At 69.7% G+C, this 57,671-nt stretch carries 49 protein-coding genes and 1 pseudogene (1 of these 50 only partly in view); 18 read left to right on the top strand and 32 right to left on the bottom strand.

Annotated features, from left to right (window positions below; translation table 11 throughout):
* The first annotated feature begins 148 nt into the window (after window positions 1–148).
* Window positions 149–619: a hotdog fold domain-containing protein gene (locus AC1MEY_RS00500; RefSeq protein ID WP_480228817.1), complete on the top strand. Its 471-nt coding sequence runs from the start codon at window positions 149–151 to the stop codon at window positions 617–619.
* Between the two features lie 74 nt (window positions 620–693).
* On the opposite strand, the gene AC1MEY_RS00495 is transcribed toward AC1MEY_RS00500, so the two are convergent.
* The gene (locus AC1MEY_RS00495) at window positions 694–2,283 is read right to left on the bottom strand and encodes a carboxylesterase/lipase family protein (RefSeq protein ID WP_480231725.1); all 1,590 of its coding nucleotides are present in this window, start codon (window positions 2,281–2,283) and stop codon (window positions 694–696) included.
* Window positions 2,284–2,411: 128 nt separating this feature from the next.
* Between AC1MEY_RS00495 and AC1MEY_RS00490 the strand changes: the two genes are divergently transcribed.
* Entirely contained in the window at window positions 2,412–3,662 is a 1,251-nt protein-coding gene (locus tag AC1MEY_RS00490) for a cytochrome P450 (RefSeq protein ID WP_480228816.1), read from the top strand.
* Here the strand turns inward: AC1MEY_RS00490 and AC1MEY_RS00485 are convergent.
* Window positions 3,655–4,287 carry a TetR/AcrR family transcriptional regulator gene (locus tag AC1MEY_RS00485; protein ID WP_480228815.1) on the bottom strand — a complete coding sequence of 211 codons (633 nt, stop codon included), beginning with the start codon at window positions 4,285–4,287 and terminating at the stop codon, window positions 3,655–3,657. The two genes, AC1MEY_RS00490 and AC1MEY_RS00485, sit on opposite strands and share 8 nt — an antisense overlap.
* Window positions 4,288–4,383: 96 nt before the next feature.
* On the opposite strand from AC1MEY_RS00485, the gene AC1MEY_RS00480 reads away from it, so the two are divergent.
* The gene (locus AC1MEY_RS00480) at window positions 4,384–5,994 is read left to right on the top strand and encodes an MFS transporter (RefSeq protein WP_480228814.1); all 1,611 of its coding nucleotides are present in this window, start codon (window positions 4,384–4,386) and stop codon (window positions 5,992–5,994) included.
* A gap of 12 nt (window positions 5,995–6,006) precedes the next feature.
* Here AC1MEY_RS00480 and mftG read toward each other — a convergent pair whose 3' ends face one another.
* The 7 genes from mftG to mftA all read right to left on the bottom strand — a co-directional run bounded on the left by mftG (window position 6,007) and on the right by mftA (window position 12,551).
* Window positions 6,007–7,449, bottom strand: a complete 1,443-nt coding sequence (gene mftG, locus AC1MEY_RS00475; protein WP_480228813.1) for a mycofactocin dehydrogenase MftG — start codon at window positions 7,447–7,449, stop codon at window positions 6,007–6,009.
* Window positions 7,446–8,858 (bottom strand): mycofactocin biosynthesis glycosyltransferase MftF, encoded by a 1,413-nt coding sequence (gene mftF / locus AC1MEY_RS00470; RefSeq protein ID WP_480228812.1) that lies wholly within the window; start codon window positions 8,856–8,858, stop codon window positions 7,446–7,448. Before mftF ends, mftG begins: the two co-directional genes overlap by 4 nt.
* Window positions 8,855–9,586, bottom strand: coding sequence for a mycofactocin biosynthesis peptidyl-dipeptidase MftE (gene mftE, locus AC1MEY_RS00465; RefSeq protein WP_480228811.1), 732 nt, complete (start codon window positions 9,584–9,586; stop codon window positions 8,855–8,857). Before mftE ends, mftF begins: the two co-directional genes overlap by 4 nt.
* Window positions 9,587–9,722: 136 nt before the next feature.
* Entirely contained in the window at window positions 9,723–10,916 is a 1,194-nt protein-coding gene (gene mftD / locus AC1MEY_RS00460; protein ID WP_480228810.1) for a pre-mycofactocin synthase MftD, read from the bottom strand.
* 2 nt (window positions 10,917–10,918) lie between these two features.
* A complete protein-coding gene (gene mftC, locus AC1MEY_RS00455; RefSeq protein ID WP_480228809.1) occupies window positions 10,919–12,100 on the bottom strand; it encodes a mycofactocin radical SAM maturase in 1,182 nt (393 codons plus the stop codon).
* A complete protein-coding gene (gene mftB, locus AC1MEY_RS00450) occupies window positions 12,097–12,408 on the bottom strand; it encodes a mycofactocin biosynthesis chaperone MftB (RefSeq protein WP_480231724.1) in 312 nt (103 codons plus the stop codon). Before mftB ends, mftC begins: the two co-directional genes overlap by 4 nt.
* A gap of 35 nt (window positions 12,409–12,443) precedes the next feature.
* Complete coding sequence (gene mftA, locus AC1MEY_RS00445) at window positions 12,444–12,551, bottom strand: mycofactocin precursor MftA (RefSeq protein WP_480228808.1); 108 nt, start codon at window positions 12,549–12,551, stop codon at window positions 12,444–12,446.
* Window positions 12,552–12,640: 89 nt separating this feature from the next.
* On the opposite strand from mftA, the gene mftR reads away from it, so the two are divergent.
* Genes mftR through AC1MEY_RS00430 form a run of 3 tightly spaced genes read left to right on the top strand, consistent with a single transcriptional unit; the run spans window position 12,641 to window position 15,125 of the window.
* On the top strand, window positions 12,641–13,273 hold the full coding sequence (gene mftR / locus AC1MEY_RS00440) for a mycofactocin system transcriptional regulator (protein WP_480228807.1): 633 nt from the start codon (window positions 12,641–12,643) through the stop codon (window positions 13,271–13,273).
* A 50-nt stretch (window positions 13,274–13,323) separates the two neighbouring features.
* On the top strand, window positions 13,324–13,848 hold the full coding sequence (locus tag AC1MEY_RS00435) for an RNA polymerase sigma factor (protein ID WP_480228806.1): 525 nt from the start codon (window positions 13,324–13,326) through the stop codon (window positions 13,846–13,848).
* Window positions 13,848–15,125 carry a VOC family protein gene (locus AC1MEY_RS00430; RefSeq protein WP_480228805.1) on the top strand — a complete coding sequence of 426 codons (1,278 nt, stop codon included), beginning with the start codon at window positions 13,848–13,850 and terminating at the stop codon, window positions 15,123–15,125. Before AC1MEY_RS00435 ends, AC1MEY_RS00430 begins: the two co-directional genes overlap by 1 nt.
* A gap of 53 nt (window positions 15,126–15,178) precedes the next feature.
* Here the strand turns inward: AC1MEY_RS00430 and AC1MEY_RS00425 are convergent, their stop codons facing one another.
* Both AC1MEY_RS00425 and AC1MEY_RS00420 read right to left on the bottom strand, forming a co-directional pair.
* Window positions 15,179–16,357 (bottom strand): NAD(P)/FAD-dependent oxidoreductase, encoded by a 1,179-nt coding sequence (locus AC1MEY_RS00425; protein ID WP_480228804.1) that lies wholly within the window; start codon window positions 16,355–16,357, stop codon window positions 15,179–15,181.
* Between the two features lie 57 nt (window positions 16,358–16,414).
* Complete coding sequence (locus AC1MEY_RS00420; protein ID WP_480228803.1) at window positions 16,415–16,861, bottom strand: Rv2324 family transcriptional regulator; 447 nt, start codon at window positions 16,859–16,861, stop codon at window positions 16,415–16,417.
* 124 nt (window positions 16,862–16,985) lie between these two features.
* On the opposite strand from AC1MEY_RS00420, the gene ddaH reads away from it, so the two are divergent.
* From ddaH to AC1MEY_RS00400, 4 genes are read left to right on the top strand one after another with little or no spacing between them, the layout of a single operon-like run.
* Window positions 16,986–17,825 (top strand): dimethylargininase, encoded by an 840-nt coding sequence (gene ddaH, locus AC1MEY_RS00415; protein ID WP_480228802.1) that lies wholly within the window; start codon window positions 16,986–16,988, stop codon window positions 17,823–17,825.
* The gene (gene rocD, locus AC1MEY_RS00410) at window positions 17,822–19,078 is read left to right on the top strand and encodes an ornithine--oxo-acid transaminase (protein WP_480228801.1); all 1,257 of its coding nucleotides are present in this window, start codon (window positions 17,822–17,824) and stop codon (window positions 19,076–19,078) included. Before ddaH ends, rocD begins: the two co-directional genes overlap by 4 nt.
* Before the next feature lie 44 nt (window positions 19,079–19,122).
* Window positions 19,123–20,619: an amino acid permease gene (locus AC1MEY_RS00405; RefSeq protein WP_480228800.1), complete on the top strand. Its 1,497-nt coding sequence runs from the start codon at window positions 19,123–19,125 to the stop codon at window positions 20,617–20,619.
* Window positions 20,616–21,497 (top strand): universal stress protein, encoded by an 882-nt coding sequence (locus AC1MEY_RS00400; RefSeq protein ID WP_480228799.1) that lies wholly within the window; start codon window positions 20,616–20,618, stop codon window positions 21,495–21,497. Before AC1MEY_RS00405 ends, AC1MEY_RS00400 begins: the two co-directional genes overlap by 4 nt.
* Here AC1MEY_RS00400 and AC1MEY_RS00395 read toward each other — a convergent pair whose 3' ends face one another.
* The 10 genes from AC1MEY_RS00395 to AC1MEY_RS00350 form a co-directional block, all read right to left on the bottom strand.
* On the bottom strand, window positions 21,498–22,352 hold the full coding sequence (locus tag AC1MEY_RS00395; RefSeq protein ID WP_480228798.1) for a mycofactocin-coupled SDR family oxidoreductase: 855 nt from the start codon (window positions 22,350–22,352) through the stop codon (window positions 21,498–21,500).
* Between the two features lie 71 nt (window positions 22,353–22,423).
* Window positions 22,424–23,269, bottom strand: coding sequence for an SHOCT domain-containing protein (locus AC1MEY_RS00390; protein WP_480228797.1), 846 nt, complete (start codon window positions 23,267–23,269; stop codon window positions 22,424–22,426).
* Window positions 23,270–23,347: 78 nt separating this feature from the next.
* On the bottom strand, window positions 23,348–24,100 hold the full coding sequence (locus AC1MEY_RS00385) for a PP2C family protein-serine/threonine phosphatase (RefSeq protein WP_480228796.1): 753 nt from the start codon (window positions 24,098–24,100) through the stop codon (window positions 23,348–23,350).
* 119 nt (window positions 24,101–24,219) lie between these two features.
* A complete protein-coding gene (gene tuf, locus AC1MEY_RS00380) occupies window positions 24,220–25,410 on the bottom strand; it encodes an elongation factor Tu (RefSeq protein WP_480228795.1) in 1,191 nt (396 codons plus the stop codon).
* Between the two features lie 109 nt (window positions 25,411–25,519).
* Complete coding sequence (gene fusA, locus AC1MEY_RS00375) at window positions 25,520–27,622, bottom strand: elongation factor G (protein ID WP_163797070.1); 2,103 nt, start codon at window positions 27,620–27,622, stop codon at window positions 25,520–25,522.
* Window positions 27,623–27,691: 69 nt separating this feature from the next.
* Window positions 27,692–28,162: a 30S ribosomal protein S7 gene (rpsG, locus tag AC1MEY_RS00370; RefSeq protein WP_048630016.1), complete on the bottom strand. Its 471-nt coding sequence runs from the start codon at window positions 28,160–28,162 to the stop codon at window positions 27,692–27,694.
* On the bottom strand, window positions 28,162–28,536 hold the full coding sequence (gene rpsL / locus AC1MEY_RS00365; protein WP_480228794.1) for a 30S ribosomal protein S12: 375 nt from the start codon (window positions 28,534–28,536) through the stop codon (window positions 28,162–28,164). Before rpsL ends, rpsG begins: the two co-directional genes overlap by 1 nt.
* Before the next feature lie 379 nt (window positions 28,537–28,915).
* Window positions 28,916–29,527, bottom strand: a complete 612-nt coding sequence (locus tag AC1MEY_RS00360) for a TetR/AcrR family transcriptional regulator (protein WP_480228793.1) — start codon at window positions 29,525–29,527, stop codon at window positions 28,916–28,918.
* A gap of 79 nt (window positions 29,528–29,606) precedes the next feature.
* On the bottom strand, window positions 29,607–30,113 hold the full coding sequence (locus AC1MEY_RS00355; RefSeq protein WP_480228792.1) for a DUF3558 family protein: 507 nt from the start codon (window positions 30,111–30,113) through the stop codon (window positions 29,607–29,609).
* Entirely contained in the window at window positions 30,110–30,622 is a 513-nt protein-coding gene (locus AC1MEY_RS00350) for a DUF3558 domain-containing protein (RefSeq protein WP_480231723.1), read from the bottom strand. Before AC1MEY_RS00350 ends, AC1MEY_RS00355 begins: the two co-directional genes overlap by 4 nt.
* 202 nt (window positions 30,623–30,824) lie before the next feature.
* Between AC1MEY_RS00350 and AC1MEY_RS00345 the strand changes: the two genes are divergently transcribed.
* Together AC1MEY_RS00345 and AC1MEY_RS00340 are read left to right on the top strand one after the other, a co-directional pair.
* Window positions 30,825–31,193, top strand: a complete 369-nt coding sequence (locus tag AC1MEY_RS00345; RefSeq protein WP_480228791.1) for a DUF3060 domain-containing protein — start codon at window positions 30,825–30,827, stop codon at window positions 31,191–31,193.
* A gap of 70 nt (window positions 31,194–31,263) precedes the next feature.
* Window positions 31,264–31,668 (top strand): DUF3060 domain-containing protein, encoded by a 405-nt coding sequence (locus tag AC1MEY_RS00340; RefSeq protein WP_480228790.1) that lies wholly within the window; start codon window positions 31,264–31,266, stop codon window positions 31,666–31,668.
* 83 nt (window positions 31,669–31,751) lie between these two features.
* On the opposite strand, the gene AC1MEY_RS00335 is transcribed toward AC1MEY_RS00340, so the two are convergent.
* From AC1MEY_RS00335 to AC1MEY_RS00320, 4 genes are all read right to left on the bottom strand, one after another.
* Window positions 31,752–32,465 carry a crotonase/enoyl-CoA hydratase family protein gene (locus AC1MEY_RS00335; protein WP_480231722.1) on the bottom strand — a complete coding sequence of 238 codons (714 nt, stop codon included), beginning with the start codon at window positions 32,463–32,465 and terminating at the stop codon, window positions 31,752–31,754.
* Between the two features lie 62 nt (window positions 32,466–32,527).
* Window positions 32,528–33,241, bottom strand: a complete 714-nt coding sequence (locus AC1MEY_RS00330; RefSeq protein ID WP_480231721.1) for a PaaX family transcriptional regulator C-terminal domain-containing protein — start codon at window positions 33,239–33,241, stop codon at window positions 32,528–32,530.
* A gap of 23 nt (window positions 33,242–33,264) precedes the next feature.
* Complete coding sequence (locus AC1MEY_RS00325; protein WP_480228789.1) at window positions 33,265–34,203, bottom strand: crotonase/enoyl-CoA hydratase family protein; 939 nt, start codon at window positions 34,201–34,203, stop codon at window positions 33,265–33,267.
* Window positions 34,204–34,291: 88 nt separating this feature from the next.
* Window positions 34,292–35,920, bottom strand: coding sequence for an acyl-CoA dehydrogenase family protein (locus AC1MEY_RS00320; RefSeq protein WP_480228788.1), 1,629 nt, complete (start codon window positions 35,918–35,920; stop codon window positions 34,292–34,294).
* On the opposite strand from AC1MEY_RS00320, the pseudogene AC1MEY_RS00315 reads away from it, so the two are divergent.
* Window positions 35,919–36,260 (top strand): annotated as a pseudogene (locus AC1MEY_RS00315) (cupin domain-containing protein); the annotation flags it as partial. The gene AC1MEY_RS00320 and the pseudogene AC1MEY_RS00315 sit on opposite strands and share 2 nt — an antisense overlap.
* Here AC1MEY_RS00315 and AC1MEY_RS00310 read toward each other — a convergent pair.
* Both AC1MEY_RS00310 and AC1MEY_RS00305 read right to left on the bottom strand, forming a co-directional pair.
* On the bottom strand, window positions 36,198–37,379 hold the full coding sequence (locus tag AC1MEY_RS00310) for a phosphatase PAP2 family protein (RefSeq protein ID WP_480231720.1): 1,182 nt from the start codon (window positions 37,377–37,379) through the stop codon (window positions 36,198–36,200). The pseudogene AC1MEY_RS00315 and the gene AC1MEY_RS00310 overlap by 63 nt on opposite strands.
* A 157-nt stretch (window positions 37,380–37,536) precedes the next feature.
* A complete protein-coding gene (locus tag AC1MEY_RS00305; RefSeq protein WP_480228787.1) occupies window positions 37,537–38,289 on the bottom strand; it encodes a deoxyribonuclease IV in 753 nt (250 codons plus the stop codon).
* 126 nt (window positions 38,290–38,415) lie between these two features.
* Here AC1MEY_RS00305 and AC1MEY_RS00300 point away from each other — a divergent pair, with 126 nt between their 5' ends.
* Genes AC1MEY_RS00300 through AC1MEY_RS00285 form a run of 4 tightly spaced genes read left to right on the top strand, consistent with a single transcriptional unit; the run spans window position 38,416 to window position 43,259 of the window.
* Window positions 38,416–40,656 (top strand): MMPL family transporter, encoded by a 2,241-nt coding sequence (locus AC1MEY_RS00300; protein ID WP_480228786.1) that lies wholly within the window; start codon window positions 38,416–38,418, stop codon window positions 40,654–40,656.
* A 3-nt stretch (window positions 40,657–40,659) separates the two neighbouring features.
* Entirely contained in the window at window positions 40,660–41,718 is a 1,059-nt protein-coding gene (locus AC1MEY_RS00295) for a type III polyketide synthase (protein WP_480228785.1), read from the top strand.
* A 3-nt stretch (window positions 41,719–41,721) separates the two neighbouring features.
* A complete protein-coding gene (locus tag AC1MEY_RS00290; RefSeq protein ID WP_480228784.1) occupies window positions 41,722–42,246 on the top strand; it encodes an isoprenylcysteine carboxyl methyltransferase family protein in 525 nt (174 codons plus the stop codon).
* Window positions 42,243–43,259, top strand: coding sequence for an NAD(P)/FAD-dependent oxidoreductase (locus tag AC1MEY_RS00285; RefSeq protein ID WP_480228783.1), 1,017 nt, complete (start codon window positions 42,243–42,245; stop codon window positions 43,257–43,259). Before AC1MEY_RS00290 ends, AC1MEY_RS00285 begins: the two co-directional genes overlap by 4 nt.
* Before the next feature lie 89 nt (window positions 43,260–43,348).
* Here AC1MEY_RS00285 and AC1MEY_RS00280 read toward each other — a convergent pair whose 3' ends face one another.
* From AC1MEY_RS00280 to AC1MEY_RS00265, 4 genes are all read right to left on the bottom strand, one after another.
* Window positions 43,349–44,245 carry a hypothetical protein gene (locus AC1MEY_RS00280; RefSeq protein WP_480228782.1) on the bottom strand — a complete coding sequence of 299 codons (897 nt, stop codon included), beginning with the start codon at window positions 44,243–44,245 and terminating at the stop codon, window positions 43,349–43,351.
* 245 nt (window positions 44,246–44,490) lie between these two features.
* Window positions 44,491–48,450, bottom strand: coding sequence for a DNA-directed RNA polymerase subunit beta' (locus AC1MEY_RS00275; RefSeq protein ID WP_480228781.1), 3,960 nt, complete (start codon window positions 48,448–48,450; stop codon window positions 44,491–44,493).
* Between the two features lie 63 nt (window positions 48,451–48,513).
* Entirely contained in the window at window positions 48,514–52,026 is a 3,513-nt protein-coding gene (gene rpoB / locus AC1MEY_RS00270) for a DNA-directed RNA polymerase subunit beta (protein ID WP_480228780.1), read from the bottom strand.
* 417 nt (window positions 52,027–52,443) lie between these two features.
* Window positions 52,444–52,950 (bottom strand): Lrp/AsnC family transcriptional regulator, encoded by a 507-nt coding sequence (locus AC1MEY_RS00265; RefSeq protein WP_480228779.1) that lies wholly within the window; start codon window positions 52,948–52,950, stop codon window positions 52,444–52,446.
* A 129-nt stretch (window positions 52,951–53,079) separates the two neighbouring features.
* Between AC1MEY_RS00265 and AC1MEY_RS00260 the strand changes: the two genes are divergently transcribed.
* A complete protein-coding gene (locus AC1MEY_RS00260; protein ID WP_480228778.1) occupies window positions 53,080–56,565 on the top strand; it encodes an indolepyruvate ferredoxin oxidoreductase family protein in 3,486 nt (1,161 codons plus the stop codon).
* A 3-nt stretch (window positions 56,566–56,568) separates the two neighbouring features.
* On the opposite strand, the gene AC1MEY_RS00255 is transcribed toward AC1MEY_RS00260, so the two are convergent.
* On the bottom strand, window positions 56,569–57,671 hold the 3' portion of the coding sequence (locus AC1MEY_RS00255; RefSeq protein WP_480228777.1) for a lipocalin family protein. Its footprint extends 976 nt past the window's final position; only the last 1,103 of its 2,079 coding nucleotides appear in the window; its start codon lies beyond the right edge, outside the window; it ends in the stop codon at window positions 56,569–56,571.

The raw sequence follows: 57,671 nt of genomic DNA, 5'->3' as shown, positions 1-57,671 counted from the left end.
GCAGAAGGCAACCCGAACAGTATGCCTCAGATGCGGGCGTGCTCCAAATCCCCCGCGCACGCCCCCGAACGACGCCCGACGTGCGGTTCCACACCGGCCACCCGGCCGAGCGCCGCGGTCGAACTTACTCCAGAGTAAGGTCTGCGCGGTGACCAGCTCCCCGACCTACCGCGCCTGGCAGGGTCTGTCGACCAAGCCCGGCGGCAGCCGCCTGTTCTCCGTCGCGGCCATGGCCCGCGTGCCGTACTTCGCGTCGGTGCTGCCGCACGTTCGCCGCATGGAGCCGGGACTGGCCGAGGTGGACGTGCCGAAGTGGTTCTTCGTGCACAACCACCTACACACGGTGCACGCCATCGCGTCCTGCAACGCCGCCGAGATGGCGATGGGCATGCTCATGGAGGCCACGGTGCCCACCACCCACCGCTGGATTCCGAAGGCGATGAACGTCCGGTACCTCGCGAAGGCGACGTCGTCGCTGCGGGCGACCGCGCGCATCGACCTGCCGGACTTCGACGGGATCGTCGAGGGCACCGACCTGGTGGTCCCGGTCAGCGTCACCGACCGCCACGGCGTCGAGGTCGTGCACGCCGAGATCACCACGTGGGTGACGCCGGCCTGATCGTCCTCCGCCGAGCCTGCTGTCAGATCGCGTTCTGGCGCCTGGGCTCGATCTCACCGCAGAGTCGGTGACGGCTAACGACGCAGCCCCGCCCAGAACTCGCACTGGTGCACGCGGGCGAAGTCGTCGGTCACCCGGACCGCGTCCGGCGCCAGTTCCATCCGCCGCCCGTCCGTCGCCTTCGGCCACTCGGCCGGCCCGTCGGCCTCGGGGCGACCGGTCCGCACGAATGCGGTCCAGTAGTCGATCATCTGGTCGCTCAACACCTGCTGCGGCGGGGTCAGCGCGGGCGCGCCACCGACGTCGAACAGGTAGCGCAACTCCAGGGAGTGGCTCGCGCCCACGGGGAACGGCAGCGTGCGGAACGGCTCGGGCATCGGCGGATCGCGGTCGGTGAACTCGTAGCCGTACACCGGGGCGTCGCGGCCGAGGTCGGTGGCGATCCGCTGGTCGACGCACGTGAAGTCGCCGTCGGTCACGGCCGCCGAGTAGGCGAGCGGCGCGTTGCCGCCGTAGCGGTCGAGCGGGTAGCGGGCGCCGACCGCGGCGGCGTCGGCGCCGAAGGTCTGCTCCAGCACCCGCGGGTAGTCGCTCGCGGGCAGGGACTGACCGCGGATGTACTGCAGCGCCATGAACAGCGTGAACTCGTCGCGGTTGCTGCCGATCAGCACCGGCACGCGCGCGGCGTCCCCGGCGGCGAACGCGACCATCGGATCGACCGGCAACACGGACGATCCGGTCACCGGACCGCTGAGCGCGTCGTCGCCGATCCGGAAGTACTCCACCGGCCTGCGCAACTCGTCGACCGGCAGGGCGCGCAGGCAGGCCGCCGCCGTCGTCGGGTCGGCGCAGCCCGCGTCACGTGCATAGTCGACGCTGATCCGCTCGGCCTGGTCGAGCGGCAGCTGGGCCTGGCACGGACCGCTTTGGATGATCGCGCCGCGGAAGAGGTCCCGCGATCCCGGCGCGACGAGGTGATCGCACACCGACATGCCGCCCGCCGACTCGCCGGCGATGGTGACCCGGTCGGGGTCGCCGCCGAAGTCGGCGATGTTGTCGCGGACCCAGCGCAGCGCCGCCTGCTGGTCGGCCAGGCCGTAGTTGCCGACGGCACCGGCCGCGCCGAGCGCCGGGTGGGCGAGGAAGCCGAGCGCGCCGAGTCGGTAGTTGACGGTGACCACCACGACGCCGCCGCGGGTGGCGAGCCAGCGGGAGTCGTAGATGCCGCTACTGCCGTTGATGAAGGCGCCGCCGTGGATCCACACCATGACCGGACGCTTCTGCTCCGACAACGGGGGCGTCCACACGTTGAGGTTCAGGCAGTCCTCGTCGGTCTGCCGTCCCATCTCGAGATCGCCGACGTCCTGGATGCAGCGCGGACCGACTCGGGTGGCTTTGCGCACGCCGTCCCACGGCGCCGCGGGTGCGGGCGGCTCGAAGCGCAGCGGCCCGGTGGGCGGCGCGGCGTAGGGCAGGCCGCCGAAGAAGCGGTGATCGGGCGCGACCACGCCGCGCACGAGGCCGTTCCCGGTCGACACCAGCGCGGGGTCCGACGGCGCGGCCGACGAGCCGGCGGCGGGGTCCGCGGCACCGCCGCAGCCGATGGTCAGGATCAGGACGGCGATCGCCGTGACGACCCCCCGGCCGATCCGCCGGGTCGTCACGAGGGCCACGACCGCCGAGCCTACTGGGGACCCGTCGCGATCCCCTCAAACCGGCCCGCGCGACCACCCCGCCCACCTAAAATCCGTTGACACCCGTCAACTAGCGAGCCCGCGAGCGAGGAACTGCCATGAGCACGCCCACCATGGACGACGCGGCCAAGGTTCTGGCCGACCCCACCGCCTACGCCGACGACGCCCGGCTGCACGCCGCGCTCGTGCATCTGCGTGCCAACGAACCCGTTGCCTGGGTGGACAATCCGCCGTACCGCCCGTTCTGGGCGATCACCAAGCACGCCGACATCATGGCGATCGAACGGGACAACGAGCTGTTCATCAGCGAGCCTCGCCCGCTGCTGTCCACCGCGGCCGCCGACGACTACGCGAAGGCCCAGCTGGACGCGGGCATGGGGCTGCGGACACTGATCCACATGGACGATCCGCACCACCGCAAGGTGCGGGCGATCGGCTCCGACTGGTTCCGCCCGAAGGCCATGCGCGACCTCAAGGTGCGCGTCGACGAACTCGCGAAGCGCTACGTCGACCAGATGCGCGACATGGGCCCGGAGTGCGACTTCGTCACCGATGTCGCCGTCCAGTTCCCGCTGTACGTGATCATGTCGCTGCTCGGCCTGCCCGAGGAGGACTACGGCCGTATGCACATGCTGACCCAGGAGATGTTCGGCGGCGACGACGACGAGTACAAGCGCGGCACCACGCCCGAGGAACAGATGGCCGTGTTGCTCGACTTCTTCGGCTACTTCGCCGAGCTGACCGCCGCCCGGCGCGAACACCCCACCGGCGACCTCGCGTCGGCGATCGCGAACGGGCGCATCGACGGCGAGCCGATGTCGGAGGTCGACACCATGTCGTACTACGTCATCGTGGCGGCCGCCGGTCACGACACCACCAAGGACGCCATCTCCGGCGGACTGCACGCGCTCATCGAGAATCCCGGCGAACTCGAGCGCCTGCGGGCGGATCCGAGCCTGATGGGCACCGCGGTCGAGGAGATGATCCGGTGGTCGACGCCGGTGAAGGAGTTCATGCGCACCGCGACGGCCGACACCACGGTCCGCGGGGTCGACATCGCGAAGGGCGACTCCGTGTACCTGGCCTACGTCTCGGGCAACCGCGACGAGGAGATCTTCGACGACCCGTTCCGCTTCGACGTCGGTCGCGACCCGAACAAGCACGTGGCCTTCGGCTACGGCGTGCACTTCTGCCTGGGCGCGGCGCTGGCCCGGATGGAGATGAACAGTCTCTTCACCGAGCTGGTGTCGAGGTGGGAGTCGATCGAGCTGGCCGGCGAGCCGGAGCTGAGTGCGACGACGTTCGTCGGCGGCCTCAAGCACCTTCCGATCCGCTACTCGCTCAGGTAGTTTCGCCCCGCTTGGCGTGGGTGGCCAGGTACCCGTCGACGGCCACCTCGGCGATCTCGCGGTAGTCGAAGTCGGGCAGCGTGCTGAGCTTGCCGAGCACGATCGGGCCGAGCAGCAGTGCCGCGGCGCGAGTGCGGTCGACGTCGCCGAGCTGCGCCTGCGCCTCCGCGCTGTCGAAGATCGCGTCGAACGGCGCCGCGTACAGCTCGGCGACCCGCTCGCGCAGGGTGCGCACCTCGAGGCTCTCGGCCGACCTCTTGGCCGCCCCCCACGGCAGCTGCTCGAGGTCGCCGCCGAGCGCGAGCCACGACATGGCGGCCAGGCTGACGGGCACCTCGGCGATCAACTCGGCCTGCGCGCGCACCGCGGACACCAGCCGGTCGCGCAGCGACCCGTCGTCGGGCGGGATGGGCGCCGGTGGGATCAGCGCGTGAAAGGCCGCTGCCAACAGATCGTTTCCGCTCGGGAAGTGCCGGTACAGGGTCGCGCGGGCGACGTTGGAGGCGCGCGTGACGGCGTCGACCGTCACGGCGCTGGGGCCGCCGGCGCTCAGCAGCGCGGTCGCGGCGTCGAGCAGCCGCGCCCGCGAGCGGGCCGGTCGCGGGTCGGTTCGCCCGGCGTTCACTGGTTTGATTCACCTCCACCGCGGGAAACAAGACTGTTAGTCTCGTATCGAGAACAGCTGTCTTGAAAATAACGCATCAGGCGGACGGAGCCTCGCATGGCCGACACTCTCGCCCGTCAAGATCAGCCTACCGACGCCGCGATGGCGGCCCTCTCGTCGCGCGCCCGGCTGTGGCTGCTGATCGTCGCCTGCCTCGACGTCAGCATCGTCGTCTCGTCGATGATCGCCCTGAACACCGCACTCGGCGACATCGCCGTCGACACCTCCGCCACGCAGACACAGCTGACCTGGGTGGTCGACGGCTACACGCTGGTGCTCGCGTGCCTGCTGCTCCCCGCAGGCGCCATCGGCGACCGCTACGGCCGTCGCGGGGCGCTGCAGGTCGGGCTCGCCATCTTCGCCGTCGCCTCGTTCGCGCCGGTCGTCTTCGACAGCCCGCTGCAGATCATCGTGGCGCGGGCCGTCGCGGGCGCGGGTGCGGCGTTCGTCATGCCGGCCACGCTCTCACTGCTGACGGCCGCCTACCCGAAGTCCGAGCGGAACAAGGCCGTCGGCATCTGGGCGGGCGTCGTCGGCTCCGGCGCCGTCCTCGGCTTCCTCGGATCGGGGCTGCTGCTCAAGTACTTCGAGTGGCAGTCCATCTTCTGGTCGTTCGGCACCGCCGCTGCCGTCCTGTTCGTGCTGACGCTCACGGTGTCGTCATCGCGTGACGAGGACGCCACGCCGCTCGACTGGCGCGGCGCCGTGCTGATCGGCGGCGCGGTCGCGGTCTTCGTGTTCGGAGTCGTCGAGGCGCCGGTCCGGGGATGGGGCGATCCGCTGGTCTACGGCTGCATGCTCGCAGGCGTCGCCATGGCCGGCGCGTTCGCGATGGTCGAACTCCGGCGGCCGCATCCGCTGCTCGACGTCCGGCTGTTCGGCAGGCCCGACTTCGCCACCGGGGCCGTCGGCATCACCCTGCTGTTCTTCGCCAACTTCGGCTTCTTCTTCGTCGCCATCCAGTACATCCAGCTGGTGATGGGCTACAGCGCACTGACCACCGCCCTGGCCATCGCACCGCTGATCGGGCCGGTCCTCGTCCTCAGCGCGACCAACGAGTGGTACCTGCCGCGGCTGGGGCTGCGCCTGGTGCTCACCGTGGGCCTGATCCTGATCGCCGCGGGGCTGATGTCGATGCGCCTGCTCGAGATCGACTCCTCGTACCTGCAGCTCGCCTGGCCGCTGCTGGTCATGAGTACCGGCATCGGATTGTGCACGGCGCCAACGACGTCCGCGGTGATGGGAGCGGTGCCCGACGAGAAGCAGGGCGTGGCATCGGCGGTCAACGACGCGACCCGCGAAATCGGTGCCGCGCTGGGCATCGCGGTGGCCGGATCGATCCTGGCGGCCGGCTACGGCAGCGCGCTCGGTCCCCGCGTGGCCGACCTCCCCGAGGAGGTGCGGGCGCCTGCGATGGACTCACTCGCCCAGGCGCTCGCCGTCGCGGACCGGCTCGGCCCCGCCGGCCGGACGCTCGCCGAGACCGCCCAGTCGGCGTTCCTGGAGTCGATGAACGCCTCGCTGCTGGTGCTCGCCACGGTGGTCACGGTCGCCGCCGTAGTGGTCGGCCTGTGGGCACCCGGTCGCGACGGAAGGCAACTGCGCGTGGTCCGGCACCTGACGCGCCGCGGTACGGACACCCCGGCAGGCAGGCACCGCGCGCCGTAGGACCGGGACCGATCAGTCGTCGAGGAACGCCGCCGCGCGGTGGCCGATCATCACGATCGTGGCGTGCGGGCCGCGGCTGGTGATGCTGGGCATGATCGAGCCGTCGACCACCCACAGGCCGTCGACGCCGCGCACCCGGCACCGCTCGTCGAGCACCGACGCATCGCCGGTGCCCATCGGGACCGTGCCGCAGAGGTGCTGCGACGTCGACCAGAACGACTGGCGCGCTTCATATCCGGTACCGGCGAGGTCGTGCGCCAGTGCCGCACCTGCCTCGAGCGCCGCGACGTCCTCGGGCTCGCCGTCGTAGCGGTGCTCGATCAGCGGCGCCACGTCGGGGTCCGCCGACGCGAGCGCCAGCACGCCCCTCGAGCGGGGCCGTACCAGCGTGACGCCGAGGTGGGGTCGGTCCTCGGGGTCGTCGCCCGACCCGTCGATCATCGCGCCGAAGCCGGCCGTGTACGGCCGGATCTCCAACCCGTCCCCGGTGACCAGCACGGCCTCCAGCGGGGGCCGGCCCGGGGCGGCGGGCCAGTCGACCGGCAGCACCAGTTCCGGGTGATCGGCGAACCGGGTGCCGACGGGCAGGTCCGCGATGACGGGCACGCCCACGCCGGCCAGTGCACCTGCCGGACCGATGCCGGACAGCAGCAGCAGATGTGCGGAACCTATTGCGCCGGAGGACAGCACGATGCGGTCGGCGGTCAGCAGTTCCGGTCCCGACGGGCCGACGCACTCGACACCGGTGGCACGCCCGCCCTCGACGCGGATGCGGGTGGCGCGGGTCCGGTCTCGCACCGCGAGGTTCGGCCGGTCCGTCGCGCGGCCCAGGAACGCGCCACCGGGTCCCAGCCGCGTGCCGCGGTCGACGTTGAGCGGCACCGCGCCGACGCCGGGACCGATGGGCCGGCCTGCGGTCGCGCCGTTCAGGTCGTCGATCCAGCGGTATCCCAGGGCCCGTGCCGCGTCGATGAAAGCGACTGCGCCCTGCTCGAATTCGCGGACCCGGCGGATCGCCATGGGACCGTCGGCACCGTGCAGCGGCCCTGCGACGTCGCGGTCGGTCTCGATGGCGCGGAAGTGCGGTAGGACGTCGGTCCAGCCCCACCCGGGCACGTCCCAGTCGTCGAAGTCCGTGGGCAGTCCACGGCAGAAGTAGCCGCCGTTGACCGCGCCGGATCCGCCGACCACGGCGCCGCGGACGAGCACCGTCGACCGGGGTGGGTGCCGGGTCAGCGTCGTCGGGTAGCGGCGTACCACGGAGCTGGCGTCGCCGATGGGAAGCCGCAGGGCGTCGCTGATCTGCGCCATCACCCGCGGGTCCGAGGGACCAGGCCCCGCCTCGAGCACCGTGACGGTGCGGTCGGGGTTGATGGAAAGCCGCTCGGCCAGAACGCAACCGGCACTCCCCGCGCCGACGACGAGGACGTCGGCGTGCGCGTGGCGCCGGCTCACGTCCGGATCTGCGGCTTGAGTGCGCCGAGGTGACGTTCGCGCAGCACGCCGGTCCACAGGCCGAGGCCGTAGGCGATGTCGTCGAGCCGCTTGAGCAGGAGGTAGGCGAGCAGGCCGACGCGGTGCGCGTCGTCCTCGGCGTTGGCGTGCCGTCCGGCCCAGTCGACGACGCCGTCCACGACGGCCGCCACCAGGACCACGCGACGGCACCGTTTGAACAGCACCGCGGCGACCAGGGCCACCGGCCAGTAGTGCCGGCAGATCGCCGACGCCAGTTGCAGCGCGGCGGCCCAGAGTCCGTGCGCCGCCACCACCGCGACGTCCCGGGGCTCGGTGTCCACGGCGCTGAGCGACTTGGCGATCCGGCGACCGGTGAACACGGCCACCGCCGTCGATCCCAGGTAGCCGAATCCGGAGCCGACGGCCACCAGCACCCACACCAGCAGCGTCCAGCCCGAGATCACCAGCGGCGCGGTCTTGCCCGGATGCCGCACCGACAGCGGCGCGGCCGACGAGCCGTAGAAGGCCTTGCGGAGGAACCAGTCCCGGAGGTCGGTGCGGTGGTCGTGGCCGACGAGCGCGACGGGCTCGTAGCGCAACCGGTCACCGGCCTCGATGAACCTCCAGCACAGGTCGACGTCCTCGCCGGACTCCAGCGTCTCGTCGAACCCGCCCACCTCGAGCAGCGACCGCCTCCGGCAGATGATGGCGGCGCTCGGCACGTAGGACACCTGCCCGAACGGCACCACCGGCGCCTCGCGCTGGCCGAGGTCCAGCGACGAGCGGACCGCCTCGTAGCGGGCCACCAGGTTGTCCGGCTCGTGGAGGGCGACGATCCGTGGGGCCACCAGGGCGACGGCTGGGTCGCAGAAGTGTCCGAGGAGCGCCTCCAGCCATCCGCGGCGGGGTACGACGTCGGAGTCCAGGAAGGCGATCAACTCGGTGGTGCACGCCTGCAGTCCGGTGTTGCGCGCGGCCGCGGGGCCTCGGCTGTCCTGGTGGCGGAGCACCGTGATCTCACACGGCGGGGCGTCGAAGTCCGCTGCCCGCACCGGGACGGCGGAGCCGTCGTCGACGACGATCACGCGCATGCCGCGCAGCGACCGGATCAGCCGCTGCAGTCCGGATGCGTTGTCGCGCACCGGAATCACGACGGTGACGTCGCGGTGCGACGGACCGGTCGCGGGCCGCGGGTGGGCCACCGTGGCGTCGAGCAGCCGGCGGGCCAGCTGGGCGCTCTGGGCGTCGTGCACCTCGAGCCGGCCGCCCTGCAGCATGGTCTGCGCGGCGGGCGCCAGGCGGAGCAGCCGGGTGGGCGATCCACCGAGCAGCGCCGCCCCCTCCGCGAGGACCTTCACCCGGCGGTCCACCTGCACGGCGAACCCGTCGGGCAGCCGCGGGTCCGTCACGCGAGCATCCCGTGGCCGTTCGGCGTCCAGGCCTCGATGCGGCGGGCGGCCTCGTCGACCATCTCGGCCAGCGCCGCCTCACCCTCCGCGGCCGTCGCCATCGTCGGGTCGCCCAGGACGCCGACGGGGCTGACCGCCGCGACCCCGCCCCTGCGCATCCGGGGCAGCAGCTCGGCCAGCGGTGCGTCGTTGCCCGGCACGCACTCGTCGATCCAGACGTCCTCGGGCGAAAGGTGCAGCAGTACCGACGTTTCGGTGCGGCCGGCGTGGGCGTCGCCGCCCCGGACGGTGCACGAGGTCCACGCGACGTCGCGGCCCTCCTCGCGCAGCAACGTCGTGGCGGCCGCGAGCGCCCCCACGTTGCCGCCGTGGCCGTTGACGAATACCAGGCGCGACGCCCACCGGCACGCCGACCGGCCGAACTCCACCAGCAACAGCCGTAGCGCAGACGTGCCGATCGACACGGTGCCCGGGAAACCCTCGTGTTCACCGCTGGCGCCGTAGCTCACGGCCGGTGCGAGCGTCCACTCCCCCGGCAGGCGTCCGGCGACCGCGCGGGACACCGCGACCGCGATGCGGGTGTCGGTGTCCAGGGGCAGGTGTGGCCCATGTTGCTCGATGGAACCGACGGGGACGATGACCGCCGGTGCCAGGTTGCGGAGCTGCCTCGACGTCGAGATCCCAAGCTCACCGGGGAATGCCACCCGCCGATGGTAGGCCGAATTCACCTGCCGTGCGCCGAATGTTGGCGTTTGGCCGGTATCCGACACCGCCCGTCGATCCCTCGACGGCCTTTCCTTCACGCCAGCACCGTCAGCCACGTCCGTACCAGCGGACGAGGCCGGGCGCGCCACCCGAATCGGGTCAGGCGCCGCCCTCGGTGGGCGCGCCGAGCGTCCGGGTGAAGCCTGCGGGGATCAGGACGTCGTCGGGACCGAGGTCGTGCACCGACGCCTTCCCGAGTCCGCGCAGCGCCGAGGCGATGCCACCCTCCATCAGGTCGAGCACGTTCTCGACGCCCGGCTGCCCCTCGGCGGCGAGGCCCCAGAGGTAGGCCCGGCCGATCATGACGGCGCGGGCACCGAGGGCGAGCGCCTTGACGACGTCGCTGCCCCGGCGGATGCCACCGTCCAGCAGGACCTCCACCTGGTCGCCGACGGCGTCGGCGATCGACGGCAGCGCGCGGATCGAGGCGGGCGTGCCGTCGAGGTTGTTGCCGCCGTGGTTGGACACCGAGATGGCCGAGACACCGGCGTCCACAGCGCGTTTCGCATCGTCGACCCGGATGACGCCCTTGAGCATGAAGGGGCCGCCCCACATCTCGCGCAGCCACGCGACGTCCTCCCAGGTGGGAGGCGGCGTGCCCATCCACTCGCCGTACGCCTGGAAGAACGGCGGTCCGGGCTCGCCGGCGGCGCCCTGGTTGGGCACCGCGAGCGTCGGCGGACGCATGGTCTTGGCCCACTGCAGCAACCACCGCGGCTTGGTGATGACCTCGGGGCTCATCTTGACCATCGTCTTGAGGTCCATCTTCTCGGGGATCTTGGGGCTGCCCCAGTCCCTGCCGTGCGAGAAGCTCCAGTCGGTGGTCAGGATCAAGCCGACGGCCCCCGCGGCCCGGGCCCGTTCGACGCGCCTGGCGATCGAGTCCCGGTCGCCGAGCCAGTAGATCTGGAAGAACAGCTTCGGGTTGGCGGCGATGACCTCTTCGATGGGCTTGCTGGCGAACGACGACAGTCCCATCGCGGTGCCCCGGTTGGCCGCGGCGCGTGCGACGGCCACTTCGCCGTCGGGGTGCACGGCCTGCACGCCGGTGGGCGAGATCAGCACGGGCAGCGAGATCTCCTGTCCCATCACGGTCGTCGCGAGGTCCCGCTTGTCCAGGGCGCCGATGACGTGCGGCGCGAAGCCGATCTCGCCGAACGCCTCGACGTTGTCGGCGACGGTCAGGCCCTTCTCGCTGGCGGAGATCAGCGACGAGTAGGCGGACTTGGGCAGCCGCTTCTTCGCGCGTTCCTGGGCGATGGAGACGGTTTCGAACCAGATGTCGCGTGCCATGGTCAGACGGGACTTTCGTTGCAGAATTTCTTCGGAGGGACGGTCAGGAGCTTGAGCGGGATCGGGCCCTTGCGGCCGCCGGTGCGCGAGTGGTCGCCGCTGGGCTTTGGCTTGTCACGCTCGAGCGCCAGCGCGGGCTCACCGAAGCCCTGCACGCACTCGGGGTCGGGCCCGTCGAGCGGCAGGCCGGTGAAGAACTTGGCGGCCATGCAGCCACCGCGGCAGGCGTCGTAGTGCCCGCAGCCGGTGCAGGCCCCGGCGGACTGCGGCTCGCGCAACTCGGTGAACAGCTGGGAGTTCTGCCACACGTCCTGGAAGCCGTTGCTGGTCAGGATGTTTCCCGCGAGGAACTTGTCGTGGATGGCGAACGGGCAGGCGTAGACGTCGCCGATCGGGTCGATCAGGCACACCACGCGCCCGGCGCCGCACAGGTTCAGCCCGGCGAGCGCGCCCGGCTCGCCGAGACCGGACAGGTGGAAGAACGAGTCGCCGGTCAGGACGCCCTCGCCGCGGGCGACCAGCCAGTCGTAGAGCTGCACCTGCTGAGCGGCGGTGGGGTGCAACTCATCCCACACGTCCGCGCCGCGGCCGGAGGGACGCAGCCGGGTGATGCGCAGCGTGGCGCCGTACGAGTCGGCGAGCGCCTTGAAGTCGTCGAGCTGGTCGACGTTGTGACGCGTCACCACCACGGAGATCTTGGCGTCCTTGAAGCCGGCCTCGGCCAGGTTCTCCAGGGCGCGGATCGCCATCGCGAAGGAGCCGGGTCCGCGCACCTCGTCGTTGACCTCGGCGGTGGCGCCGTCGAGCGAGATCTGCACGTCCACGTAGTCGCTGGCCGCCAGCTTCGCCGCCACCTCAGGGGTGATGCGCACGCCGTTGGTCGAGAACTTCACGCCCACGTGATGCTCGGTGGCGTAGTCGACGAGTTCCCAGAAGTCCGACCGCACAGTCGGTTCCCCGCCGCCGATGTTCACGTAGAACACCTGCATGCGCTCGAGTTCGTCGATGACGTCCTTGCACTGCTGGGTGGTGAGTTCGCGGGGGTCACGCTTGCCCGATGCCGACAGGCAGTGCACGCACGACAGGTTGCAGGCGTAGGTCAATTCCCACGTCAGGCAGATCGGCGCGTCGAGACCGCGCTCGAACTGGTCGACCAGTCGTGGGACGGGCTGCATGGTCGTCATCGGATCTCCTTGGGTACCAGCATGTTGGACTTCACCAGGACGCCCAGCGCGTGCACGTACGGCGCCTGCATCTCGTCGTCGACGCCCGCCGCACGCAGTGCGGACCTGGCGTCGGGGTGGTCACCCAGTGCGTTGACCACCTCGACGATCTTCCGGTTCTTCAGGAACGAGAGCTTGCGGGTGCCGAAGTGATACAGCAGGGCCCCGAACGGTTCCGGCCGCACCGCCACCTGGTGGTGCAGTCGCCAACCGGCGTCGGGGTCGAACGCCGCCGGGCCGTCGGCGGCGGGAGGCTCACCGGTCGACACGGTGGGCACCGACTCCCTGGCGGGTGCCGTCACGGTCAGTAGACCCCGCACATGCCGTCGATCGACACCTCTTCGACGAGGCTCTCGGTGACGAGGTCGTCCTGGGTGTCGTTTTCCACGGGTGCCTGCTGCGACTGCTCCATGATGTGTACCTTTCGCGTCGTGGGTCTCGACAGGTGTGACCCAGGTCGCAAGAATATGGCATCGAGTGCCTAAACGGAAGGGCGAATCGATGACGAGTCCTCACGGGGGCCGGAACCCCATCGCGGGTGACGTCGCGCCCCGCGTCGGCAGGCGCCGCTCGACCACCCGGGACCACATCGCCAACGTCGCACTCGAACTGTTCGCCCACCGCGGCTTCGACGAGGTCAGCGTCGACGACGTCGCGCAGGCCGCGGGCATCGCGCGCCGCACCCTGTTCCGGTACTACCCGTCGAAGAACGCGATCCCGTGGGGCGACTTCGACTCCCACCTCGACCACATGCGCGACCTGCTCGACGTCGTGCCCGCCGACGTCCCCGTCGGTGCCGCGCTGCGGTCGGCGCTGTTGGCGTTCAACGAGTTCGACGCCGCCGAGACCGCGCGGCACCGGCAGCGCATGCGCGTCATCCTGGAGACCGACGCGCTGCAGGCGCACTCGATGACGATGTACGGGGGCTGGCGCTCGGTGATCGCGGCGTACGTCGCGCGCCGCGTCGGTGCCGATCCCGCCGACCTGGTGCCGCAGACGGTGGCGTGGACCATGCTCGGCGTCGCCCTGTCCGCCTACGGCGTCTGGCTGGGTGACGAGTCCGCGTCGCTGGCCACGGCGCTGGGCGCCGCGTTCGACACCGTCGACGAGGGGCTGAGCCACCTCGAGGGGTGATTTCGCAATTGGGGCGTCGGAGTTCACCTCCGAACGGCGACGATGAGGGTGTGAGCGGCGAATCGGAGTCCGCGGCGGGGCGTACCGGCGCCCCGCGGGACCTGCTGGCGCTGTACGACGAGGCATTGCCATCGGTGTACGGCTACTTCGTGCGGCGCTGCGCCGATCGCTCCACGGCCGAGGACCTCACCTCGGAGACGTTCCTCGCGGCAATGGACGCCGCACGGAAGGCCAGCCCGCCGACGATCACCGTGCCGTGGCTGATCGGCGTCGCCCGCCACAAGCTGGCCGACCACTACCGGCGGCGCAGCGACCGGTTCACCGTCCCGGTCGCCGAACTGCCCGAACCCGTCCCCGGCGACGAGTGGGATGCCGAACTCGACCGGATCGTCGCCGAGAGCGTGCTCGCGCGCCTGCCCGAGCACCACCGCACCGTGCTGGCGCTGCGGTACATGGACGACCGCTCGGTGCCGGAGTGCGCCGAGCTGATCGGCCGCACGGTGCACGCCACCGAGGCACTGCTGGTGCGGGCACGGCGCGCGTTCAGGAACGAATACCCGGAAGGAGGGGCGTGATGCTCGACGGACACGACCCGCTGACCGTGCTGCACGGCCGCGACCTCCCGGTCCACCCCGACCCCGACTTCGCCGCGCGCCTGCGCACGCGGCTGGAATCGGCTCTGTCCCTACCCGATCGAACAGGAGACGTCGACATGAGCGGAACCGACACCGCGCTGAAGGAACTGATCGCCCCGGACGACCCGACCGTCCCGCGGGCCGCGATGCTGCCCTACCTCGCCGTGGCCGATGCCCGCGCCGCCATCGACTGGTACGTCGACGCGTTGGGCGCCATCCTGATCGGCGAGCCGGTCACGATGGACGACGGCCGGATCGGTCACGCCGAACTGGCACTGTCCGGCGGGGTGTTCTACCTGGCCGACGAATACCCCGAATTCGGACTCAGAGCGCCTGCGCCACGGGGCGTCTCGGTGAGCCTGATGCTCGCGGTGCCCGACGCCGACGCAGCGGTGCGACGCGCCGGCGAGTGGGGCGCCACGGTGGAGCGCGAACCGTACGAGGCGCACGGCTCACGCACCGCGACCGTGGTCGACCCGTTCGGTCACCGCTGGATGCTCAGCGGACCGCTGACCGGTGCGGTCGTCCCGATCCAGCACGGCGACGTGGGCTTCGTGTCCGTGTGGACGCCGGACGCCGATCGCGCCGCCGCCTTCTACGCCCACGTCCTCGGATGGGCCGTCGACCCGGCCACCCACGAGGTCACGAACACCACCGGGCGGATCGGACTGTTCTCCGTGCCTGGCGCCCCGACGATGCTGTGCTGCTACGCCGTCGCCGATCTCGACGGCGCACGCCGGTCGATCGAGGACGCCGGCGGCCGGACCGGCCGGACCCTCGAGTTCGACTTCGGCACCGTGCTGGACGCGACGGACCCCTCCGGCGCGCCCTTCGCGGTGTTCCGTCCGACGCCGGGCACACCGCGTCCCGCACTCAACGGCGCTGGGCCGGGCGAGGTCTCGTACCTCACCTACCAGGTGCCGGATTCGGCGTCGTTCCGCGAGTTCTACGCGCGCACGCTGAACTGGTCGTTCCAGCCGGGCCGCGTCGACGACGGCTGGGAGATCGAGGGCACGCATCCGATGGCCGGCGTGGCGGGCGGCTTCGACCGCGGCGTCACGGTGCCGATGTGGACGGTCGACGACGTCGAGGCGGCGGTGGAACGCGTCCGTGCCGCGGGCGGCACCGTGGTCGAGGAACCGTCACGGCAGTCCTACGGCACGTCGGCGCTGTGCACCGACGACCAGGGGTCGCGCTTCTACCTCGGCGCGTTCTAGCGATTCGTGCACCCGCAACCGCGGTGAGCGCGGCTACCGGTGCACGAATCGCGCTAGGCGGGCAGCACGTCGGCGATCGGCGCGCCCTTGGCGATCTTGGCGCGGGCCTTCATCACCTTGCCGGGCATGCCGCCGCCGACGACGCCCACCACGGCGCCGTCACGCTCGTAGTAGGCCAGGAACTTGCGGCCGTCGTCCTCGACGACGTGGACCACGTCGTCGGCCTCGGGTTCGCCGAGGCACTGGATCTTGACGTCGAACTGGTCGCTCCAGAAGTACGGCACCACCACGACGTCGGGGGCGTCGCCGCCCAGCATCGCGGGCACGATCACGCGGGCCTGTTCGGCGACGTTGCTCCAATGCTCCACGCGCACCTGATGTCCCGAGGCGTCCTGCCAGGACGCGACGTCACCGATGGCCCAGACGTTGGGGGCCGAGGTGCGGCCGTGCACGTCGCAGACCACGCCGTTGTCGATCTCGACGCCGCTGCCCTCGAGCCAGTCGGTGGACGGCCGGGAGCCGATGCCCACGACCACGGCGTCGGCGTCGAGTTCGGTGCCGTCGTTCAGCTGCACCTTCTCGACGCGATCGGTGCCGGTGACGCCGGCGACCCCGATGCCGCACCGCACGTCGACGCCCTCGGCGCGGTGCAGGCGGGCCACCAGGTCGCCGATCTGGGTGCCGAGCACCGATGCCAGCGGCGCCGGCTGGGGCTCGACGATCGTCACCTCAGCGCCCAGCTTGCGCAGGCTCGCGGCCACCTCGCAGCCGATGAACCCCGCGCCGATGATCACCGCACGCGTGATGGATCCGGCGTGCGCGCGCAACGCCAGGCTCTCGTCGAGGGTGCGCAGGACGAAGATGCCCGTGAGGTCCGGCAGCGACGGGATGCGCTTGGGCGTCAGGCCGGTGGCGATGACGAGTTCCTCGTAGTCGACGACGTCGCCGCTCGCGAGCGTCACGGTCTGCGCGGCGGTGTCCAGGGCCGTCGCTCCTGAGCCGAGGCGCAGGGTGATGTCGTTCTCGGCGTAGAACTCGGCGGGCTTGAGCGTCACGTCGTCGGTCTCGGCGCGCAGCACCTCCTTGGACAGCGGCGGCCGGTCGTAGGGCAGGTGCTCCTCGTCGCTGACGAGCGTGATGGGGCCCGCGTACTCCGCGCGACGCAGTTGTTCCGCGGTCCGCGCCGCGGCCAGACCGCCGCCGACGATGACGATGCCTCCACTGTTACCCACGTGGGCTTTCTTACACGATCGGCCCTCACCGTCAAGCGGTACCCCGCGTCGGACCGCTCAGGATCGGGCCCGCTCGATGATGTTGGACAGCACCACGATGCTCTCGCTGCGTTCGATGTCGGCGCTGGCACGGATGCGTTCCAGCGCCTCCTCGAGGTGACGCATGTCGCGGGCCAGAACGTGCAGGATCGCGTCCGAGGTGCCGGTCACGGTGGCGGCGCTGACCACCTCGGGGATGTCGACCCAGGCGCGGCGCAGTTCGGCCGGCGCGATGGTGCCGTGGCAGTACACCTGCACGTAGGCCTCGGTCCCCCAGCCGATCGCGTTGCGGTCGACCACGGTGGTGAAGCCCCGGATGACGCCGCTGTCGAGCATCCGGTCGACGCGCCGTTTCACCGCGGGTGCGGACAGGTTCACCCGCTCGCCGATTTCGGCGAAGGTGGCGCGGGCGTGCTGCGTCAGGGCGGCCAGGATGGCCTCGTCGGTCTCGTCCAACCGGTCCATTCGGCACTTCTCCCGTCTCGGCGCAATGAATCACCGCAAGCATAGCTCTCGCGCAACGGAGTGCCCGTCGACGCGCAATGAGTGGTGATTGATTGCGTCGGCGCCGCACCATACCGTTCCTGACATGACGATCTCCGATGTCGCCGCATCTCCGGTGCGGACCCGCACCGCGCGCCTGCGCCACTACGCGATGACGGCGCCGGTCCACTTCGCCGTCGACTACGCGATCAACCCGTGGATGGACACCTCGACGCCGGTGGACGCCGCTCTGGCCGTACGCCAGTGGGACGTCCTGCGCCGGACCTACGAGTCGCTGGGACACACCGTCGACCTCGTCGAGCCGGTCGAGGGGCTGCCCGACATGGTCTACGCCGCGAACGGCGGCCTCATCGTCGGCGGTACGGCGGTCGTGGCCCGCTTCGCCTACCCGCAGCGCGCCGGCGAGGCCGACGCCTACGACGCGTGGATGGTCGACCGCGGCTACGCCCCCGTGCGGACGCGGCACGTCAACGAGGGGCAGGGCGACCTGCTGGTGGTCGGCTCGATGGTGTTGGCGGGTCACGGCTTTCGCACCGACCCGGCCGCGCACGACGAGGTCGCCGCCGCGGTCGGCATGCCCGTGATCGGCCTCGAACTGGTCGACCCGCGCTTCTACCACCTCGACACCGCGCTCGCGGTGCTCGACGACTCGACGATTGCCTACTACCCGCCCGCGTTCAGCGCGGAGGCGAGGCGCCACATCCGCACGGCGTTCCCCGACGCCATCGAGGTCGCGAGCGCCGACGCCTACGTGCTGGGCCTCAACGTGGTGTCCGACGGCCTGCACGTGGTGCTCCCCCGGGCCGCCACCGGGTTCGCCGAGCAACTGGCCGACGCCGGCTTCGAGCCGATCGGCGTCGACCTCTCCGAACTCTTCAAGGGCGGCGGATCCGTCAAGTGCTGCACGCTGGAGGTGTACCCGTGACCACTTTCGACACCGTCGCACCGTCGGGGCCCGGCCTCGAGCCCGGGCCCGCCACCGCGGCGCTCATCGCCCTCGACGACCGCCACGCCGCCCACAACTACTCGCCGCTGCCGGTGGTGGCCGAGTCCGCCGAGGGCGCGTGGATCACCGACGTGGAGGGCCGCCGCTACCTTGACTGCCTCGCCGCGTACTCCGCGGTCAACTTCGGCCACCGCAACCCGGAGGTGACCGCTGCCGCGCACGCGCAGCTCGACGCCGTCACGCTCGTCAGCCGGGCCTTCCACTCCGATCGGCTCGGACCGTTCTGCTCGGCGCTGGCCCGGCTGTGCGGCAAGGAGGTGGTGCTGCCGATGAACAGCGGCGCCGAAGCCGTCGAGAGCGCACTCAAGGTGGCCCGCAAGTGGGGCACCGACGTCAAGGGCGTACCCGCGGGGATGGGCAACATCGTCGTGGCCCGGAACAACTTTCACGGCCGCACGACCACCATCATCAGCTTCTCCGACGACGAGACCGCCCGCCGCGGCTTCGGCCCGTACACGCCGGGCTTCCGATCGGTGCCGTTCGGGGACGCCGACGCGCTCGCCGCCGCGATCGACGACCACACGGTCGCCGTACTCCTCGAACCCATCCAGGGCGAGGCGGGCATCGTCGTGCCGCCGGACGACTTCCTGCCGCGGGTGCGCGCACTGTGCACCGAGTTCCGCGTCCTGATGATCGCCGACGAGATCCAGTCCGGCCTGGCCCGCACCGGGCGTACCTTCGCGTGCGACCACTGGGGCGTGGTGCCCGACGTGTACCTGCTCGGCAAGGCCCTGGGCGGCGGCGTGGTGCCACTGTCGGCGGTGGTCGCCGATCGCGACGTACTGGGCGTCCTGCACCCCGGTGAGCACGGCTCGACGTTCGGCGGCAACCCGTTGGCGGCGGCGATCGGCAGCACGGTGGTCGCGATGCTCGAGCGTGGCGAATATCAGCTGCGCGCAACCGAACTCGGCGACCGCCTGCACCGCGGGCTGCGGGCACTGGTGGGTCACGGCGTCCTCGAGGTGCGCGGCCTGGGCCTGTGGGCGGGCGTCGACGTCGACCCGGCCATCGGCACCGGCAAGGAGGTCAGCCTGCGGCTCGCCGCCCACGGTGTCCTCGTCAAGGACACCCACGGTTCCACGCTGCGCTTCGCGCCCCCGATCGTGATCACCGAGCAGGAGGTCGACTGGGCGGTGAATCGATTCGCTGCCGTCTTGGCGGAATCGCGTTAGGTTTCACCTCTACCGCACCGACGGAACGCTTCACGGGAGGCACCATGCCAACACCGACGATCCCCATCAGGGAGCAGTTCCTGCGGCGGAGGCCGATCGTCGGCGCCGCGGTGGCCCACGGCGCGTCCGCGGGCCTGAAGCGCACGATCGGCACCTTCCAGCTGACGATGTTCGGCGTCGGCGCCACGGTCGGCACGGGCATCTTCTTCGTCCTGGCCGACGCGGTGCCCGAGGCGGGCCCGGCGACCGTGCTCTCGTTCCTGATCGCGGGCCTCGCAGCGGGCCTGGCCGCCATCTGCTACGCGGAGATGGCCTCGGCGGTACCGGTTTCGGGCTCCACCTACTCCTACGCGTACACGACGCTCGGCGAGTTCGTCGCGATGGGCGTCGCGGCCTGCCTCCTACTGGAGTACGGCGTGTCCACCGCGGCGGTCGCCGTCGGCTGGAGTTCGTACCTCAACGTGTTGCTGGACAACCTGTTTCACGTGCAGCTCCCGCAGGCCGTCATCGCCGCGCCGTGGGACGAGACACCCGGGATCGTCAACCTGCCCGCCATGGTGCTGGTGGGTCTGTGCGCGCTGCTGCTGATCCGCGGCGCCAGCGAATCGGCGGCGGTCAACACGGTGATGGTCATCATCAAGCTCGGCGTGCTGGCGATGTTCATCGCCGTGGCGGTCACGGCCTTCAACGCCGACAACTTCGCCAACTTCGCACCGTTCGGCGCCGCCGGGGTCAGCGCCGCGGCGGGCGTGATCTTCTTCTCCTACATCGGCCTCGATGCGGTCTCGACGGCGGGCGACGAGGTGAAGGACCCGCAGAAGACCATGCCGCGCGCCCTGATCGCCGCCCTGCTGACCGTTACCGCGTTCTACGTCCTGGTCTCGATCGCCGCACTGGGCGCGCAGAAGTGGGAGCTGTTCGAAGGGCAGGACGCCGGACTCGCCCTCATCCTCGACGCGGTGACCGGGGCGAACTACTTCGGCACGGTCCTCGCCGCGGGCGCCGTGATCTCCATCTTCTCGGTCACCCTGGTCACCCTCTACGGGCAGACCCGCATCCTGTTCGCGATGGGTCGCGACGGTCTCCTGCCGTCGATCTTCGCGAAGGTCAACCCGCGCACCATGACTCCGGTCAACAACACGATCATCGTGTCGGTGATCGTGGCCCTGCTCGCCGGTTTCGTCCCGCTGGACTACCTCATCGACATGGTCTCGATCGGCACGCTCACCGCGTTCATCGTGGTGTCGATCGGCGTGATCATCCTGCGGGTCCGCGAGCCCGATCTGCCACGCGGCTTCAAGGTTCCGGGTTACCCCGTCACCCCCGTCCTCTCCGTGCTGGCGTGCCTCTACATCCTGTACTTCCTGCACTGGTACACCTGGCTGGCGTTCGGCGCGTGGGTCGCGGTGGCCCTGGTCTTCTACGTGCTCTGGGGCAGACACCACAGCGCGCTCAACGACGGCGGTGACGGCACCATCGACAGCGCCGCCCCCGGCCTCGACGACGTCCAGATCATCACGCCGAAGGGCGACGAGCCGTGACCGTCGTCGTCGGCTACCTGGCCGGCAAGGGCGGCGTCTCGGCGCTGAACCTGGGCGTGGAGGCCGCGCGAACGTTGAACGCTTCGCTCGCGGTGGTGACGGTCGTGCCGAAGCCGTGGACCACGCCGTCACCGGCCCGCGTCGACGCCGAGTACGCGCAGTACGCCGACCGGCTGGCCGCGGACTCGGCGGCCCAGGCCCGAGAGTGCATCGAAGCACTAGACCCCATGCTCGACGTCGGCTTCCACAAGTACGCGCACCGCTCGGCGTCGGGCGGTCTGGTGGACGCCGTCCGCGAACTCGACGCCCAGGCACTGGTACTCGGCTCGGCCTCCGACGGCAGCCTGGGGCAGGTGGTGATCGGCTCGACGGCCGATCGGCTGCTGCACTCGTCGCCGGTCCCGTTGGCGATCAGCCCACGCGGCTACCGCGGGTCGAAGTCGCACGGGCTCACCCGGGTCACGTGCGCCTATCCGGGGACCCCGGAGTCCCGGCACGTCGTGGAACGCGTGGCCGCCTTCGCCGCGGAACTCGGCGTGCCGCTGCGGGTGGTCACGTTCGCGGTCCGCGGCCGCACGATGTATCCGCCCGCCGCGGGCTTCCACGCCGAGGATCTGCTGCTGGAGTCCTGGGCCGCGCAGGCCCGGGATGCGTTGGCGGAGTTGCGGACCAGCGGCGTCGTGGGTGCCGACGTCGACCTCCGGGTGGTCACCGGCAACGGCTGGGATCAGGCGCTCGACGCCGCCGAGTGGCTCGACGGCGAGGTGCTGGCGCTCGGCACGTCCCCGCAGGGGCCGATCGCCCGGGTGTTCCTCGGCTCGAAGGGCACCAAGATCGTCCGGCACAGTCCGGTGCCGGTGCTGGTGCTGCCCAGCTGACTAGTACTTCGCGGTCCCGCGGTCGATCGCGATCTGGGATCCGGAGATGGTCATCGAGCCGTCGCCGGCCAGCCACGACACGACGTCCGACACTTCTTCGGGCGTCATGAACTCCTGCAGGCCCTTCTTGCCGTCGTGGTTCTTCGGCTGGTAGGGCATCGGCGAGAAGCTGTGCAGGAACTGCGGGTACTTGGTGAAGACCTCCATCATGGCCTCCGGCTCCACCATCGGGGTGCCGATCGAGTACGGATGGATGGAGTTCACCCGGATCCCGTACTCCCCCACCTCGATTGCCAGCGCGTTGGTGATCGCGACGAGGCCGTGCTTGGACGCCGAGTAGTGGCCGTTGCCGGGGGTCGCCTTGGTGCCCGCCGACGAGCTGACGATGATGATCGAGCCGCCGTTGTCGGCCTCGATCATCGCGGGGACGGCCGCGCGGATGGTGCGCCACGTCCCGTTGAGGTTGACGTCGATGACGGCGTCCCACTGCTCCTCGGACATCTCGAACATCCGGCCCCAGCTGAGGATTCCGGCGTTGGCGACGACGATGTCCAGCCGGCCGAACTGCTCGATGCCGTCGGCGACCACCTTCTGCTGCGCAGCGAGGTCGCGGATGTCGACCTCCCGGGCGAGCACCTTGCGCCCTTCGGCCTCGACGAGGCTGACGGTCTCCGCGAGGTCCGCCGACGTGGCGTGCGGGTAGGTGACGGTGTCCGAGACGGGGGCGCAGACGTCGATCGCGATGATGTCGGCGCCCTCCCGCGCGAGGCGGACCGCGTGCGACCGTCCCTGCCCGCGTGCGGCGCCGGTGATGAATGCCACGCGTCCCTCGAGGGGTGCGCTTCCTGCCGCCATGGCCGGTCCTTTCGTCGTGCTCGCGATCAGGCTAGCAGCCGAACTGGAACGTGTTCTAGTATCGGCCGGCGCTACAGGTCGGCGATGATCTGTTCACGCTTCGCGCCGTACTCCGCCTCGGAGATCGCGCCGGTCGCGCGCAGCGTCTCGAGTTCCTGCAACCGCTGCGACGTCGACATCGACGGCGCGGCGTACGGGGTCGGCGACGGGGTGGGTTGCGGGGCCGGGGCCGCCATGTGCGCGGCGGGCGGCACCTGCTGGGCGGCGGCGCGGCGGACGACGTTCATGACCTGCTGGCGCACCGCGGGATTGGAGCGGATGTCGATCGTGCCGTCCATCGGCACGCCGTTCGACTTCAGGATGTTCATGATCTCCATCAGCGGACCCGCCTGGCCGGACAGGTCGTAGGTGCGGCCGTCCTCGGCGAGCGTGAACTGCGCCGGCAGCGTGCCGTTGACCAGAGCGCTTCTGTTCCAGTCGATCTGGTAGGAGTTGGTGGTGGGGTCGACGAGCAGGACGAGCTTGCGTCCGGTGATCAGCGGCAGCCGCGTCACCGAGGCGAGCACCGAGTCCTGCGTGTCGAACGGCGTCAGGCCGGGCCCCTCGACGTGCAGGTCGAGCTTCACCAGCGGCTGATCATTGATCCGGGTGTGGGTCTCGGCGATGCCCCTGATCTGTGCCAGCGCGAGCACGCCGCTGGACTCCAGCATCGTGGTCCTGGCCTCGGCCTTGGCGCCGTAGCTGGCCAGCGCGATCGCGACCAGCACGTCGAGCGCGGTGACGAGCAGACCCACCCAGAACATCCACTTCAGCAGGTCGGGTGATCCGAGCGCGAAGAACACCGCGAGGAAGATCGGGCCCACCAGTCCGCCGCACAGCAGGACCATCAGCTGCGCCTTCACGTATCGCCACACCATCGCCCCACGCTCCTCCATCGGTCCGGTCAGGGGAGATTATCGCCCGCGACCGGCTACCGATCTCAAGATCGGCCGGGTCTACACCGCGGCGACGTCAACGATCACGAACGTGAAGTTGTCGTCGGCGCCGTTGGCGCGCACGGTGTCGATGATGCGGGGACACCAGTCGTCGACGTCGTCGGACGCCACGGCGTCGCGGAGTTCGTCGTCGGTCATGAACCCGCTGACGCCGTCGGAGCACAGCAGGTACCGGGTGTCGCGCAGCGGCAGGTGCACCACGTGCGGTCGCACCGGGAGCAGCTGACCGAGTGACTGGGTGACGATGTTGGTGGGCCTGCCGTTGGTGTCGAACACCGAGTCGTCGACCGACAGCTGGATCGGCTGGCCGTCGACGATCGTGTAGATGCGGCTGTCCCCCACGTTGAACGCGACGACCGCATCGGAGAGGAAGCACAGGCCCGCGACCGTCGTGCCGAGGCCCTGTAGCTCGGTCTCCTCGCCGACGCCGCGCACCTGGTCGTTGACGTCCTGCAGCGCGTCCGAGACGTCCTCATCGGTGCGCCACTCGCGATGGTTCGCCGAGATGACGTTCAGCGCAACGCGGCTCGCGATGTCGCCGCCCGCGTGACCGCCCATGCCATCGGCGACGGCGCATACGAACGGCGGCGCGGGGGTGAAGTGCATGGTCACCAGCGACCCGTCGTGGGTCTGGGCCGACCAGCCGCCCACCAGGACCGCGTCCTCGTTGCGGCGGCGCCGCAACCCGACGTCGGAGAACGCCCGGACGGTGAATCGCGCTCGCACGCCGTCGACCTCAGCCGGTTCGCTCACGCCGTCCTCTCCACTGCGTTGGTGTGCGCGCAGCGTATCCCGTACCGGGTCCGGTCGACGCAAAAGCGGCGCCCACCCGAAGGTGAGCGCCGCTCGTGCGGTACTGGTCAGATCCGAATTTACTTGTGGATCTTGGTCACGCGGCCGGCGCCGACGGTACGGCCACCCTCGCGGATCGCGAAGCGCAGGCCCTCGTCCATGGCGACGGGCTGGATCAGCTTGACGGAGATGTCGGTGTTGTCACCGGGCATCACCATCTCGGTGCCCTCGGGGAGGGTCACCACGCCGGTCACGTCCGTCGTACGGAAGTAGAACTGCGGGCGGTAGTTGTTGAAGAACGGCGTGTGACGGCCACCCTCGTCCTTCGACAGGATGTAGACGCTGCCGTCGAACTCGGTGTGCGGCGTCGTGGTGCCGGGCTTCACGACGACCTGGCCGCGCTCGACGTCCTCGCGCTTGATGCCACGGACCAGCAGACCGACGTTGTCGCCGGCCTGACCCTGGTCGAGCAGCTTCCGGAACATCTCGACACCGGTGACGGTCGTCTTGGTGGTCGTCTGCTTGATGCCGACGATCTCGACTTCCTCGTTCACGTTGATCACGCCACGCTCGACGCGACCGGTGACGACGGTGCCACGGCCGGTGATCGTGAAGACGTCCTCGACGGGCATCAGGAACGGCTTGTCGGTCTCGCGCACCGGGTCCGGGATGGACTCGTCGACGGCCTCCATGAGCTTCTCGACGGACTCGACCCACTTCGGATCGCCCTCGAGGGCCTTGAGCGCCGACACCTGGATGACCGGGGCGTCCTCGTCGAACTCCTGGGCGGCCAGCAGTTCGCGGACCTCCATCTCGACGAGCTCGAGGAGCTCCTCGTCGTCGACCATGTCGGACTTGTTCAGCGCGACCAGGATGTAGGGCACGCCGACCTGGCGGGCCAGCAGCACGTGCTCGCGGGTCTGCGGCATCGGGCCGTCGGTGGCGGCGACCACCAGGATTGCGCCGTCCATCTGGGCGGCACCGGTGATCATGTTCTTGATGTAGTCCGCGTGGCCGGGTGCGTCGACGTGCGCGTAGTGGCGCTTGTCGGTCTGGTACTCCACGTGGGAGATGTTGATCGTGATACCACGCGCACGCTCTTCGGGCGCATTGTCGATCTGGTCGAATGCGCGCGACTCGTTCAAATCGGGGTACTTGTCGTGCAGCACCTTCGTGATTGCTGCCGTAAGCGTCGTCTTGCCGTGGTCAACGTGACCGATGGTCCCGATGTTGACGTGCGGCTTCGTCCGCTCGAACTTCGCCTTCGCCACTGTGGTGTCCTCCTGGACTTGTTGGTGCTTTTACTTAAGCAGGTGTGTTGATGTGTTCAGTTGTGTGGTCTGCGACGCTACCGGCTCGGTGCCGGCAGCTCCGCCGGGGCTACTGACCCGTCGCCTTCGCGATGATCTCCTTCGACACGTTCGCCGGAACTTCAGCGTACGAGGCGAACACCATGGAGTAGTTCGCCCGGCCCTGGGTCTTCGACCGGAGGTCGCCGACGTAGCCGAACATCTCGGACAGCGGCACCGTCGCCTTGACGACGCGCGCACCGCTGCGCTCCTCCATGGCCTGGATCTGACCACGGCGGGAGTTCAGGTCGCCGATCACTTCACCCATGTAATCCTCCGGGGTGGTGACCTCGACGGCCATGACCGGCTCCAGGATGACGGGCTGCGCCTGGGCGGCCGCCTTCTTGAGGACCTGCGAACCGGCGATCTTGAAGGCCATCTCCGAGGAGTCGACGTCGTGGTACGCGCCGTCGATCAGGGTCAGCTTCAGGTTGACCAGGGGGTACCCGGCCAGCACGCCGTACTGCATGGCGTCCTGCGCACCGGCATCCACCGACGGGATGTACTCGCGCGGGATGCGGCCACCGGTGACCTTGTTCTCGAACTCGTAGGTCGCGCCATCCTCGCCGGAGAACGGCTCGATGCTGACGAGGACCTTCGCGAACTGGCCGGAGCCACCCGTCTGCTTCTTGTGGGTGAACTCGACCTTCTCGACGGCGCGCTTGATGGTCTCCTTGTAGGCGACCTGCGGCTTGCCGACGTTGGCCTCGACCTTGAACTCGCGACGCATGCGGTCCACGAGGATGTCGAGGTGAAGCTCGCCCATGCCGCCGATGACGGTCTGGCCGGTCTCGTCGTCCTGGTGCACCTTGAACGTCGGGTCTTCTTCGGCGAGCTTCTGGATGGCCAGGGACAGCTTCTCCTGGTCGCTCTTCGTCTTGGGCTCGATGGCCACCTCGATCACCGGATCGGGGAAGGTCATCGACTCGAGCACGACCTGCTGCTGCGGATCGCTGAGGGTGTCACCGGTGGTGGTGTCCTTCAGACCGATCACGGCGTAGATGTGCCCGGCGGACGCGCGCTCGACCGGGTTCTCCTTGTTGGAGTGCATCTGGAACAGCTTGCCCAGACGCTCCTTCTTGCCCTTGGTCGCGTTGATGACCTGGCTGCCGGACTCCACCTGACCCGAGTACACGCGGACGTAGGTGAGCTTGCCGAAGAACGGGTGCGTCGCAACCTTGAACGCGAGGCCGGAGAACGGCTCGTCGGTATTCGGCTTGCGGACGACCTCGACGTCCTCCTTGCCGGGCGCATGCCCGACGGCGGCCGCGACGTCCAGCGGCGTGGGGAGGTAGTCGATGACGGCGTCGAGCATGGGCTGCACGCCCTTGTTCTTGAACGCGCTGCCACACAGCACCGGATACGCCTCGGAGCTGACCGTCAGCTTGCGGATGGCACCCTTGATCTCGTCGATCGTGAGTTCCTCGCCACCGAAGTACTTCTCCATGAGGGCGTCGTCGGTCTCGGCGACGGCCTCGAGCAGGCTGTTGCGGTACTCGTCGGCCTTCTCCTGGAGGTCGGCCGGGATCTCGATGGTCTCGTAGGTCTCACCGAGCTTGGTCTCGCCGCGCCACACCTTCGCGTTCATCTCGACCAGGTCGATGATGCCCTCGAAGTCGCCCTCGGAGCCGATCGGCAGCTGGATCGGGATGACGTTCGCGCCGAGGCGGTCCTTCATCGTCTGGATCGAGAAGTAGAAGTCGGCGCCGAGCTTGTCCATCTTGTTGACGAAGCAGATGCGCGGGACGTCGTACTTGTCGGCCTGACGCCAGACCTGCTCGGACTGGGGCTCGACGCCCTCCTTGCCGTCGAAGACGGCTACGGCGCCGTCGAGGACGCGCAGGGACCGCTCCACCTCGACGGTGAAGTCGACGTGTCCCGGGGTGTCGATGATGTTGATCTGGTTGCCATTCCAGAAGCAGGTGGTGGCAGCGGAGGTGATGGTGATGCCACGCTCCTGCTCCTGCTCCATCCAGTCCATCGTCGCTGCGCCGTCGTGAACCTCACCGATCTTGTAGCTGATACCGGTGTAGTAGAGGATTCGCTCGGTCGTCGTCGTCTTGCCGGCATCGATGTGCGCCATGATGCCGATGTTGCGGACCTTGGTGAGGTCGGTGAGCACGTCCTGTGCCACGGCTAAGTCCCACTCTTTCGCTTGCTCGTCGGGTGTTGCGGTGCGCTCGGCGTCGGCCGGGCGACTAGGTCACCAGCGGTAGTGCGCGAAGGCCCGGTTCGCTTCGGCCATCTTGTGGACGTCCTCGCGACGCTTGACGGCGGCACCCAGGCCATTGCTGGCATCCAGGAGTTCGTTCGCCAGGCGCTCGACCATCGTCTTCTCGCGGCGCTGCTTGGAGAAACCGACCAACCAGCGCAGGGCCAGGGTGGTCGAACGCTCGGGACGGACCTCGACGGGCACCTGGTAGGTGGCACCACCGACGCGACGGCTGCGGACCTCGAGGGCCGGCTTGACGTTGTCCATGGCGCGCTTGAGCGTCACCACGGGGTCGGTGCCGGTCTTCTCGCGAGCCTGTTCGAGCGCACCATAGACAATGCGTTCGGCCAGCGATTTCTTCCCGTCCAGCAGAACCTTGTTCACCAGCTGGGTGACGAGCTGCGATCCGTAGACCGGGTCGTTGACCAGCGGGCGCTTCGGTGCGGGGCCCTTGCGTGGCATTAGCTCTTCTCCTTCTTGGCGCCGTACTTGCTACGCGCCTGCTTGCGGGCCTTGACACCCTGCGTGTCGAGCGAGCCGCGGATGATCTTGTACCGCACGCCGGGGAGGTCCTTCACACGACCGCCACGCACCAGCACCATCGAGTGCTCCTGCAGGTTGTGACCCTCACCCGGGATGTAGGCGGTGACCTCGACCGCGCTGGTCAGCTTGACGCGCGCCACCTTGCGAAGTGCCGAGTTCGGCTTCTTCGGAGTGGTGGTGTACACGCGAGTGCACACACCGCGGCGCTGCGGGCTGCCCTTGAGGGCCGCGGTCTTGACCTTGGCGATCTTGTCGCGGCGGCCCTTGCGGACCAGCTGGTTGATGGTTGGCATGTACCGGCTTTCTGTGTTGCTCTGTCTGTCGCTGTGGTGTCGCTAAGTCGTCTGTACTGCGGTTTTCGCCCGCTCGCTTACCCCGCGACCGGGTGTGTCGCACGCGCCCGGACATCGGCCCTGCCGATGCATCGTGGACATGCGGATTGGCCCGGCTCGTTGGTGCACTTGCAGGTGTTCTCGATCAGCAAGCGCGCACGCCAGGCACGAAGGACCACGATACCTGCCCGCGGCTACACAGGTCAAAGCGCCATCGTCGCAGGTGGTGACGGGCGGGCTGCGGAGTCGGCGACATCACCGGGCCGATGGCCCGGGTTCGATGCCAGTATGACGCCGGATCGGCACCGTGCCGGGTGCAACGCGCCGGTGCCGGCGAGGGTCAGCGGCGTTCCATGCCCGCGGCCAGGCGCAGGACCATGTCGGTGAACACGGCGTCGGTGTCGATGTCGTCCATCACGCCCGTCATCTCCAGCAGCACGAAACCGTGCAGCGCAGACCAGAACTCGAGTGCAGAGTAGAACGCGTTCTCGCCGTCCAGACCGTAGGACCCGAGCACCGCGATGACGGGTCCGGCGGCGGCCCTGGTGGCCGCGGTGTACTCGGGGTCGTCGCCGCCGAGTGGCATCCGGGTGAAGGCCGAATACCGGCCGGGATGGTGGTGGGCGTAGCTGCGGTAGGCGCTGGCCATGCTGACCACGGCGTCGTCGCGGGTGCGCCCGTCGCCGACCGTGTTGAGCATGCCGATGATGTCGCCGATCACGCGCATCCGGACGGTTCTGCGCAGGTCGTCGAGGCTCTGGACGTGGTTGTAGAGCGACGGCCCCTTGGTGCCGAGCTGCGTCGCGAGCGCGTTGATCGTCAGCGAGTCCCAGCCCTCGCGATCCAGGAACGTCAGTGCCGCGTTGACGATGGCGTCGCGGCTCAGCTTGGTCGTGCGGGCCGGCGCCTTGGGTCGGCCACTCGCGGAGACCGCCTCCGGGCGAGCTGCCATGTGTGTCCCGTTTCCTTCGCTCGGCCGTGCTTTCCGCAGGTGCGTCGACGAATGACTCTAACCTCTCCCCTGCCGGGGGTCAGTTCATCCGGTCCTGGCTGAGCTGGGCCAGTCGTCCGGTGATCGAGCACAGGTCGGGCAGGATCGCCGGGTTCGCGGTCTGGATCGACCAGGTGACCACGTCGGCGCCCTTGGCCACGTAGACGCTGCAGGCGTTCTCGTCGGACGCGGTGAAGCCTTGATTGGCGCCGACGGTCACCTCGGTCAGGTCGCGTCCGACGCTGCGTTCGAGGTCGCGCTCGGTGTCCAGGTCGCTGCCGCGGTACCACCAGGTGGAGATGCCCATGCCGAGGCCGAACGTGCCGATCGCGGTGTTCTCCTGCCAGAAGCACCCGGCGTCGCTGTCGACGACGCGGGTGAACAGCGTCGCGCCGGCCGCCGCGGTGACGTCGCCGTCGGTGACGCCGTTGCAGTCCGCGGCGCTGTAGCCGGGCCCGGCGGGCATGGCCTCGGTCCGCTGAGCCGTCTCGGTCCCGCAGGCGCCCAGGGCCGCGCAGACGCTCAGCGCGGCGAGGAGTCGGATCACAGTTCGGCCGACAACGTCGCCGCCAGCAGGGTGGTCGCGGTGCCGCACGCGTCCTCGCCGGCGCCGGGCCGGAACTGCACCCACCAGCTCACGACGCCGGTCCCCGCGGCGGCGGTCGCCGAGCAGGCCGACGACCCGTCGACGGTGAACGCGGTGAATGCGGGGTGGCGCTCGACGTCGGCGTCGGTGATCCGGGCGCCGCGGTCGGTGGCCAGTGCCCGTTCGCGGTCGAGGGTGCCGCTCTCGAACCACGAGAAGACGACGTCGACGAGACCGTCCGGGCGGGCCAGCACGTACTGGCACACCGCGCCGCTGTAGGGCCGCACCAGACTCTCCGCGCCCAGCATCTCCTCGACGGTGTCGTCCGCCAGCAACCCGCAGCGGTCGTCGACGTAGCCGTAGTCGCGGTCGGGATCGGGTGCGCCCGAGGTGGCCCGCCGGGCCTCGCCGTCGACGGTCGGCGAGCACGCCGCGACGGCCAGCACGGTGGCGGACGCAAGGACGGCGATCCGTGCCGCGACGTCGGTCGTCCGGGTCGCCGCCTCCCCGCAGCCGGCGTTCGCCCGGACCCGCCAGTGCACGGCGCTCACGCTACCCAGGGCGAACGCGTCGGGCGGGGCGAACCGCGTTCCCCAATCGGCGAAGTGGTGCCACGACCCGCGCCTGGCAACGTAGGCTGCGGTGATTCCGGCGGACGGCGAGGGGTGCGACATGACGATCAGGACGCTGTGCGGGTCACTGGCGGTACTGCTCCCGGTGGCGCTGCTCGTCGGGGCGCCGACGGCCGCGGCGAAGAACGGCGACACCCACCTCACCGGTCAGGGCATCAACCAGACGCTCGACTGCAACGACTCCACGCTGTTCGTCATGGGCACCGGCAACTACATCACCGTCAAGGGATCCTGCTGGGGCATAGCGGTTCAGGGCTCGTCGAACGTGATCGTCGCCGAGAACGTCGTCAACGACATAACCGTCTACGGGTTCGATCAGACCGTCTACTACCGGACGGGTGCGCCCGCCGTGATCGACCGCGGACGCGAACTCGGCATGACCAACCGCATCGACCGCGTTCCCGCGTAGTCTGGCCTCGCGTCGCACCGACGCTGGCCATCCCGGTGGGCGTGCCGCCGATGACGAAGCGAGGGAACACATGCGAGCCCCATCCCGGATCTCGATTGCGGCGATCGGCATCGCCGCCCTGGCTCTCGCCGGGTGCGGTTCGAACAGCAGCGACACGAACTCCCCCTCCGCCACCGCGGGTTCGTCGGGCGCGCAGGTCGAGATCGGCAACACCATCAACTACGGGTCGTTCGGCACCGCGGCCGACATCGACTGCGCGGACGGCAAGTCGCTCAACGTCGGCGGGTCCAACAACACCCTGACCGTCAAGGGCACGTGCGCGAGCGTGAACATCGGCGGCGCCGACAACAAGGTGACCCTCGAGAGCGTCGGCGACAGCCTCAGCGTCGTCGGGCTGAACAACACCGTCACCTACCGCGACGGCGCCCCCAAGGTCAACGACACCGGGTCGGGCAACAAGATCTCGAAGGGCTAGCTTCGCCGCTGGTTTCCGCCGAGCCTGCTGTCAGATCGCGCCGGCGGCCGGAATGGCGATCCCACAGCAGTTTCGGCGCGCGGTCAGGCCGTCCCGCCGTGCCGGCCGGCACCGTCGGAGAATCGGCGCGCACCCGCCAGCGACTCCGACGACACCCGCGACAGGCTCGCGAACTCGGCGTCGATGGCGTCGGCCTCCGGCATCCCCCACTGCCCCATCATCGACAGCCGGTCGGCGCGCATGCAGAGTTGCGGCGACGTGGCCAGTTCCGCGGCGAGCGCCTCTGCGGCCCGACGCGCATCGCCGGTGGGCACCACCCTGTTCGCCAGGCCGATCGCCAGGGCCTCCTGCGCGTCGACGGCGCGGCCGGTGAGGATCAGGTCCATCGCGCGGCTGTGCCCGATCAGGCGGGGCAGTCGGACGGTGCCGCCGTCGATCAGCGGCACGCCCCAGCGGCGGCAGAACACGCCGAACACGGCGTCCTCCTCGACCACCCGCAGGTCGGCCCACACCGCGAGTTCCAGCCCGCCGGCGACGGCGTAGCCGCTGACGGCCGCGATGACCGGCTTCGACAGCACCATCCGCGTCGGCCCCATCGGCCCGGGTCCGGTGCGGTGCGCCGGGTTCATGTCGGGCGTGCCGAAGGCCTTGAGATCTGCTCCCGCGCAGAAGGTTCCGTTGTCGCCCCACAGCACGGCCACCGCCGCCGAGTCGTCGCGGTCGAACTCCTCGAAGGCGGCGAACAGCTCGGCGGCGGCCGGACCGTTCACGGCGTTGCGGGCGTCGGGCCGGTTCATGATCACCGTCGTCACCGCGCCGGTGCGCTCGACCCGCACGCCACCCCTGCCAGTCTGTTCGCTCACGTCGTCTCCATCAGTTGGGTGTCGTCTCGTCGGGCCACCAGTTCGGCGGCGAAGTCGTGATAGGCCGACCGCAGCGCGGCGCCCGGCCAGTCCTCGGGCAGCAGCTCGTCGGGCAGGACCGGGTCGGTGAGGATGTGGCGGACCATCGCCGCCGCGGTGGTGAAGCGGCCGGGAACCGCAGTGGCGCGGGCCATCTCGTCGAGCAGCCGGCTGCCGGTGCGCGCCCAGCCGGGGAGGTCCCAGAGCCGTCCGGCGAGGTCGGCCGGGTCGGCGTCGCGGGCGGCGAGCGCGCGCACCCGCGTGCGCAGCGGACCGTCCAGGTCGACGTCGAGGTTCGCGGGCCGCATCCACACGCCCTCGCGCAGCTCGCCGAACCTTTTCTGCTGCAGCGTGTTACGTAGTGCCGCACGGGCGCGGGCGTCGGTGCCGACGGCGGTGACCACGAGCGTCGTCCACTCGCCGTCCCATGGCCGCGTGCGCGGTTCCAGGGCGTCGTCCTGCCTGCGCTGCCGGGCGAGCAGCCGCTCGGACAGCCGGTAGCCGTCGGCGGACCGGACCAGGTCGCCCGCCCCGACCATCCGGGTCAGCGCCACCCGCAGCGTCGACTCGCGGATGTCGAAGTCGCTCGTCAGGGTGATCAGGTCGCTCGCCGAGGCCCACGCGGGGTGGGCGCCCAGCAGCACGCTCAGCACCACCGAGCGCGCCGTCATCCGCTGCGGGCGGGCGGGCACGGCTACACGTCCGAGGTCTGACGGCCCGCGTCGCCGTAGGGTTCGTCGCGGTTGCGCACCGCTTGCCGGAAGCCGTGTTCGCGTGCCTGCGCGACGAATTCGTGCCCCTCGGGCGTGTGCCGGGCGACGCCGTCGAACACCGTGCTCACCATCCGGCTGGTCGCGACGCCCTGCTGCGTCAGCGCGGTGTTGAGCGCGAGTTTGGCCATGATGAGCTGGTTGACGGGCATGGCGGCGATCCGGCCGACCAGTCGCTCGGTGCGCTCGTCGAGGTCGGCGGCGTCCGGCGCCTCCACCGCGAGTCCCCACTCGGCGGCCTGGGCCCCGGAGATGCAGTCACCGGTGAACAGCAGCCGTTTGGCACGCTGGTCGCCGAGGCGATGCGCCCACAGCCCGGCGGCGGGTACGCCCCACACCCGCATCGGCGGGTAGCCGATCTTCGCGTCGGCCGAGGTGATGACCTGGTCGGCGTGCAGCGCGATGTCGGTGCCGCCGGCCACGCAGTAGCCGTGGATCTTGACGACGGTCGGCTTGTCGCAGTGCATCAGGCTGGCGAAGCCGCGGACGAAGCGGCTCATCATCTGGTAGTCGATCATCGGGTCCCACGGCTGGTCGGGCAGGTGGTTGACGCCCTGCGTGCGGCCGGAGAGGACGGTGTCGCGGTAGGGGTTGCCGTTGCCCGCCGACGACGATCCCTCGGCGTAGGCCGACAGGTCGAACCCGGCGCAGAACCCCTCGCCGCGGCCGGAGATCAGGATGACGTGCACCCGCGGGTCGAGGTCGGCGCGTTCGACGAGCGCCGACAGCTCAAGCGGGGTGTCGGCGACGATCGCGTTGCCCTTCTCGGGCCGGTTGAACGTGATCCGCGCGACCCGGTCGGTGACCTCGTAGGTCATCGTCTTCAGGTCGTCGAAGTCCACGGGTCTGATCGCGTGCGTCATGGGGTGCCCACCATCCCCCGCGAGCGTGCGTGTCTGCGGGCGACACGCCGGTCAGAAACGGGAGTCCACGCACGCTCGCCGGCGGGCCTCACCCCTTGACCAACGCACGCTCGATGATCGGCGACAGGTCGAGCCCGGTCGGCAGCGTGCCGAACGCGCCGCCCCACTGCCCGCCGAGCCGGCTGGCCAGGAACGCCTCCGCGACCGCCGGGTGGCCGTGGCGCACCAGCAGCGATCCCTGCAGCGCCAGCGAGATGTCCTCGGCGATCTTGCGGCCGCGGTACTGGATGGTCTCCAGATCGTCGAGCTGCGGCCGCAGTGCCCCGACGTGCGCGTCGAGCCGCGGGTCGTGGCCGGCGGTCCGGCCCAGCTCGTCGAACAGCACCTCGATGCACTCCGGACGAGTTGCCATGGCGCGCAACGCATCCAGCGCGCTGACGTTGCCCGATCCCTCCCAGATGCCCATCAGCGGTGCCTCGCGGTACAGCCGCGGCATGCCGGACTCCTCGACGTAGCCGTTGCCGCCCAGGCACTCCATCGCCTCGGCTGCGTGCGGCGTCGCACGCTTGCACACCCAGTACTTCGCGGCGGCCAGCCCGATGCGCCGCAGCAGCGTCTCGCGCTCGTCGCCGCGCACCGCGTGGTCGGTGGCGCCGGCCATCCGCATCGCGAGCATGGTCGCCGCCTCCGCCTCGATGGCGAGATCGGCGAGCACGTTGCGCATCAGCGGCTGGTCGATCAGGTACGCGCCGAACGCCTTTCGGTGCTGCGCGTGATGGATGGCACGCGCGAGGCCGGTGCGCATGCTGGTGGCACTGCCGAGCGTGCAGTCCAGCCGGGTCAGGTTGACCATCTCGATGATGGTGGCGACGCCGCGGCCCTCCTCGCCGACGAGCCACGCCGTCGCGCCGTCGTACTCGACCTCGCTGGAGGCGTTGGCGTGGTTGCCGAGCTTGTCCTTGAGGCGCTGCAGGAACATCCGGTTCCGCGTGCCGTCCGGCAGCACCCGCGGCAGGAAGAAGCACGACAGCCCCCCAGAAGCCTGCGCCAGCACCAGGAACACGTCGCACATCGGCGCCGAGGTGAACCACTTGTGGCCGCGCAGCGAGTACGTCCCGTCGCCGTTGGGCATCGCCTCGGTGGTGCCGGCACGGACGTCGGAGCCGCCCTGCTTCTCGGTCATCGACATGCCCGCGGTGAGCCCCGCCTTGGTGGTGGGCACCTTCAGCTCCGGGTCGTACACGCGGCTGGTGAGCAGCGGCTCGTACTGGGCGGCCAACTCGGGGTTGGCGCGCAGCGCGGGCACGACGGCGTAGGTCATCGAGATCGGGCAGACGTGGCCCGGCTCGGGCGTCCACACCGAGGTCTTCGCGGCGCGAACCACGTGGGCGCCCGGACGGTCGTCGGCCCAGGGCGCCGCGTGCAGGCCGTGGCCCACCGCGACGGTCATCAGTTCGTGGTACGCCGGGTCGTACTCGACCTCGTCGACGCGATGGCCGTAGCGGTCGTGGGTGCGCAGCACGGGGCGGTTGCGATCGGCCAACTCGCCCCAGCGCTGCGCCCGGCGGCTGCCGGCCAGCGCGCCGAGTTCGGTGACCTCGTCGAGCCCCCACTCGCCGCCCTCGCGGATCAGCGCTTCGGTGAGGACGACGGACGTGGCGGGGTTGTAGTCCTCCAGCAGGGGGACCTGATTGGTGACGACGTGGGTATCGGCCATGGGCCCACTGTTACATTTTCTCGACAACCGCACAAGATGCGTAATACCGGTCGTCCGGCGTCATACTGGCGCCGTGCACGCCAACACCGCCGTCAGCGCCGCGTCGATGGACCTCGAGCACGAGGCGGTCCCGCCGGACCAGTCGCTCGCGGGCGCACCGACGACCGCGGCGACCACGCTGACCGAGATCGGTGGCGTCGAGGTCGGCGTGTGGGAGATGACGCCCGGCACGATGAGCGACGTCGAGGCCGAGGAGGTCTTCGTCGTGCTGTCCGGGTCAGCGACCGTGGCGTTCGACGACGACACTCCCGGCCTTCGGCTGCGCGCCGGCGACGTCGTCCGGCTCGCGGCGGGCGCCCGCACCGTCTGGACCGTCACCGAGACGCTCCGCAAGGTCTATCTCACCGGCGCGTGACCGGCGGCTGCGCCAGGCGTCGAACCGATTGATCGCGACCATCACCACCGCGGCGAACGCCCACCCCAGCAGGATGTCGATCACGTAGTGCTCGGCGGTGTACACCAGCGTGAACGCCATGATCAGCACGTAGGCGACGAGCAGCGGGCGCCACGCCGAGTTGATCCGGTGCCACAGGAACGCGGCGATCGCGGCGGACATCCCGGCGTGCAGCGAGGGAATGGCGGCGACCAGGTTGACGCTGGCCTGCCCCTGGTCGATCAGCGCGCCGGCAGAGTGCAGGTTGAGGTTGCCCCAGCCGCGCGTGACGATCCGCTCGATCCAGCCGTTCGCGCCGTCCTGCGTGGTCTGCATGCCGCCGAGGATGCCGCCGTCCGGCACGCCCCGCGCCGACCGGAACATGCAGCGCGGTCCGGACGGGCCGCCTTCGACGTCGCCGGCGGTGCACCGCGCGGCGGCCCACGGCGGCGCGGCGGGCACCAGCGCGTAGACGACGAGCGCCGCGAACGACAGCCCGACGAACAGCTTGACGAACGCCTTCCACTCCTCGCGATTGCGCAGCCACAGCACCGCGGCGACCACGTACGGGAGGATGAAGAACGACATGTAGACGGTGCTGATCACCACTTCCCACCACGGCGCCTGCGGCATCTTGAGCTGCTCCTGCAGCCACACCGTCGGCATGGTCCCGGCGAACAGCCAACGGTCGAGGTCGGCCTGCCAGTGCCACAGCGTCGGCCTGCCGATCAGCGTCGCCGCGCCGCGGCTCAGGTCGTACGCGATCAGCACCAGCGCGAAGGGCAGCCAGTCCCGGATCACGTAGAGCATCCGCCGGCCCCGGCCGATGCTGGCGACGACCAGTCCGGTGGCGATGTAGACCAGCAGCAGTTCGCGGTTGAACGCGAAGCCCTCGGTCGCGGTGCGGTAGACGATCACGAACGCCCAGACCCCGACGGCGATCCAGCGGACGATCCGCAGGCGACGGTCGCGGACGGTCACGCGGTCCTCGGCGGTGGTCCGCGTGATCGTCGGGTCTTCGGCAATCGCGGACACTTGAACCTCTCGGGACGGGAACGTCGACGGCGAGTCGCCTCCGCACGGGACCGCGGGCTCGACGCCGACTATCGCCGTTCCCGCGATGAGCCTAGTTAACCGTCCGTCCGACTGCGCGTCGCACGCCGTTCACTCCCTGAGAGTGTCTTCAGCGGACGTGTTCGCGCAGGAAGGCGATGTCGTCCTTGCGTCCCTCGTCAGAGGTCTCGCAGATCACCGGCGCGTCGGCGGCCGTGACCACGGCCACCAAGAGATCGGGATCGATTTGACCGGTGCCGAAATTGGCGTGCCGGTCGGCGCCCGAACCCGCCGCGTCGCGCGAGTCGTTGCAGTGCACCAGATCGATGCGGCCGGTGATCGTCTTGATCCGCTCGACCGCGTCGACCAGTGCCTCGCCCGCGGCCCAGGCGTGGCAGGTGTCCAGGCAGAAGCCGATGCCCATGTCGCCGATGCGGTCCCACAGCCGCGCGATCGTGTCGAAGTGCCGCGCCATCGCGTGGTCGCCGCCCGCGGTGTTCTCGAGGTACACCGGGACGTCGGTGTTGAGGTAGTCGAGAGCCTTGACCCAGCGCTCGAAGCCCGCCTCCATGTCCTTGTCGTCGGCGTGCCCGCCGTGCACGATCACCGCCGTCGCCCCGATCTCGGCGGCCGCGTCGCAGGTGTCCTGCAGGATCTTGCGCGACGGGATCCGGACGCGATTGTTCGCCGACGCGACGTTGATCAGGTACGGCGCGTGCACGTACAGCGGGACGGCCGACGCCTTGAGCGCGTCGGCGTCCTCGCGGGGCTTCGGTTTCTTCCAGCTCTGCGGATCTCCGAGGAAGAACTGGACGACGTCGGCGTTCTCGGCCGACGCCGCCGACAGCGGGTCGTCACCGTGCACGTGGGAGCCAATCAACACGCGCCCAGTGTAGGTCGCCCCTCCGACGCGCCGCGCTAAGTCATCAGCTGTTGACACGACCACGACGCTGCCCTAGCGTCCTAAGTCATCACTTGTTGACATGGTCCACCGCAGGAGGAACCGACCGTGATCCGATCCACCGGCCTTCTGCACCGCATCGGAACGTCGGCGATCGGGGCACCGCGGCGCATCCTGGTGGTCGCCGCGCTGATCGCCGTCGCTGCCGGGATCTTCGGGATCCCCGTCGCGGGGACACTGTGCGCCTGCGGCTTCGAGGACCCCGGCTCCGAGTCGGCACGCGCCTCACGCGTGCTGGTCGACCGCTTCGGCCAGGGCAGCGCCCAGTTGCTCTTCGTCGTCACCGCCCCCGACGGGATTCGCGGCGCCGCGGGAGTCGCCACCCGCATCGTCGACGAACTCGAGTCCTCGTCACACGTCGCCACGGTCACGTCGGCCTGGACCGCACCGCCGCTCGCCTCCGCCGGACTCGTCAGCACCGACGGCCGCTCCGGGCTGATCGTCGCCGGCATCACCGGTGGCGAGAGCGAATCACCCAAGTACGCCGAGGAACTGGCCGACCGGCTGGCCGTGGACCGCGACGGCGTGACGGTTCGCGCGGGCGGGTCGGCGATGGTGAGCGCTCAAATCACCTCGCAGTCGCAGCCCGACCTGCTCGTCATGGAGTCGCTGGCGATCCCGCTGTCGTTCCTCGTGCTGGTGCTGGTGTTCGGCGGGCTGCTGACGGCGGCGGTGCCGGTCGCCGTCGGTGCCATCGCGGTGATCGGCGCACTCGCCGTCCTGCGCGCGGTCACCTTCGTCACCGACGTGTCGATCTTCGCGCTGAACCTCAGCGCCGCATTGGGTTTGGCGTTGGCCATCGACTACACGCTGCTGATGATCAGCCGCTACCGCGACGAGCTGGCCGACGGCGCCACCCGCGACGAGGCGCTGCTGCGCATGATGACGACCGCGGGTCGCACCGTCGTCTTCTCGGCCACCATCGTCGCGCTGTCGATGGCGATGATGGTGATCTTCCCGATGCACTTCCTCAAGTCGTTCGCGTACGCCGGGGTCGCCACCGTGGCGTTCGCCGCCGTCGCCGCCCTGATCGTCACCCCCGCGGCGCTCGTCCTCATCGGCGATCGCCTGGGCGCCTGCGACCTTCGCCGACTGTTCGGTGATGGCCGCTCGCCACGGCGGCCGATCGAGCAGACCTTCCTCTACCGCTGGACGACGATCGTCACGCGGCGTTCGATCCCGATCGGCCTCGCGGTGGTCGCCCTGATGCTGCTCCTCGGCGCACCGTTCCTCGGCGTGCGGTGGGGGTTCCCCGACGATCGCGTGCTGCCCGACACCTCGTCGGCCCATCAGGTCGGCGATCGGTTGCGCGACGATTTCGTCAACGACTCGGCCACCGCCGTCACGATCATCGTCCCCCACGCCGCGGGCGTCGCACCCGCCGAGTTCGACCGGTACACGGGGGATCTCGCCCGGGTACCCGACGTCGCCGACGTCTCCCCGCCCACCATCGTCGACGGCAGCGCGCTGCTCACCGTCGCCGGCACCGCGCCACTGTTGTCCGACCGCTCCCAGGCCCAGCTGGACGCCATCCACGGGATCGACGGCCCCGCGGGCCGACAGGTGCTCCTCACCGGCACCGCCCAGGTCAACGCCGACAGCGTCGACGCCATCACGTCCCGGCTGCCGATCGTGCTCGGACTCATCGGGGTCGTCATGTTCGTCCTGCTGTTCCTGCTGACCGGCAGCCTCGTCATACCGCTGAAGGCGTTGCTGCTCAACACCTTGTCTTTGACGGCGGCGTTCGGTGCGATGGTGTGGATCTTCCAGGACGGCCACCTCGGCGGCCTCGGCACGACCGCCACCGGCACGCTCGTCGCCAACATCCCGGTGCTGCTGTTCTGCATCGCCTTCGGGTTGTCGATGGACTACGAGGTGTTCCTGGTGTCCCGGATCCGCGAGTACTGGCTCGCGTCGCCGTCGATCGGACCGCCGCACGCCCGCAGCGACGAGGCGGTCGCGCTCGGCATCGCCCGCACCGGCCGCGTGGTCACCGCCGCCGCGGTCATCATGTCGATCTCGTTCGCGGCGCTGATCGCCGCCGAGGTGTCGTTCATGCGGATGTTCGGCCTCGGCCTGACGCTCGCGGTGCTGGCCGACGCGACGCTGATCCGGATGGCCCTGATGCCGGCCTTCATGCATCTGATGGGCGAGTGGAACTGGTGGGCACCGCGGCCGATGGCCCTGCTGCACCGCCGGTTCGGGCTCGACCACGGCGACGGGCCATCCCGGCCCCGCCCCCACGAGGTTCACGACGACGTGACGTCCGCATCCCCGATGAAGGAGTGAACGATGACCGTAATCGCTGGTGTCAGAGGAGAACTGCCACCCAACCGCTACACGCAGGACGAGGTGACCGACGCCCTGCTGGCCATGCCCGGCTACGGCGACCACGCCGACGCCATCCGCAAGCTGCACCGCAGCGCGAAGGTCGACAGCCGCCACATGGTGCTGCCGCTGGCGGACTACGCCACACTGACCGACTTCGGTAGCGCCAACGACGTGTTCATCGAGCACGCCGTACGGCTGGGCTGTGCGGCGGTGCTGGGCGCGCTGGAAGACGCGGGGCTCGAGCCCGCCGACGTCGACGTCATCTACACGACCACGGTGACCGGCCTGGCCGTGCCGACGCTCGACGCCCGGATCGCCGGTCTGATCGGGCTGCGGCCCGACGTGAAGCGGGTGCCGATGTTCGGTCTCGGCTGCGTGGCCGGCGCGGCGGGCATCGCGCGGCTGCACGACCACCTGCGGGGCGCACCGGACGACGTCGCGGTGCTGCTGGCCGTCGAATTGTGTTCGCTCGTCCCGAAGACCGACCCGTCCATGGCGACCGTGGTGGGCTCCAGCCTGTTCGGCGACGGGGCCGCGGCGGTAGTGGCCGTCGGCGACCGCCGCGCCGAGGCAATCGGTGCGTCCGGGCCCGAGGTGCTCGACTCGCGCAGCCGCCTCTACCCCGATTCGCAGCGCACGATGGGCTGGGACGTCGACGCGAGCGGCTTCCGCCTGGTGCTCTCCCCCGACGTGCCGAAGGTCGTCGAGCGCTACCTCGGCGACGACGTCACCGGCTTCCTCGCCGCACACGACCTCACCGTGCCCGACGTCGGCGCGTGGGTGAGCCATCCCGGCGGCCCCAAGGTGATCGAGGCCATCACCGCGACTCTCGGCCTCCCCGACGACGCGCTCGAACTGACGTGGCGCTCGCTGGCCGAGGTCGGCAACCTGTCGTCGGCGTCGGTGCTGCACGTGCTGCGCGACACGATGGCCAAGCGCCCACCCGCGGGCAGCCCCGGCCTGATGATGGCGATGGGCCCGGGGTTCTGCTCCGAACTCGTCCTGCTGCGGTGGCGCTGACCGATGGCCTGGTATCTCGCACTGATCGCCGTCACCGCCGTCGAGCGCGTCGCCGAACTCGTCGTCTCGCAACGCAACCTGGCGTGGACGACGGCCCGCGGCGGCACCGAGGTGGGCCTGCGCCACTATCCCGCGATGGTCGTCCTACACGTCGGACTGCTCGTCGGGTGCGTGCTCGAACCGCTGCTGCTCGACCGTCCGTTCCTGCCCGCGCTCGGCTGGCCGATGCTGGCCGTCGTCGTCGCCGCGCAGGTCCTGAGGTGGTGGTGCATCACGACGCTGGGCCCGCAGTGGAACACCCGCGTGGTCGTGGTGCCGGGCGCGCCGCGCGTCACCGGCGGGCCGTACCGGTGGATCCCGCACCCCAACTACGTCGCAGTCGTCGTCGAGGGCGTCGCACTGCCGCTGGTGCATTCGGCGTGGCTGACGGCGGTCGCGTTCACGGTGCTCAACGCGCTGCTGCTCCGCACGCGGATCCGGGTGGAGAACGAGGCGCTGGCGAGCCTGGTCGGCGGGCCGGCGCGGTGATCGACCTGCTGGTCGTCGGTGGTGGGCCGGCCGGGCTCGCCACGGCCCTGTACGCGGCGCGGGCCGGCCTCGAGGTGGTCGTCGTCGAGAAGCGGCCGGGCGCGCTCGACAAGGCCTGCGGCGAGGGCATGATGCCGCACACCATCGCCCACCTCGACCGGCTCGGCGTCGCCGTCGAGGGCCGGCCGCTGCGAGGGATCAGCTACGTGTCCGGCTCCCATCGGGTGAACGCCCGGTTCCGCGCCGGCGTCGGCCGCGGCGTCCGACGGACGGTGCTGCACGCCGCGATGTCGGACGCCGCACGCGAGGCGGGCGTGAAGTTCGTGCTCGGCGACGTCGGTGACGTGGAGCAGGACGCCGATTCCGTTCGCGCGGGCCAGTTCCGGGCGCGTTACCTCGCGGCCGCCGACGGCCTGCACTCACCGATCCGTCGCCGGTTGGGGCTGGACCTGCCGCCGACGGGCCCGCGGCGGTGGGGCATCCGCAGACACGTCCAAATCGCGCCGTGGACCGACTCGGTGGAGGTGCACTGGTCGGCCGGCGCCGAGGCCTACGTGACACCGGTCGCGCCGGACTGCGTCGGGGTGGCCATCCTGTCCGCGAGCCGCGGCGGCTTCGATCAGCACTTCGCGGCGTTCGACGAGCTGCGGCAGCGGGTCGACGGGCGGGAGCACGGCCCAGACCGCGCGGCGGGCCCGCTGCGGCAGGGTGCGCGGTCGCGGGCGGCGGGCCGGGTGCTGCTGGTCGGCGACGCCGCGGGCTACATCGACGCGCTGACCGGCGAGGGCATGGGGCTGGCGTTCAGCGCGGCGGAGGCGTTGGTGGAGTGCGTCGTTCGCAATCGGCCCGAGGACTACGACCGGCAGTGGCGGCGGCTCACCCGCCGCTACCGGATGCTCACCGCGGGCCTGGTGGCGGCGACCGCGCACCCGCCGGTGCGCTCGCGCCTGGTCCCCGCCGCGGCCGCGCTCCCCCGCGTCTTCTCCGCCGCGGTCAACCAGCTCGCCTACTGACCGACCGCGAGTCACCCTCCCTTCCCATGGGTCACCCTCTCCCCGCGAGCAGACGTGAACTCCCCTCATTTGTGGCTAACCAGGGGACTTCACGTCTGCTCGCCAGAGGTTGTGGCGAACCGACGTTCCCTCAACAGGTTGCCGATCCGGCTCGCCAAGTCCCAAGGATGGACGCGAACGTCGTCGAGGACGATTGGCACGACCACGTATCCGCGGTCCTTCAACCGCTCGACCTTGATCCGATCGCGCTTCCATCGCTCCGGGTTCGCGTGCCACTCCATCGAGTCGTACTCGGCGACGAGCTTCGCGTCCTCCCATGCAAAGTCGGATCGCCAGAGATCCCCGCAGTGGTCCACGATCTCGAATTGCAGCTCGGGTAGCGGCAACCCGTGGTCGATGAACACCAGTCGCGCTTCGCTCTCCATCGGGGATTCGCTGCGACCGTCCGCGTATGGCAACAGGTCTCGCACCGCGACGATGCCACGGCGCCCCTTCTGCTCGGCGACGGCCGCCTCGAGTTCGATCTTCGGCACTCCCACCCGCAGTGCGGCGTCGAGTGTCGCCAACGCCCTCGGACGGCGCAGCACCCTCGCCACTTCCACTGCCGTCCATGCGGGAGCGGTCACCAGCCGCCGGCCCACCCGTCGCAGCGGCGCGCCCGCCCGTTGATGCACCATCACACCGAGGCTCGGGCGCATTCGGATGCCTGGGTCGAGGACGTGAAGTCGTCGGTCTCGTTCGGTGTCGAAGCCGTAGAGGTTGGCGGCGGTGCCGAGACACGGCACCAAGTCGTGGCCTGTCGCAAGGGTTAGGGCGGTCAACATGCCCTCGACGTCCGGCTCGGCCAGCGCATATACGCCGCGGCACACGCGCTGGATCAGTCCCGTCCGAACGTGCGTGTCGATTGACTTGCGCGACATCACCGTCAGCAGTTGATCGGTCGTCACGGAGCCGCCGGCACGCTCGACCAGGTCGTGGATGAACATGCCACCGAGACTGCCGTGCCGGCCGCCGCGCCGACAGACCCCGCGGCGGCACCTGTGGATAACCCGCCTCACCCCCTCCGCGAGCAGACGTGAACTCCCCTGATCAGGTCGGAATGAGGGGAGTTCACGTCTGCTCGCGGGAAGGAGGTGACACCACACAAGACGTGAGCCCGCGCGAAAACCCAAACCCACACAAACGAGAAGGGCCCCCGCCAGGAGGCGGGGGCCCAACTCGTTCTGAGTGACTACCGGTAGTCGCTGAATCCGTAATCGTCCAGCGGCACGGCCTGGCCGGAGCTCTGGCCGAAGTCCGGGCTGTAGTACTGATCCTCGTAGGACGGGATCGTGTACGCCGCAGCGCGGGCTTCCTCGGTGGGCTGCACCTGGATGTCGCGGTAGCGGTTGATACCGGTACCGGCCGGGATCAGCTTGCCGATGATCACGTTCTCCTTCAGACCCAGCAGCTTGTCGCTGCGGCAGTTGATCGCCGCATCGGTCAAGACACGCGTGGTCTCCTGGAACGACGCCGCCGACAGCCACGAGTCGGTCGCGAGCGACGCCTTCGTGATGCCCATCAGCACCGGACGGCCGGCGGCGGGTTCGCCACCCTCCGCGACGACGCGACGGTTGGCGGACTCGAACTCGGCGCGCTCGGTCAGCGAGCCGGGCAGGAACTCCGTCGAACCCGAATCGATGATCGTGACGCGACGCAGCATCTGCCGAACGATGACCTCGATGTGCTTGTCGTGGATCGACACACCCTGGGCACGGTAGACGTCCTGCACCTCGTTGACGAGGTGCTGCTGAACGCTCCGCTGACCCTGCACGCGCAGAACCTCGTGCGGGTTGGCCGAACCCTCCATGAGCTGCTGGCCGACCTCGACGTGATCGTTGTCGGAGAGCAGACGCTCCTCGCCGTCGTCGTGCTTGAACGACTTCAGGCGCTGGCGACGAGAGATCTTGTCGTAGACCACTTCTTCGCTGCCGTCGTCCGGCACGATCGTGATCTTGTAGAACTTCTCGCTCTCCTCCAGGCGGACCCGTCCGGAGAGATCCGCGATCGGCGCAGTGTTGCGCGGCACGCGGGCCTCGAACAGTTCCTGGACGCGGGGCAGACCACCGACGATGTCGGCACCACCCGTGACGCCACCCTGGTGGAAGGTACGCATCGTCAGCTGCGTGCCGGGCTCACCGATGGACTGTGCGGCGACGATGCCGACGGCCTCGCCGATGTCGACCAGCTTGCCGGTCGCCATCGAACGTCCGTAGCACATCGCGCACACGCCACTGGGGCTTGCACACGTCAGCACCGAGCGCACCCGCACCTGCGAGATGCCGGCTTCGAGCAGTGCGTCGATCGCCGGATCGCCCAGGTCGTGTCCACGTGCGACGACGACGGTGCCGTTCGCGTCGACCGCGTCGCTGGCCAGCGTGCGGGCGAACGCGGCGGTCTCCACGTGCGGATCCCGAATGAGGGCGCCGGTGGTGGCGTCCACCTCGGCGAGCGTGACGGCGATGCCGCGCTCGGTGTCGCAGTCGTCCTCGCGGACGATGACGTCCTGGCTGACGTCCACCAGACGACGGGTCAGGTAACCCGAGTCCGCCGTACGAAGCGCCGTGTCCGCCAGACCCTTACGGGCACCGTGCGTGTTGATGAAGTACTCCAGAACCGTCAGGCCCTCGCGGAACGAGGACTTGATGGGGCGCGGGATGAACTCACCCTTGGGGTTGGTGACCAGACCCTTCATGCCCGCGAGCGTGCGGGTCTGGGTCAGGTTGCCCGTGGCGCCGGACTTCACGATCGTGATGATCGGGTTGTCCTCGGGGTAGTACTCCTCCAGGGCCTTGCCGACCTCTTCGGTGGCCCGCTGCCAGATCTTGACCAGTTCGCCGTTGCGCTCGTCCTTGTTCAGACCGCCGCGCTGGTACTGCTTCTCGATCCGTTCGGCTTCCTGCTCGTGCCGCTCGAGGATGTTCTCCTTCTCCGGCGGCACCAACACGTCGGCCATCGACACGGTCACACCCGAACGCGTGGCCCAGTGGAACCCGGCGTCCTTCAGCTTGTCGACGGTCTGCGCGACCACGATCATCGGGTAGCGCTCGGCCAGATCGTTGATGATCCGGGCCTGGACCTTCTTGTGCATCTGCTCGTCGACGAACGCGTACCCGCGGGGCAGCAGCTCGTTGAACAGCACGCGGCCGAGGGTCGTGTGAGCGGTCCACGCGTCGCCGTACTTCCAGCCCGCGTCGCCGAACAGCTCGGCTTCGCGATCGGCCGGCGGGCGCAGGTGGGTCAGACGCACCTTGATCTTGGCGCGCACGGACAGCGTGCGCAGATCGACGGCCATCTGGGCCTCGGCGGCCGAGCTGTACACACCCGTCTCCGGCTGATCCTTGGCGGCGGGGACGTATTCGCCCAGCTCGCCGGGGATCTCGGCGGTCAGGAAGTACAGACCGGTCACCATGTCCAGACGCGGCATGGCGAGCGGCTTGCCCGATGCCGGCGACAGGATGTTGTTCGAGGACAGCATCAGGATGCGGGCCTCGGCCTGCGCCTCCGCGGACAGCGGAAGGTGCACGGCCATCTGGTCACCGTCGAAGTCGGCGTTGAACGCCTCACAGACGAGCGGGTGCAGCTGGATGGCCTTGCCCTCCACCAGCTGCGGCTCGAAGGCCTGGATGCCCAGACGGTGCAGCGTGGGTGCGCGGTTCAGCAGCACGGGGTGCTCGGCGATGACCTCTTCGAGGACGTCCCACACCTGCGGACGCTGACGCTCGACCATGCGCTTGGCGCTCTTGATGTTCTGCGCGTGGTTCAGGTCGACCAGGCGCTTCATCACGAACGGCTTGAACAGCTCGAGTGCCATCAGCTTCGGCAGACCGCACTGGTGCAGCTTGAGCTGCGGGCCGACGACGATGACCGAACGGCCCGAGTAGTCGACGCGCTTGCCGAGCAGGTTCTGACGGAAGCGACCCTGCTTGCCCTTGAGCAGATCGGACAGCGACTTGAGCGGACGGTTGCCCGGTCCGGTGACCGGACGGCCGCGGCGGCCGTTGTCGAACAGTGCGTCGACCGACTCCTGAAGCATGCGCTTCTCGTTGTTGACGATGATCTCGGGCGCGCCGAGGTCGATCAGTCGCTTGAGCCGGTTGTTGCGGTTGATGACGCGGCGGTACAGGTCGTTGAGGTCGGAGGTCGCGAAGCGGCCACCGTCCAGCTGGACCATCGGGCGCAGCTCCGGCGGGATCACCGGGACGGCGTCGAGCACCATGCCCATCGGGGAGTTGCGGTTCATCTGGAACGCCGCGACCACCTTCAGACGCTTGAGGGCGCGAAGCTTCTTCTGGCCCTTGCCGTTCTTGATGGTGTCGCGCAGGCTCTCGGCCTCGGCGTCGATGTCGAAGTTCTCGATGAGCTTCTTGATCGACTCCGCGCCCATGGCACCGGTGAAGTACTCGCCGTAGCGGTCCTGCAGCTCGCGGTAGAGCACCTCGTCGACGATGAGCTGCTTGACGGCCAGCTTGGTGAACGTCGTCCAGATCTCGTCGAGCCGGTCCAGCTCGCGCTGGGTGCGGTCACGCAGCTGGCGCATCTCGCGTTCGCCGCTGTCACGGACCTTGCGGCGGACGTCGGACTTGGCGCCCTCCTTCTCCAGCTCCGCGAGGTCGTTCTCGAGCTTCTGCGAACGCTCGGCGAGGTCCAGATCGCGCTGGTCCTCGACGGCCTTCTTCTCGACGACCATCTCGGCCTCGAGGGTCGACAGCTCGTTGTGCCGCATCTCGGTGTCGACGCCGACGATGACGTAGGCCGCGAAGTAGATGATCTTCTCGAGATCCTTCGGGGCCAGGTCGAGCAGGTAGCCCAGACGCGACGGGACGCCCTTGAAGTACCAGATGTGCGTGACGGGTGCGGCCAGCTCGATGTGGCCCATCCGCTCACGACGCACCTTGGCGCGAGTCACCTCGACGCCGCAGCGCTCACAGACGATGCCCTTGAAGCGGACGCGCTTGTACTTGCCGCAGTAGCACTCCCAGTCGCGAGTGGGGCCGAAGATCTTCTCGCAGAAGAGTCCGTCCTTCTCGGGCTTGAGCGTGCGGTAGTTGATGGTCTCCGGCTTCTTGACCTCGCCGAAGGACCAGTTGCGGATGTCGTCCGCGGTCGCGAGACCGATGCGGAGTTCATCGAAGAAGTTGACGTCTAGCACGTAACTCCCTTTCCCCTTGCGGGATTTTGGATCAAATTACTAATGACGGCTGGCCGGAGGCTCTTAAGCAAGGTCCTCGACCGACGGTGACTCGTTGCGAGACAGGTTGATTCCCAGGTTCGCGGCAGCGCGTTCCAGGTCCTCGTCGTCGGTGTCGCGCATCTCGATCGCAGTGCCCTCACTGGAGAGCACCTCGACGTTGAGGCACAGCGACTGCAGCTCCTTGAGCAGCACCTTGAACGACTCGGGGATGCCCGGCTCGGGGATGTTCTCGCCCTTGACGATCGCCTCGTAGACCTTGACGCGACCGACGGTGTCGTCGGACTTGATCGTCAAGAGCTCCTGCAGCGTGTACGCCGCGCCGTAGGCCTGCATGGCCCAGCACTCCATCTCACCGAATCGCTGACCACCGAACTGCGCCTTACCACCCAGCGGCTGCTGCGTGATCATCGAGTACGGACCGGTGGAGCGCGCGTGGATCTTGTCGTCGACCAGGTGGTGCAGCTTCAGGATGTACATGTAGCCGACCGTCACCGGGTACGGGAACGGTTCACCACTGCGTCCGTCGAACAGCTCCGACTTGCCCTCGGCGTTGACCATGACGTCACCGTCGCGGTTGGGCAGCGTCGAGGCCAGCAGGCCCTCCAGCTCACCCTCGCGGGCACCGTCGAACACGGGCGTGGAGACGATGCTGTCCGGCTCCGACGTCAGGAGGTTCTCGGGCAGGTTCTTGGCCCACTCCGGAGTTCCCTGTGCGACGTCGATGTTCCAGCCGGCCTTGGCGACCCAGCCCAGGTGCGTCTCGAGGATCTGGCCGATGTTCATCCGTCGCGGCACGCCGTGCGTGTTCAGGATGATGTCGACCGGGGTGCCGTCCGGCATGAACGGCATGTCCTCGATCGGCAGGATCTTGCCGATGACGCCCTTGTTGCCGTGGCGTCCGGCGAGCTTGTCGCCGTCGGAGATCTTGCGCTTCTGGGCCACGTAGACGCGGACCAGCTCGTTGACGCCGGCGGGCAGCTCGTCGTCGTCCTCGCGGGAGAACACGCGGACGCCGATGACCTTGCCGGACTCGCCGTGCGGAACCTTCAGCGAGGTGTCGCGCACTTCGCGCGCCTTCTCACCGAAGATGGCGCGCAGCAGGCGCTCCTCGGGGGTCAGCTCCGTCTCGCCCTTGGGCGTGACCTTGCCGACCAGGATGTCGCCGTCACGGACCTCGGCGCCGATGCGGATGATGCCGCGCTCGTCGAGATCGGCCAGCACCTCGTCGGAGACGTTCGGGATGTCCCGGGTGATCTCCTCGGCGCCCAACTTCGTGTCGCGGGCATCGATCTCGTGCTCCTCGATGTGGATGGACGTGAGCACGTCCTCCTCCACCAGGCGCTGCGAGAGGATGATCGCGTCCTCGTAGTTGTGGCCCTCCCACGGCATGATCGCGACGAGCAGGTTCTTGCCCAGCGCCATCTCGCCGTTCTCGGTGCACGGGCCGTCGGCCAGCACCTGGCCGGACTCGACGCGCTGCCCGGCGTCCACGATCGGGCGCTGGTTGGCGCACGTGCCGTGGTTGGAGCGGGCGAACTTGCGCATCCGGTAGGTGTGCCGGCTGCCGTCGTCGGCCATCACGGTGATGTAGTCGGCCGAAACCTCTTCGACCACACCGGTCTTGCTGGAGACGACCACGTCACCGGCGTCGATCGCGGCACGCAGTTCCATGCCGGTACCGACGAGCGGTGCCTCGCTGCGCACCAGCGGAACCGCCTGGCGCTGCATGTTGGCACCCATCAGGGCGCGGTTGGCGTCGTCGTGCTCGAGGAACGGGATCATCGCGGTCGCGACCGACACCATCTGGCGCGGTGAGACGTCCATGAAGTCGACCTCGGCCGGCGTGACGTTCTCGACCTCGCCGCCCTTACGACGGACCAGGATGCGCTCCTCGGTGAAGCGACCCGTGTCGTCGATCGGCGAGTTGGCCTGCGCTACGACGTAGCGGTCCTCCTCGTCGGCGGTGAGGTGCAGGATCTCGTCGGTGACCACACCGTCGACGACCTTGCGGTACGGCGTCTCGATGAAGCCGAACGGGTTGACCCGGGCGTAGACCGACAACGAGCCGATCAGACCGATGTTCGGGCCTTCCGGCGTCTCGATCGGGCACATGCGGCCGTAGTGGCTGGAGTGCACGTCGCGGACCTCGAGGCCGGCGCGCTCACGGGACAGACCACCGGGGCCCAGCGCCGACAGGCGGCGCTTGTGGGTCAGGCCCGACAGCGGGTTGTTCTGGTCCATGAACTGCGACAGCTGCGACGTTCCGAAGAACTCCTTGATCGCCGCCACGACGGGACGGATGTTGATCAGGGTCTGCGGGGTGATCGCCTCGACGTCCTGGGTGGTCATGCGCTCACGAACCACGCGCTCCATGCGGGACAGGCCCACGCGGATCTGGTTCTGGATGAGCTCGCCCACGGTACGCAGACGACGGTTGCCGAAGTGGTCGATGTCGTCGACCTCGACCGGGACCTCCACGCCGCCGGGGGCGGTCATGAAGGCGGCCTGCTCGGTGTTGACCTCGTGCAGGCGCACCAGGTACTCGATCGTCGCGGCGATGTCCTCGGGGGTCAGCGTGGAGCTTGTGATCGGGACGCCGGGGTTGAGACCGAGCTTCTTGTTGACCTTGTAGCGGCCGACGCGGGCCAGGTCGTAGCGCTTCTCCTTGAAGAACAGGTTCTCCAGGAGGGTCTGCGCGGACTCCTTGGTGGGCGGCTCGCCCGGGCGCAGCTTCCGGTAGATGTCGAGCAGTGCCTCGTCGGGACCGGCGGTGCTGTCCTTCTCGAGGGTGGACATCATGATCTCGGAGAAGCCGAAGCGCTCGGTGATCTGCTCGCTGGTCCAGCCGAGTGCCTTCAGCAGCACGGTGACCGGCTGACGGCGCTTGCGGTCGATGCGGACGCCGACGGTGGCGCGCTTGTCGACGTCGAACTCGAGCCATGCACCGCGGCCGGGGATGACCTTGACACTGGTGAGGTCGTTCTCGGTGGCCTTGTCCTTCGTCTTGTCGAAGTACACGCCCGGCGAACGGACCAGCTGGCTCACCACGACACGCTCGGTGCCGTTGATGATGAAGGTGCCCTTCTCGGTCATCATCGGGAAGTCACCCATGAAGACCGTCTGGCTCTTGATCTCGCCGCTCTCGCTGTTCATGAACTCAGCGGTGACGAACAGGGGCGCCGCGTAGGTCTGGTCCTTCTCCTTGCAGTCGTCGACGGAGGCCTTGACCTCGTCGAAGCGCGGGTCGGAGAAGGTGAGCGACAGGTTCCCGGCGAAGTCCTCGATCGGAGAGAGCTCCTCGAGCACCTCTTCGAGGCCGCCCTTGGGGTTCGGCTCGCCACGGTCGACGGCCTTGGCACGCCAACCCTCGGAGCCGATGAGCCACTCGAACGAGTCCGTCTGAACGTCGAGAAGCCCCGGAACCTCGAGAGGCTCGCGGAGCTTCGCGAAGGAGACTCGGTTGGGTGCTCCGGGAACGGAGTTGGTACCTACTGAATTGATCTGGCGAGAAGCCAAGATGCGTCCTTCCAGCACCTCATGCGACTGTTGGTGCCCGAGGACCGGGACCGCGGCCGCTATATCTGCGTCGGTTCGGCTGGCTTCACCAGACCTCCTCGAGGCAGACACGCGCCTAGATCACTGAGCAGAACTCAGACTAGGAGCACGGTGTGTGCGAGTGAGGTGGGCAGGATGCAGCCAGCGCAACGTCCAACAGTAGCGCAGAGCGGCGCATTCCTCAACTAGCGCATGCGGCGGCGAACTAGGCGCTGGCTGGCGTCTCTAACCCGTGCATTCATGCTGCCCAACAGATTGGCCCGTTACACGTCGTCCGTCAAGGGATAGAGCGGTGTTTGCTTCGGAGTGTCGCCCGGAGTTCAAGCCGACGTAATCGTCGAACACCCCGTCCGGATCGGCCGCGCACGTCGCGCACGGGCGACTTCGACGAACCCCTCAGGCCTCCGGCGCCGGCGTCGCGCGGCCCCAGCCCGACCGCTCGGTCAGCGCCTGCAGCAGCGGGTCGATGCGGTACGGCAGCGGCGTGGTCAGCGCCAGCGTCGTGCTCGAGTGGGTGACGCCCCGCAGCGACACGATGTGCTCGACGAGGCGTTGCAGATCGGCGTGGGTCGAGGTGGCGACCCGGACCAGCAGGTCCTCGCGCCCGGTGGTCGCATGCACCTCGAGCACCTCCGGGATGTCGCCGAGCGTGTGCGCGATCGCCTGCAGCTCGCTCTGGTGGATCTCGAGGGCGACGAACGCCTGCACGGCGATGCCGACGGCCGCCAGGTCGATCTCCGGCCGGTAGCCGCGCAGCACCTTGGTGTCGGTGAGCCGGCGCAGGCGGGCCTGCACGGTGTTGCGGGCGATGCCCAGCGAGGACGCCAGGTCACCGATGCCGATCCGCGCGTCGCGCGACAGCGCGGACAGGAGTCGGGCGTCGAGCCGGTCGATGTTGAGCATTGCGGTCACCTCGTAACGTGATGGACATCACTACCTGACCATTGTGCATAGTTGGCGCCGCAACAGTTGAACACATTCGCCACCGGGTCGACCCTTGAAGCATCGAGATAGGCAGTTCCATGCTGCGGGATGCGAGGTTCGGAACACGTGAGCACCGTCGACGACACCCGGCTGGCACCTGCCGCACCGATCCACCCCGACGACCGCTACCGGGTCGATTCCGGCCCCGTGCTGCTGACCGGGGTGCAGGCCATCGCGCGGCTGCTCGTCGAGCAGCACGACCGCGACTGCAGGCAGGGGTTGCGGTCGGCGTCCTTCGTCTCCGGCTACCAGGGCAGCCCGCTCGCGGGCCTCGACACGCTCCTCGCCGGCATCCCGTGGCTGCGTTCCGAGCACGACGTCCGGCTGGTCCCGGGCCTGAACGAGGAACTCGCCGCGACGTCGGTCTGGGGTAGCCAGGTCGAGCTGCCCGCGGGTGCCCGGACGCACGACGGCGTCGTCGGGGTCTGGTACGGCAAGGGACCCGGGCTCGACCGCGCGGGCGACGTCCTCCGTCACCTGTCCACCTACGGCGCCCATCCGACGGGCGGCGTGCTGGCGATCGTCGGCGACGACCCCGCCGCCAAGTCCTCGACCGTGCCCGCGGCGAGCGAGCGCTCCCTGGCCGCACTCAACATGCCGATCGTGTTCCCGCGCAACGCCGAGGAGATCGTGGCGTTCGGTCTGCACGCCATCGCACTGTCGCGGGCGTCGGGATGCACCGTGGCGATGAAGTTGGTGGCCGATGTGGCCGACGGCCTGTGGACGTTCGACGCCGACACCCGCGCGCTGCCGATCACCGTTCCCCGGATCGACTGGCAGGGCACGCCGTGGACGTACCGGCAGCGCGTGATGGGCGCCCCGCCGGACAGCCTGCTCGCCGAGGCCGACCTGTACGGCCCGCGCTGGGAGATGGTCCGGGCGTTCAACGCCGCCAACGACCTCGACCGCATCGAGGTGAACCCGACCGATGCCTGGCTCGGCATCGTCGCCGTCGGTCCCGCCTACGACGCGGTCCGCGGCGCCCTGACCGACCTCGGGCTCGACGAGGCGGCGCTGGAGCACGCCGGCATCCGCATCCTGCGCGTCGGCATGCCCTACCCGTTGGGGGAGAACGCGGTTCGCGACCTGGCCCGCGGCGTGGAGACGGTTCTGGTGGTCGAGGACAAGACCGCATTCGTCGAGTCGCAGGTCCGCGACGCCCTCTACGGCTCGGCGTCAACCCCCGCGGTGCTGGGCAAGCGCGACCACGACGGCAGGCCGCTCGTCCCGGCCGACGGCGAGCTGACGGCGGGCCGACTGATGGCCCCACTGCGCCGCGCCCTTCGCGACCGGGTCGAGCTGCGCTCCCCCTCCCGCGGACCGATCCAGCTTGAGGTGCTGCCGACCACGCGCACGCCGTACTTCTGCTCCGGCTGCCCGCACAACCGGTCGACGGCGGTGCCCGCCGGATCGCTGGCCGGCGGCGGCATCGGCTGCCACACGCTCGTCACGATGTCGGGACGCACCGACTCCCAGGTCACCGGGCTCACCCAGATGGGCGGCGAGGGCGCGCAGTGGATCGGCCAGGCCCCGTTCACCGACGTCCCGCACGTCTTCCAGAACGTCGGCGACGGCACCTTCTTCCACTCCGGGCAGCTCGCGGTGCAGGCGTGCATCGCCGCCGGGGTCAACATCACCTACAAGGTGCTCTTCAACGGCGCGGTGGCGATGACGGGCGCCCAGGACGCCCAGGGCGGGCTGTCGGTCCCGGCCCTCACCCACAAGCTCGCCGCCGAGGGCGTCGCCCGGATCATCGTCTGCGCCGACGAACCGGAGCGCCACGCGGGAGCGCGCTTCGCCGCCGGCACGACGGTCTGGCACCGCGACCGGCTCGACGAGGCGCAGCGTCTGCTCCGAGACGTCCCCGGTGTCACCGTCCTCGTCTACGACCAGCAGTGCGCCGCGGACGCCCGCCGCAAGCGCAAGCGCGGCGAGCTGCCGGCACGCCGCACGCGGGTCGTCATCAACGAAGCGGTCTGCGAGGGCTGCGGCGACTGCGGCGTCAAGTCGAACTGCCTGTCGGTGCAGCCCGTCGACACGGAGTTCGGCCGCAAGACCCGCATCGACCAGACCAGCTGCAACACCGACTACAGCTGCCTCGACGGCGAGTGCCCGTCGTTCGTCACCGTCGAGATGCCGGAGGAGCCCGTTCGGACGACGACGACGCCGCCCGCGCCACCGTCCGTCACCGAGCCCGAGATGCCGACGGTCGGGGCGTCGTTCAACGTCTTCCTCGCCGGCATCGGCGGCACCGGCATCGTGACGGTGAACCAGGTCCTCGGCACCGCTGCGCTGCGCGCCGGCCTGCACGTGCAGGGCCTCGACCAGACGGGCCTGAGCCAGAAGGCCGGCCCGGTCACGTCGCACCTGCGGATGAGTCGCACCTCCACGCCGACGTCCAACCGCATCGGCGCCGACGCCGCCGATTGCGTCCTGGCCTTCGACCTGCTGACAGCGGCGGACGCCAAGAACGCCGCCGTCGCGGCCGACGACCGCACCACGACCATCGCGTCGACGAGCCGCACCCCGACCGGAGAGATGGTCTACGACCCGTCGGTCGTCCATCCCGACGCCGACCAGCTGCTGACCAGGCTCGCGGACAGGTCAAGGAACGTCGTCACCATGGACGCGCTCGCCGCGGCCCGGACGCTGTTCGGCAACACGCTGGTGGCCAATTTCCTGCTCGTCGGCGCCGCGTACCAGGCCGGCGCGCTGCCGATCCCCCGCAGGCACATCCTCGACGCCATCGCATTCAACGGCGCGGCGGTCGAGGCGAATCGGGCCGCGTTCGAGTGGGGTCGCGTGGCCGTCGCCCACCCGACGGCGTTCGCCGCGGCCGTCGCCCCGCCCGTCCCGACGCCCGTCACGCTGGACGCCGACCATCCGCTGCTGCGCGCGTCGACGCTCACCGGCGAGTCGGCCGTACTGGTCCGGCGCCGTGCCGCCGAACTGATCGCCTATCAGGGCCCGCGGGTCGCCGCCGGCTACGTCGGGCTCGTCGAGACGGCGTGGTCCGCCGAGCGGCTCGTCGGCGACGACACCCGATTCAGCGAGGCGGTGGCTCGCGGACTGTTCCGGCTCACGGCCTACAAGGACGAGTACGAGGTGGCGCGACTGCTCACCGACCCCGCCTTCCTGGACACCGTGCGCACAGAGGTGCCGGGCGGGGTCGATCTCACCTACAAGTTGCACCCGCCGACCCTCAAGGCGCTCGGCCGCACCCGCAAGGTCGGCTTCGGCCCGAAGTCACACGTCGCCCTGCGCCTGCTGAAGCACGGCAAGCGGTTGCGCGGCACGGCTCTGGACCCGTTCGGTCACACGCGGATGCGACGGCTCGAACGCACGCTGGTGGCGCACTACCGCTCGATGATCGCGGAGCTGTCCGCCGACCTGACTGCAGAGACCTACGACCGCGCCGTTGCGATCGCCGAGGCCGCCGACGTGGTCCGCGGGTACGAGGAGGTCAAGCTGCGCAGCGTCGAGCGGTACCGCGCACGCCTGCTCGAACTCGGGGTGGACGCCGCCGGGTTCTAGCCGTCAGACCGACACCGGGGTCTGGGCCGTGGCGTACTGGCGGGTGCGGAACAGCAGCGCCGTGTTGACGCCCTTGACGGAGGCCCGGTCCAGCAGCTCCTGGTACAGGGCGTCGCTGACCGTCGGGGTGCGACTGAGCAGGAAGCCGGTGGCACGGCGGGGATCGGTGACCACCGCCCAGCTGTAGTCGGGCGCGAGGTCGACGATCGAGTAGTTGCCCGGCGGGGTCGCCGACGCCGGCCCGAAGAACGCGACGTTCAGCGCGTTGTTGGTCGCGTCGACGGGAAGCGCGGTGCCGACGATGCGCGACTGCGGTCCGTTGTCGAAGAAGTAGTTGCCGGAGTTCTCGACCCGGATCGACTTGTCGTCGTTCAGGCTGTAGACGGCTGTCGTGTTCACCAGACCCAGCGAGAAGAACTGCCGGATGCTGCCCACCTCGTACCAGGTGCCGAGGTACCGGTTCAGGTTCACGGTCGGCAGCGGTCCGAGCACGACGCCGGCGGTCTGACCCAGCACGACGTACTGGCCGGGGGCGCCGTAGGTGCCTTCGGCGGCGTCGTCGGCGGGTCCGAGACCGGCGTACATGTCGTTGATCCAGCCATTGGCCAGCGTGTACACCGCCTGGGTGTTGCCGGGCGGCGACGGCTTGATCAGGAGCTGACTGACGAAGTCGATGAGCGGTGATCCGCCGATCAGGGAGTCGACGTGCGAGCCGTTGGCGAGCACGGTCCCGACGAACCGGCCGGGCCGCAGGGCCACCAGGTCGGCGGTGGTCTGGCCGTTGGCGTTCCACGACTGCGGGGGTGCCGCCACCTGGTACACCGGGGCGCCGAGGCGGTCCAGGCTGGCGAGTGCGTTCGCGAAGGTGCCGTTCGAGGAGACGCCGTCGTACATGACGACCCCGCGCAGCCCGTTGGCGCCGGACCCGAGGAGGTCGGCGTAGTAGCCGCCTGCCGCGGTCGCGAGACCGCCGCCCGCGGAGTGACCGGTGAGGACGAACTGGTCCGGCAGCACGCCGTGGTAGCCGGCGGCCAGGGCGCTCGCCGTCAACGACGTCCGGTTCGGATCGAGGAACAGCCCGGCGACGCCCTGCGCCATCGGGACTG

It is taken from the genome of Mycobacterium sp. PTI7 (assembly GCF_056679845.1).
This window is presented reverse-complemented; position numbering and strand designations above follow the sequence as displayed.

Coding starts and splice junctions, on each gene's coding strand:
- AC1MEY_RS00490 (WP_480228816.1), top strand. CDS start 2,412: ATGAGCACGCCCACCATGGACGACGCGGCCAAGGTTCTGGCCGACCCC.
- AC1MEY_RS00480 (WP_480228814.1), top strand. CDS start 4,384: ATGGCCGACACTCTCGCCCGTCAAGATCAGCCTACCGACGCCGCGATG.
- mftD (WP_480228810.1), bottom strand. CDS start 10,916: ATGGCACGCGACATCTGGTTCGAAACCGTCTCCATCGCCCAGGAACGC.
- mftC (WP_480228809.1), bottom strand. CDS start 12,100: ATGACGACCATGCAGCCCGTCCCACGACTGGTCGACCAGTTCGAGCGC.
- mftA (WP_480228808.1), bottom strand. CDS start 12,551: ATGGAGCAGTCGCAGCAGGCACCCGTGGAAAACGACACCCAGGACGAC.
- mftR (WP_480228807.1), top strand. CDS start 12,641: ATGACGAGTCCTCACGGGGGCCGGAACCCCATCGCGGGTGACGTCGCG.
- AC1MEY_RS00430 (WP_480228805.1), top strand. CDS start 13,848: ATGCTCGACGGACACGACCCGCTGACCGTGCTGCACGGCCGCGACCTC.
- AC1MEY_RS00420 (WP_480228803.1), bottom strand. CDS start 16,861: ATGGACCGGTTGGACGAGACCGACGAGGCCATCCTGGCCGCCCTGACG.
- ddaH (WP_480228802.1), top strand. CDS start 16,986: ATGACGATCTCCGATGTCGCCGCATCTCCGGTGCGGACCCGCACCGCG.
- AC1MEY_RS00405 (WP_480228800.1), top strand. CDS start 19,123: ATGCCAACACCGACGATCCCCATCAGGGAGCAGTTCCTGCGGCGGAGG.
- AC1MEY_RS00395 (WP_480228798.1), bottom strand. CDS start 22,352: ATGGCGGCAGGAAGCGCACCCCTCGAGGGACGCGTGGCATTCATCACC.
- AC1MEY_RS00390 (WP_480228797.1), bottom strand. CDS start 23,269: ATGGTGTGGCGATACGTGAAGGCGCAGCTGATGGTCCTGCTGTGCGGC.
- rpsG (WP_048630016.1), bottom strand. CDS start 28,162: ATGCCACGCAAGGGCCCCGCACCGAAGCGCCCGCTGGTCAACGACCCG.
- rpsL (WP_480228794.1), bottom strand. CDS start 28,536: ATGCCAACCATCAACCAGCTGGTCCGCAAGGGCCGCCGCGACAAGATC.
- AC1MEY_RS00360 (WP_480228793.1), bottom strand. CDS start 29,527: ATGGCAGCTCGCCCGGAGGCGGTCTCCGCGAGTGGCCGACCCAAGGCG.
- AC1MEY_RS00345 (WP_480228791.1), top strand. CDS start 30,825: ATGACGATCAGGACGCTGTGCGGGTCACTGGCGGTACTGCTCCCGGTG.
- AC1MEY_RS00340 (WP_480228790.1), top strand. CDS start 31,264: ATGCGAGCCCCATCCCGGATCTCGATTGCGGCGATCGGCATCGCCGCC.
- AC1MEY_RS00335 (WP_480231722.1), bottom strand. CDS start 32,465: ATGAACCGGCCCGACGCCCGCAACGCCGTGAACGGTCCGGCCGCCGCC.
- AC1MEY_RS00330 (WP_480231721.1), bottom strand. CDS start 33,241: ATGACGGCGCGCTCGGTGGTGCTGAGCGTGCTGCTGGGCGCCCACCCC.
- AC1MEY_RS00325 (WP_480228789.1), bottom strand. CDS start 34,203: ATGACGCACGCGATCAGACCCGTGGACTTCGACGACCTGAAGACGATG.
- AC1MEY_RS00320 (WP_480228788.1), bottom strand. CDS start 35,920: ATGGCCGATACCCACGTCGTCACCAATCAGGTCCCCCTGCTGGAGGAC.
- AC1MEY_RS00295 (WP_480228785.1), top strand. CDS start 40,660: ATGACCGTAATCGCTGGTGTCAGAGGAGAACTGCCACCCAACCGCTAC.
- AC1MEY_RS00290 (WP_480228784.1), top strand. CDS start 41,722: ATGGCCTGGTATCTCGCACTGATCGCCGTCACCGCCGTCGAGCGCGTC.
- AC1MEY_RS00280 (WP_480228782.1), bottom strand. CDS start 44,245: ATGTTCATCCACGACCTGGTCGAGCGTGCCGGCGGCTCCGTGACGACC.
- AC1MEY_RS00265 (WP_480228779.1), bottom strand. CDS start 52,950: ATGCTCAACATCGACCGGCTCGACGCCCGACTCCTGTCCGCGCTGTCG.
- AC1MEY_RS00260 (WP_480228778.1), top strand. CDS start 53,080: ATGCGAGGTTCGGAACACGTGAGCACCGTCGACGACACCCGGCTGGCA.